A 57,671-nucleotide genomic window follows, 5' to 3' on the forward strand; every position below is an offset into this window, starting at 1 on the left:
CCTCTTCACCGGTCAGGGCAGTCAGCGGCTCGGCGCCGGACGGCAGTTGTACCGCAGCTACCCGGTCTACGCCGCCGCGTTCGACGACGCCTGCGGCTGGCTCGACCTGCAACTGGACGTGCCGCTGGCCGACGTGCTGTTCGCCGAGCCCGGCACCGCCGAGGCGGCCCTGCTCGACCAGACCGCCTACACCCAGTGCGCGCTGTTCGCGGTGGAGGTCGCCCAGTTCCGGCTGCTGGAGTCGTGGGGGGTCCGGCCCGACCTGCTCGCCGGGCACTCGATCGGTGAGCTGGCCGCCGCCCACGTCGCCGGGGTGCTCTCCCTGGAGGACGCCGCCCTGCTGGTCGCCGCCCGGGGCCGGCTCATGCAGCAACTCCCCGCCGAGGGCGCGATGATCTCGGTGCAGGCCACCGAGGAGCAGGTCCGTCCGCTGCTGGCCGGCCGGGAGGCGCAGGTGGGCCTCGCCGCGGTGAACGGCCCCACCTCGATGGTGGTCTCCGGCGACGAGGACGCCGTGCTGGAGGTGGTCGCCGCCCTCGCCGCCGCCGGGCACAAGACCAAGCGGCTGAAGGTCAGTCACGCCTTCCACTCGCCGCTGATGACGCCGATGCTCGCCGAGTTCGGCCGGTTGGCGCACGTGCTCACGTACCGCCCGCCGACCATCCCGGTCGTCTCCACGGTCACCGGCCGGCCGGTGCTCGCCGGTGAACTGTGCGACCCCGACTACTGGGTGCGGCACGTGCGCGACAGCGTCCGGTTCGCCGACGCGGTCCGGGCGATGGCCGACGAGGGGGTCACCACCTTCCTCGAACTCGGTCCGGCCGGGGTGCTCTCCGCGATGGGTCCGGCCTGCCTCGACGACGACGCCGATGCGGTCTTCGCCCCGCTGCTGCGCGCCGACCACGACGAGGAGACCGACGTCGTCGCCGCCGTCGCCCGCGCCCACGTGCGGGGGGTGCCGGTGGACTGGACGGGCTTCTTCGCCGCGCGCGGGGCCCGCCGGGTCGCGCTGCCCACGTACCCGTTCCAGCGTCGCCGGTTCTGGATGGAATCCGGCGGTGGCAGCGCCGACGCGACCGGCTTCGGTCAGCTCGCCGCCGGGCACCCGCTGGTCAGCGCGGTCGTCGGTCTGGCCGGCGGCGACGGGGTGGTGCTCACCGGGCGGGTGTCGCTGCGCAGCCACCCGTGGCTGGCCGACCACACCATCTCCGGGGTGGCCCTGCTGCCCGGCACCGCCTTCGTGGAGCTGGCGATCCGCGCCGGCGACCAGGTCGGCTGCCCCACCGTGGAGGAGCTGACCCTGGAGGCTCCGCTGGCGCTCGACGAGCACGGCGTCGCCCTCCAGGTCGTCGTCGGCGCCGCCGACCCGGCCGGCCGCTGCCCGGTGGCCGTCTACTCGCGGCCCGACGGGTCCGACCCGGACGACCAGCTCTGGACCCGGCACGTCAGCGGTTTCCTCGCCCCGCAGGCCGCCGACGCCGGGCAGCCGCTGACCGAGTGGCCGCCGCGCGACGCCCGCCCGGTCGACCTGACCGGCGGTTACGCCGAGCTGGCCGGCCAGGGCTACGGCTACGGCCCGGTCTTCCAGGGCCTCAAGGCCGTCTGGCGACGCGGCCCCGAGGTGTACGCCGAGGTCGCGCTCCCCGCCGACAGCCGGGCCGACGCGGCCCGGTTCGGTCTGCACCCGGCGGTGCTGGACGCCGCCCTGCACGCCATCGACGCCGCCCGTCGCGGCGAGCCCACCGACGACGAGGTACGCATCCCGTTCGCGTGGAGCGACGTCACCCTGCACGCCGCCGGCGCGGCCGAGGTGCGGGTCCGGATCGCCCCCGCGGCCGGGGACAGCGTGTCGGTGGTCCTCGCCGACCCGACCGGCGCACCGGTCGCCACGGTACGGTCGTTCGTCTCCCGGCCGGTCTCCACCGCCCAGCTCACCGCCGCCCGGGGCGGCTACCACGAGCGGCTGTTCCGCCTGGAGTGGACGAAGCTGGGTCACCGGCCCGCCCCGGCCGGCACCCCCCGCTGGGTGGTGCTCGGCGACGAGCGGATCGGCGCGGCCACCCGGCACGCCGACCCGGCCGCGCTGGGTGCCGCGATCGACGCCGGTGCCACCGCCCCCGAGTTCGCGTTCGTCGGCGTCGGCACCGGTGACGTCCGGGCCGCCACCGCCGGGGCGTTGACGCTGCTGCAGCAGTGGCTGGCCGACGCCCGGCTGGGCGGCACCCGGTTGGTCTTCGTCAGCCGGGTCGACGACCTCGCCACCGAGGCGGTCTGGGGTCTGCTGCGGGCCGCCCAGACGGAGAACCCGGACCGGTTCGTCACCGTTCGGCTCGCCGACGCCCCCACGTCACTGCTGGCCGCCGCCCTGGCCACCGGCGAACCGGAGCTGCGGCTGCGCGACGGGGAGATCAGTGTGCCCCGGCTGGCCCGGGTCGCCACCGCCCCGGCCGGCACCGACACCGACACCACCACCGGCAGCCGTTGGCCGACCGACGGCACGGTGCTGGTCACCGGTGGCACCGGTGGGCTCGGCGCGCACGTGGCCCGGCACCTGGCCGGCAACCACGGCGTACGCCATCTGCTGTTGACCAGTCGTCGTGGCCCGGCGGCGGCCGGTGTGGCGGAGCTGCGCGCGGAGCTGGAAGCGGCAGGCGCGAGCGTCGAGGTGGCCGCCTGTGACGCGGCCGACGCCGACGCCCTGGCCGCGCTGCTCGCCGCCGTCCCGGCCGACCGGCCGCTGCGGGCGGTGGTGCACGCCGCCGGCATCGTCGACGACGCGACGATCGGCTCGCTCACCCCGCAGCGCCTCGACGCGGTGCTCAAGGCCAAGCTGGACGGCGCGGTCAACCTCGACGCGTTGACCCGCGACGCCGACCTGACCGCGTTCGTGCTCTTCTCCTCCCTGGCGAGCCTGCTCGACTGCGCCGGGCAGGGCAACTACGCCGCCGCGAACGCCACCCTCAACGCGCTGGCCACCTCCCGCCGGGCCGAGGGCCGGCCCGTGGTCGCCCTCACCTGGGGGCTGTGGACCGGTGACAGCGGCATGGGCGGCCAGTTGGACGCCGCCGCGTTGCAGCGCATCGAACGTTCCGGCATGCCCGGCCTCAGCCCGGCCGAGAACCTGGCCCTGCTCGACGCCGCGCTCGGGGTCGACGAACCGGTCCTCGCCCCGATCCGGGTCGACCTGACCGCGCTGCGCAACCGGCCCGACGGGGTGCCGGCGCTGCTGCGCGGCCTGGTGCCGCTGCCGGCCCGCCGGTCCGCGCAGGCGGCCGGCGCGGCGGACGCCGCCCAGGGGCTGGCCCGGCAGTTCGCCGGCCTCACCCCCGCCGAACGGGACCGGGTCACCCTCGACCTGGTCCGCGCGCACGTCGCCGCCGTGCTCGGCCACGACGGCGCGGAGGCGATCGAGCCCCGCCGCGCCTTCAACGAGCTGGGCTTCGACTCGCTGGCCGCGGTGGAGCTGCGTAACCGGCTCAACGCCGCCACCGGGCTGCGACTGCCGGCGACCCTCGTCTTCGACTACCCGACCCCGGTGGCGCTCGCCGAGTTCGTGGTGTCCACCGTGCTCGGCACCGACGTGGACGTGGCGGTGCCCGAGCTGGCGTCGGCCTCGTTCACCCAGGAGCCGATCGCCATCGTGTCGATGAGCTGCCGCTTCCCCGGCGGGGTGGCTACCCCGGAGCAGCTGTGGGAGCTGCTGGAGGGCGGCGTCGACGCGGTCTCCCCGTTCCCCACCGACCGGGGCTGGGACCTGGTCGGCATGTACGACCCGGAGCCCGGCAAGCCCGGCAAGACGTACTCGATGGAGGGTGGTTTCCTCTACGACGCGGCCGACTTCGACGCGGACTTCTTCGGGATCAGCCCGCGTGAGGCGATCGCGATGGACCCGCAGCAGCGGTTGCTGCTGGAGACGTCGTGGGAGGTGCTGGAGCGGGCCGGCATCGACCCGACCTCGCTCAAGGGCAGCCCGACCGGTGTCTTCGCCGGCGTCATGTACCACGACTACGCGCTGCGCCTGCACCAGGTGCCCGACGAGCTGGCCGGCTACCTGGGCAACGGCAGCCTGGCCAGCATCGTCTCCGGCCGGGTCGCCTACACCCTCGGCCTGGAGGGGCCGGCCGTGTCGATCGACACCGCCTGTTCGTCGTCGCTGGTGGCGATCCACCTGGCCGTGCAGGCGCTGCGGGCCGGCGAGTGCTCGCTCGCGCTGGCCGGTGGCGTCACCGTGATGTCCACCCCCGATACGTTCATCGACTTCAGCCGTCAGCGTGGCCTGGCCAAGGACGGCCGGTCCAAGTCGTTCGCGGCCGGGGCCGACGGCACCGGCTGGGGTGAGGGCGCCGGCATGCTGCTGCTGGAACGCCTCTCCGACGCCCGCGCCAACGGCCACCAGGTGCTCGCGGTGATCCGGGGCTCGGCCACCAACCAGGACGGCGCGTCCAACGGGTTGACCGCCCCGAACGGCCCGTCGCAGCAGCGGGTGATCCGGCAGGCCCTGGCCTCCGCCGGTGGTATCCCGGCGACCGAGGTCGACGCGGTCGAGGCGCACGGCACCGGCACCGCCCTCGGTGACCCGATCGAGGCGCAGGCGCTGCTCGCCACGTACGGGCAGGGCCGGCCGGGTGAGCGTCCGCTCTGGCTCGGCTCGATCAAGTCGAACATCGGCCACACCCAGGGCGCGGCCGGCGTCGCCGGTGTGATCAAGATGGTGTTGGCGATGCGCAACGGGCTGCTGCCCCGCACCCTGCACGCCGACGAGCCGTCCCCGCAGATCGACTGGTCGGCCGGCGAGGTGCGGCTGCTCACCGAGGCGCAGCCGTGGCCGGCGCTGGACCGGCCGCGCCGGGCGGGCGTGTCGTCGTTCGGCATCAGCGGCACCAACGCCCACGTCATCGTCGAGGAGGCCCCGCCGGTCGAGCTGGAGGGCGAGATCGTCCCGCCGCCGGCCGTGCTGCCGTGGGTGCTCTCGGCCAAGACCGAGGAGGCGCTGCGCGCCCAGGCCGGCCAGCTCCGGGCGGCCGTCGCCGCCGCCACCACCGACCCGGGCGACCTCGCGTACGCCCTGGCGAAGGGGCGGGCGGCACTGGACCGGCGGGCCGTCGTCGTCGGTGACGTCACCGACTTCCTGACCGGCGCGGACGCCCTGGTCGCCGGGGCGGCGGTGCCGACCCTGTTGCAGGGCGGTTCCGGGGTGGTCTTCGTGTTCCCGGGGCAGGGTTCGCAGTGGGTGGGGATGGCGGTGGAGTTGTTGGATTCGTCTCCGGTGTTTGCGGAGCGGGTTGGTGAGTGTGGGGTGGCGTTGTCGGAGTTTGTGGGTTGGCGGTTGGTGGATGTGTTGCGGGGTGTGGAGGGTGCTCCGTCGTTGGATCGGGTTGATGTGGTGCAGCCGGTGTTGTGGGCGGTGATGGTGTCGTTGGCGGGGTTGTGGCGGTCGTTTGGGGTGGTGCCGGATGCGGTGATTGGGCATTCGCAGGGTGAGATTGCGGCGGCGGTGGTGTCGGGTGGTTTGTCGTTGCGGGATGGGGCGTTGGTGGTGGCGTTGCGGAGTTTGGCGATTGCGGAGGTGTTGGCGGGTCGGGGTGCGATGGCCTCCATTGGCCTGCCCGCCGAGCGGGTCCGCGAGCGCCTCGACGCGTACGACGGTCGGGTGTCGATCGCCACGGTCAACGGGGTGTCGTCGGTGGTGGTCTCGGGTGACCCGGACGCCGTCGACGACCTGGTCGCCACGCTCAGCGCCGAGGACGTGCGGGCCAAGCGGGTGAACGTGGACTACGCGTCGCACTCGGCGCAGGTGGAGCTGATCGAGCAGCGGCTGCGCGCCGACCTCGCCGAGGTGTCGCCCCGGTCGTCGACCGTGCCGTTCTACTCCACGGTGACCGCCGGGGTGCTCGACACCGCCGGGCTGGACGCCGGCTACTGGTACACCAACCTGCGGCAGACCGTCCGGTTCGAGGAGACCACCCGGGTGCTGCTGCGGGCGGGGATGCGGGTGTTCCTGGAGTGCAGTGCGCACCCGGTGCTGACCATGGGGGTGGAGGAGACCGCCGCCGACGCGGGTGTCGAGGTGGCCGCCGTCGGGTCGCTGCGCCGGGGTGAGGGTGGGCTGCGTCGTTGGCTCACCTCGCTCGGTGAGGCGTTCGTCCGTGGGGTGCCGGTGGACTGGTCGTCGGCGCTGCCGGCGCGTCCGCGCGTCGAGGTGCCGCTGCCGACGTACCCGTTCCAGCGCCGCCGCTACTGGATCGACGCGACCAGCGGGGCGGCCGACGTGGCGTCGGTCGGCCTCGGTGCGGCCGGGCACCCGCTGTGGGGGGCGTCGGTGTCGATGGCCGAGTCGGGTGAGGTGTTGTTCACCGGCCGGATCTCGCTGGACACCCACCCGTGGCTGGCCGACCACGCCGTCAACGGCACCGTCCTGCTGCCCGGGGCGGCCTTCGTCGAGCTGGTGCTGCACGCCGGTGACCACGTCGGCCTCGCCCACCTGGAGGAGCTGACCCTGCACGCCCCGCTGCTGCTCGCCGAGCGCGCGGCCGTGCAGGTGCAGCTGCTGATGACCGCCGCCGACGAGTCCACCCGGCGTACCGTCAGCGTGCACTCCCGGGCCGAGCACGCCGAGGTGGACCTGCCGTGGACCCGGCACGCCACCGGCGTGCTCGCCGACACCCCGGCCGCCGCCGACTTCGACCTGGTGGCGTGGCCGCCGTCGGGTGCGGTGCCGGTGCCGACGTCGGGGTTGTATGACGAGCTGGTGGTGCAGGGGTACGAGTATGGTCCGGTGTTCCAGGGGGTGCAGGCTGCCTGGCGGGTTGGTGAGGTGGTGTTTGCTGAGGTTGCGCTTCCGGAGGAGGCGCATGGTGAGGCGTCGCGGTTCGGGGTGCATCCGGCGTTGTTGGATGCGGCGTTGCAGGTGGTGGGGATCGGTGAGGCGGTGCCGGTGGGTCGTCCGCCGTATCTGCCGTTTGCCTGGACGGATGTGACGCTGCACGCGACGGGTGCCACCGCCCTGCGGGTGAAGGTCACCCCGACCGGCCCGGATGCGGTCACCCTGCACCTGGCCGACCCGACCGGTGCGCCGGTCGCCGAGATCGGTTCCCTGGTGTCCCGGCCGGTGCAGCTCACCACCGCCCCCACCGAGGGCAACCTCTACCGGATCGACTGGACCGCCGTGCCGGTGGCCGCGGCCCCGGCCCCTTCCTGGGCCCACCTGGAGGACCTCGCCGACGACGTACCGGAGCTGGTGCTCGCCCGACTCACCCACCAGGACGCCGCCCTCGACCCGGCCACCACGGCGGGGCCGGTAGGGGACGTCGAGGTGGCCGGGCGGGCTGCGGTCGGTGCGGCGCTCGCGCTGCTCCAGCGCTGGCTGGCCGACCCCCGGTTGGCCGAGTCCCGGCTGGTGGTGCTCACCGACGGTGCGGCCGACCAGGTCACCGACCTGGCCCACGCCCCGGTCTGGGGCCTGGTCCGCGCCGCGCAGGCGGAGAACCCCGGTCAGTTCGTGCTGGTGGATGCCGACCCGGAGACTCCGGTGGAGGAGATTCTGGCGGCGGTGGGGACTGGTGAGCCGGAGTTGTCGCTGCGCGACGGTCAGGTGCGGGTGCCGCGTCTGGCGCGCGCGAGCACCACGGCGCAGCCGTGGCGGGCCGACGGCACCGTGCTGGTGACCGGTGGCACCGGTGTGCTGGGCGCGCTGGTGGCCCGGCACCTGGTGGAGGTGCACGGGGTGCGGGACCTGGTGCTGACCTCGCGGCGTGGGTTGACCGCGCCGGGCGCGGTGGAGTTGCGGGACGAGTTGGTGGCGTTGGGTGCCTCCGTGGAGGTGGTGGCCGCCGACCTGGCCGACCGGGACGCCGTCGCCGCCCTGCTGGACGGCATCCCGGCGTTGACCGCCGTCGTGCACACCACCGGCGCGTTGGACGACGGCACCGTCGCGGCGTTCACCGACGCGCAGCTCGACACCGTGTGGCGGGCCAAGGCCACCCCGGCCTGGCACCTGCACGACCTCACCCGGGACCGCGAGCTGTCCGCGTTCGTGCTGTTCTCCTCGGCCGCCGGCGTGGTCGACGGCTCCGGGCAGGGCAACTATGCCGCCGCGAACGTCTTCGTCGACGCCCTGGCCGCGCACCGGCGGGCGCTCGGCCTGCCGGCGGTCTCCCTGGCCTGGGGTTTCTGGGAGGAACGCAGCGGGATGACCGCGCACCTCGGCGACGCCGACGTGGCCCGGATGGCCCGTTCCGGCGTGCTCGGGATCAGCACCGACCAGGGTCTCGCCCTGCTCGACGCGGCGGTCGCCACCGACGAGCCGCTGCTGGTGCCGATCCGGCTGGACACCGCCGCGCTGCGCGCCCAGGGCCAGCAGCTCCCGGCCCTGTTGCGGGGCCTGGTCCGGCTCCCGGCCCGCCGCGCCGCCGGCACCGGCCCGACGCCGGTCGGCGGTTCGGCACTGCACCGGCAACTGCTCGGCCTCGCCGACGCCGACCAGCGGCGGCTCCTGCTCGACCTGGTCCGGGGCAACGTGGCCGGGGTGCTCGGCCACGACAGCCCGGCCACCGTCGAGCCGTCCCGGGCGTTCCGGGAACTCGGCTTCGACTCGCTGGCCGCCGTGGAGCTGCGCAACAAGCTCAACACCGCCACCGGGCTGCGGCTGCCGGCGACCCTGGTCTTCGACTACCCCAACCCGACCGCGCTCGCCGACTACCTGCACACCAGGATCCTCGGCGCGGCCACCCCGCAGGCCCCGACCGTGGCCACCCCCGTCGCCGACGACGAACCCGTCGCCATCGTGGCGATGAGCTGCCGCTTCCCCGGCGGGGTCCGCACCCCCGAGGACCTGTGGCGACTGCTTGCCGACGGCACCGACGCGATCACCCCGTTCCCCACCGACCGGGGCTGGGACCTCGCCGGCATGTACGACCCGGAGCCCGGCCGGACCGGCAAGACGTACGCCATGGAGGGTGGTTTCCTCTACGACGCGGCCGACTTCGACCCCGACTTCTTCGGGATCAGCCCGCGTGAGGCGGTCGCGATGGACCCGCAGCAGCGGTTGCTGCTGGAAACCTCGTGGGAGGCGCTGGAGCGGGCCGGCATCGACCCGAACTCGCTGCGCGGCAGCCTCACCGGTGTCTTCGCCGGGGTCATGTACCACGACTACGCCAGCCGGCTGCCCGAGGTGCCCGAGGAACTCGCCGGTTACCTGGGCAACGGCAGCATGGCAAGCGTCGCGTCCGGCCGCATCGCCTACACCCTCGGCCTGGAGGGGCCGGCGGTCAGCGTCGACACCGCGTGCTCGTCGTCGCTGGTCGCGATCCACCTGGCCGTGCAGGCGCTGCGCTCCGGCGAGTGCACGCTCGCACTGGCCGGTGGCGTCACCGTCATGTCCACCCCGGACACGTTCATCGAGTTCAGCCTCCAGCGGGGCCTGGCCACCGACCACCGGTGCAAGTCCTTCGCAGCCGGCGCGGACGGCACGGCGATGTCCGAGGGTGTCGGCATGCTGCTGCTGGAGCGCCTCTCCGACGCCGAACGCAACGGTCACCACGTCCTCGCCGTGGTACGGGGTTCGGCGATCAACCAGGACGGCGCGTCCAACGGGTTGACCGCGCCGAACGGCCCCTCGCAGCAGCGGGTGATCCGGCAGGCCCTGGCGGCGGCCGGTGGCATCCCGGCGACCGAGGTGGACGCGGTCGAGGCGCACGGCACCGGCACCACCCTCGGTGACCCGATCGAGGCGCAGGCGCTGCTGGCCACCTACGGGCAGGAACGGCCCGGGGACCGGCCGCTCTGGCTCGGCTCGGTGAAGTCGAACATCGGTCACACCCAGGGCGCGGCCGGCGTCGCCGGTGTGATCAAGATGGTGCTGGCGATGCGCAACGGGGTGCTGCCCCGCACCCTGCACGTGGACGAGCCCACCCCGCAGGTGGACTGGTCGGCCGGGGCGGTCCGGCTGCTCACCGAGACGCAGCCGTGGCCGGCACTGGAGCGGCCCCGTCGGGCGGGCGTGTCGTCGTTCGGCATCAGCGGCACCAACGCCCACGTCATCCTCGAACAGGCGCCCCCGGCCGACGAGCCACCGGTCGACGCTCCCGAGCCGGAGCTGCTGCCCTGGGTGCTGTCGGCCCGCACCGACCAGGCCCTGCGGGAGCAGGCCGCCCGGGTGGCCGACGTCGCGGGCGACGAGTCCGGCAAGGCCGGTGACCTCGCGTACGCGCTGGCGACCGGGCGGGCGCTGCTCGACCGGCGCACGGTGATCGTCGGCGACCGGCGCGACTTCGTCGCCGGGGCGCGGGCGTTCGCCGGCAACGGCACCGCCCCCGGTGTGCTCCAGGGCGGCACGGTGTTCGTGTTCCCGGGGCAGGGTTCGCAGTGGGTGGGGATGGCGGTGGAGTTGTTGGATTCGTCTCCGGTGTTTGCGGAGCGGGTCAATGAGTGTGGGGTGGCGTTGTCGGAGTTTGTGGGTTGGCGGTTGGTGGATGTGTTGCGGGGTGTGGAGGGTGCTCCGTCGTTGGATCGGGTTGATGTGGTGCAGCCGGTGTTGTGGGCGGTGATGGTGTCGTTGGCGGGGTTGTGGCGGTCGTTTGGGGTGGTGCCGGATGCGGTGATTGGGCATTCGCAGGGTGAGATTGCGGCGGCGGTGGTGTCGGGTGGTTTGTCGTTGCGGGATGGGGCGTTGGTGGTGGCGTTGCGGAGTTTGGCGATTGCGGAGGTGTTGGCGGGTCGGGGTGCGATGGCCTCCATCGGCCTGCCCGAGCGGGCGGCGGCCGAACGGCTGACCGGCTATGCCGGCCGCATCTCGATCGCCACCGTCAACGGCACCTCCTCCGTCGTCGTCTCCGGTGACCCGGACGCCGTCGACGACCTGGTCGCCACGCTCAGCGCCGAGGACGTGCGGGCCAAGCGGGTGAACGTGGACTACGCGTCGCACTCGGCGCAGGTGGAGCTGATCGAGCAGCGGCTGCGCGCCGACCTCGCCGAGGTGTCGCCCCGGTCGTCGACCGTGCCGTTCTACTCCACGGTGACCGCCGGGGTGCTCGACACCGCCGGGCTGGACGCCGGCTACTGGTACACCAATCTGCGGCAGACCGTCCGGTTCGAGGAGACCACCCGGGTGCTGCTGCGGGCGGGGATGCGGGTGTTCCTGGAGTGCAGTGCGCACCCGGTGCTGACCATGGGGGTGGAGGAGACCGCCGCCGACGCGGGGGTCGAGGTGGCCGCCGTCGGGTCGCTGCGCCGGGGTGAGGGTGGGCTGCGTCGTTGGCTCACCTCGCTCGGTGAGGCGTTCGCCCGGGGCGTCACCGTCGACTGGTCGCCGGTGCTGCCGGCGCGTCCGCGTGGTGAGGTGCCGCTGCCGACGTACCCGTTCCAGCGCCGCCGCTACTGGCTCAACGCCACCGGAGGCCGCGCCGACCTCACCTCCGCCGGTCTCGGCTCCGCCGGGCACCCGCTGTGGGGGGCGTCGGTGTCGATGGCCGAGTCGGGTGAGGTGCTGTTCACCGGCCGGATCTCGCTGGACACCCACCCGTGGCTGGCCGACCACGCCGTCAACGGCACCGTCCTGCTGCCCGGCACCGGCTTCGTCGAACTCGTCCTGCACGCCGGGGACGACGTCGGCCTCGGCCACCTCGACGAGTTGACCCTGCACGCCCCGCTGATCCTGCCCGAGCAGGGTGCCGTACAGGTGCAGTTGCTGCTCGCCGCCGCCGACGACACCGGCCGCCGGACGGTCACCGTGCACTCCCGGCCGGAACACACCGGCAGCTGGGTCCGGCACGCCACCGGCGTGCTCTCCGCCGACGTCACCGACCCCGACTTCGACCTGCGGGTCTGGCCGCCGTCGGGTGCGGTGCCGGTGCCGACGGCGGGGTTGTATGACGAGCTGGTGGTGCAGGGGTACGAGTATGGTCCGGTGTTCCAGGGGGTGCAGGCTGCCTGGCGGGTTGGTGAGGTGGTGTTTGCTGAGGTTGCGCTTCCGGAGGAGGCGCATGGTGAGGCGTCGCGGTTCGGGGTGCATCCGGCGTTGTTGGATGCGGCGTTGCAGGTGGTGGGGATCGGTGAGGCGGTGCCGGTGGGTCGTCCGCCGTATCTGCCGTTCGCCTGGACGGATGTGACGCTGCACGCGACGGGCGCCACCGCCCTGCGGGTGAAGGTCACCGCCAGTGGGCCGGAGTCCGCCACCCTGCACCTGGCCGACCCGGACGGCGAACCGGTCGCCGTGGTCGGCGCGCTGGTGTCCCGCCCGGTCCAGCTCACCGCTGCCGCCCCGACCGACGGGGACCTCTACCACGTCGACTGGGTGAGCGTGCCCACCGGCACCGCGGCCGAGTCGTGGGGCTACCTGGAGGGGCTCGGCCTCGGCGTGCCCGACGTCGTGCTCGCCCCGCTGACCCCGCCCGCTGCCGACCTCGACCCGGCCACCGCCGCCCGGACGGCGGTGGGGGAGACCCTCACCCTGCTCCAGTCCTGGCTGGCCGACCCGACCCAGGCCGCCGCCCGGCTGGTCGTGATCACCGACGGTGCCGTCGACGGCGGCACCGACCTGGCCCACGCCCCGGTCTGGGGTCTGGTGCGGGCCGCGCAGGCGGAGAATCCGGGTCAGTTCGTGCTGGTGGATGCCGTTCCGGAGACTCCGGTGGAGGAGATTCTGGCGGCGGTGGGGACTGGTGAGCCGGAGTTGTCGCTGCGGGACGGTCAGGTGCGGGTGCCGCGTCTGGCGCGTGCGAGCACCACGGCGCAGCCGTGGCGGGCCGACGGCACCGTGCTGGTGACCGGTGGCACCGGTGTGCTGGGCGCGCTGGTGGCCCGGCACCTGGTGGAGGTGCACGGGGTGCGGGACCTGGTGCTGACCTCGCGGCGTGGGTTGACCGCGCCGGGCGCGGTGGAGCTGCGCGACGAGCTGACCGGCCTCGGGGCCACCGTCGAGGTGACGGCCGCCGACCTGGCCGACCGGGACGCCGTCGCCGCCCTGCTGGACGGCATCCCGGCGTTGACCGCCGTCGTGCACACCACCGGGGTTCTCGACGACGGCCTGCTCGCCGGGCTGACCCCGGCGCAGCTCGACACGGTGTGGCGGGCCAAGGCCGACCCGGCCTGGCACCTGCACGACCTGACCCGCGACCGTGACCTGTCGGCGTTCGTGCTGTTCTCCTCCGCCGCCGGGGTCCTCGACGGGGCGGGGCAGGCCAACTACGCCGCCGCGAACGTCTTCCTCGACGCCCTGGCCGCGCACCGGCGGGCCCTGGACCTGCCGGCCACGTCGCTGGCCTGGGGTTTCTGGGAGCAGCGCAGCGGGATGACCGCGCACCTCGGCGACGCCGACGTGGCCCGGATGGCCCGCTCCGGCGTGCTGCCGCTGGACTCCGACCGGGGGCTGGCGCTGCTGGACGCGGCGGTCGCCGCCGACCAGCCGCTGCTGGTGCCGGTCCGGCTGGACACCGCCGCGCTGCGCGCCCAGGGTCAGCAGCTCCCGGCCCTGTTCCGGGGCCTGGTCCGGCTCCCGGCCCGGCGGGCGGCGGGTGGTCCGGCGACCCCGGCCACCGGCTCCGGCCTGCACCGGCAGCTCGTCACCCTTGACGCGGACGACCAGCACCGGGTGCTGCTCGACCTGGTCCGGGCCAACGTCGCGGCCGTCCTCGGACACGACAGCGGCACCGCCGTCGAACCGGCGCGGGCGTTCAAGGAACTCGGCTTCGACTCGCTGGCCGCCGTGGAGCTGCGCAACCGGCTCAACACCGCCACCGGGCTGCGGCTGCCGGCGACCCTGGTCTTCGACTACCCCAACCCGACCGCGCTGGCCGGCTACTTGCACGGCACGATCCTCGGCGGGCCGGCGCAGGCGCAGCCGACCACGGTGGTCCGGCCGATGGTCGACGAACCCGTCGCCATCGTGGCGATGAGCTGCCGCTTCCCCGGCGGGGTCCGCACCCCCGAGGACCTGTGGCAGCTGCTGGTCGACGGCGCGGACGCTATCTCGCCGTTCCCCACCGACCGGGGCTGGGACCTCGACCACCTCTACGACCCGGAACCCGGCAAGCCCGGCCGGACGTCCTCGCTGGAGGGTGGTTTCCTCTACGACGCGGCCGACTTCGACCCCGACTTCTTCGGCATCGGCCCGCGTGAGGCGATCGCGATGGACCCGCAGCAGCGGTTGCTGCTGGAAACGTCGTGGGAGGTGCTGGAGCGGGCCGGGATCGATCCGACCTCGCTCAAGGGCAGCCCGACCGGGGTGTTCACCGGCGTGATGTACCACGACTACGGCAGCCGGCTGTCCGAGGTGCCCGAGGAGTTGGCGGGTTACCTGGGCAACGGCAGCATGGCAAGCGTCGCGTCCGGGCGGATCTCGTACACCCTGGGGTTGGAGGGGCCGGCGGTCAGCGTCGACACCGCGTGCTCGTCGTCGCTGGTGGCGATCCACCTGGCCGTGCAGGCGCTGCGTTCCGGGGAGTGCTCCCTGGCTCTGGCCGGCGGGGTCACGGTGATGTCCAAGCCGGACACCTTCCTGGACTTCAGCCTCCAGCGGGGGCTGGCCTCCGACGGCCGGTGCAAGTCCTTCTCCGCCGACGCCGACGGCACCGGCATGTCCGAGGGTGCGGGCATGCTGCTGCTGGAGCGGCTCTCCGACGCCGAACGGCACGGCCATCACGTCCTGGCGGTGGTGCGGGGTTCGGCGATCAACCAGGACGGCGCGTCCAACGGGCTGACCGCCCCCAACGGTCCCGCCCAGCAACGGGTGATCCGGCAGGCGCTGGCCGCCGCCGACGTCCGTCCCGACCAGGTCGACCTGGTCGAGGCGCACGGCACCGGCACCACCCTCGGTGACCCGATCGAGGCGCAGGCGGTCCTCGCCACCTACGGGCAGGACCGCCCGGACGACCGGCCGCTCTGGCTCGGCTCGATCAAGTCGAACATCGGCCACACCCAGGGCGCGGCCGGCGTCGCCGGTGTGATCAAGATGGTGCTGGCGATGCGCAACGGGCTGCTGCCCCGCACCCTGCACGCCGACCGGCCGTCACCGCAGGTGGACTGGTCGGCCGGGGCGGTGCGGCTGCTCACCGAGGCGCAGCAGTGGCCGGCCCTGGACCGGCCCCGCCGCGCCGGGGTGTCGTCGTTCGGCATCAGCGGCACCAACGCCCACGTCATCGTCGAGCAGGCGCCGGCGGTCGAGGCGGCGCCGGCCGACGGGGACGCCCCGGCCACCCCGCCGGTGCTGCCCTGGCTGCTCTCCGCCCGCTCGGCGGAGGCGCTGCACGCCCAGGCCGGGCTGGTCGCCGACACCGGGGCCACCCTGGACGTGGCGTACTCGCTGGCCACCACCCGGGCGGTGCTGGAGCGTCGGGCCGTGGTGGTCGCCCCCGTCGGGGACGACGCGGTCCGCGCCCTACGTGCCGCCGCCGAAGGCACCGACCCCGCCGAGTGGGTGCAGGGGACCCCGTCGGCCGGGAAGCTCGCCATGCTCTTCACCGGCCAGGGCGCGCAGCGCCTCGGCATGGGCCGTGAGCTGGCGGCGGCGTACCCGGCCTTCGCGGCGGCGTTCGCCGAGGTGTGCGCCCACCTGGACGCGCAGCTCGACCGGCCGCTGCGGGAGGTGCTCTACACCGAACCCGACGTCGCCGACGCCGCGCTGCTCGACCAGACCGTCTACAGCCAGAGCGCGCTGTTCGCCATCGAGGTGGCGCTCTACCGGCTGCTCGAATCCTGGGGCATCCGACCCGACCTGGTCGCCGGGCACTCCATCGGCGAGATCAGCGCCGCGCACGTCGCCGGGGTGCTGTCGCTGCCCGATGCGGCGGCCCTGGTCACCGCGCGTGGCCGGCTGATGCAGGCGATGCGGGAGGACGGCGCGATGGTCGCCGTCGAGGCGTCCGAGGAGGAGGTACGCCGGGAACTGGCCGGGCGGGAGACCGAAGTGGGCATCGCCGCGGTCAACGGGCCACGCGCGGTGGTGCTCTCCGGTGACCACGACGCCGTCGGTGCGCTTGCCGACGACTGGCGGGCCCGGGGACGCCGGATCAAGCGGCTGCGGGTCAGCCACGCGTTCCACTCCCCGCACATGGAGCCGATGCTGGCCGAGTTCCACCAGGTCGCCGCCGGGTTGACCTTCGCCCCGCCGAGGGTGCCGGTGGTGTCCAACCTGACCGGTCGGCTCGCCGACCCCGACGAGATCACCACCCCCGGCTACTGGGTGCGCCACGTCCGGGAGGCGGTCCGGTTCCACGACGGGATCGCCACCCTGGAAGCGGCCGGCGTCACCACGTTCCTGGAGGTCGGCCCGGACGCGGTGCTCACCGCGATGGGCCGGGACTGCGTCTCCGACACCGGCGGCCTCGCCCTGGTGCCGGTGCTGCGCGGCGGCCGGGACGAGGCGGCGAGCCTGCTGACCGCCGTCGCCACCCTGCACACCCGGGGTGTCCCGGTGGACTGGCGGGCCTGGTTCGCGCCCACCGGCGCCCGGGTCACCGACCTGCCGACCTACCCGTTCCAGCGGCGTCGGCTCTGGCTGGACGCCCCGGCGGGCGGCGGTGACGTGCCGGGTCTGGGTCAGCGCCCGGCCGCCCACCCGCTGCTCGGCGCGGTCGTCGGGTTGGCCGGGGCCGACGGCACCGTGCTGACCGGCCGGCTGTCGCTGCGGACCCACCCGTGGCTGGCCGAGCACGACCTCGCCGGCACGGTGCTGCTACCCGGGACGGCCTTCGTCGAGCTGGCCTTCCGCGCCGGTGACCAGGTCGGCTGCGCCCTGGTCGAGGAGTTGACGTTGGAGGCTCCGCTGGTCGTACCGCCCCGGGGCGGCGTCGACCTCCAGGTGGTGGTCGGGGCACCGGACGGGACGGGACGCTGCCCGGTCACCGTGCACTCCCGGCCGGAGGACGGTGTCGACGGTTGGACCCGGCACGCCACCGGCGTACTGGCCCCGGCGGCGTCCACCGCACCGGCCTGGTCGGCGGGCGACGCCTGGCCACCGGCCGGGTCCACCCCGGTCGACCTGACCGGCCGGTACGACCGGCTGGCCGACGCCGGCTACCACTACGGCCCGCTGTTCCAGGGGCTGCGGGCCGCCTGGCGACACGGCGACGAGGTGTACGCCGAGGTGGCGCTCCCCGCGGAGGCGGTCGCCCCGGCGGACCGGTTCGGCCTGCACCCGGCGCTGTTCGACGCGGTGCTGCACACCCTCGACCTGACCGGTGCCGACGAGGACGACGACCGGCTGCGGTTGCCGTTCGCCTGGCGGGGGGTGGCCCTGCACGCCACCGGCGCGACCGCGCTGCGGGTACGGCTGCGCCCGACCGGCCCGCAGGAGGTCTCCTTCGACCTGGCCGACACCTCCGGTGCGCCGGTCGCCTCGGTGGCCTCGCTGGCGGTCCGGCCGCTCGCCGCCGACCAGCTGGGTGGGGCCCGGGCGGCTCACCGCACGTCGCTCTTCCAGGTCACCTGGGCTGCGGTGCCGACCCCGGCCACCGGCGGCGGCACGACCGTGGTCCTCGGCGACGACGACCTCGGCCTCGGGGTGCCCCGGTACGCCGACGTCGGCACGCTCGCGGCGGAGGTCGCCCGCACCGGTGACGCCCCGGGCACCGTCGCGGTGGCCTGGCGTACCACGTCGGACTCGCCCTCGGCGGCGACCACCGCGGCGCTGGCCCTGGTGCAGGGGTGGCTCGCCGACGAGCGGTTCACCGACACCCGGCTGGCGCTGGTGACGACCCGGGCGGTCGCCACCACCGACGGCGAGGACGTGCCCCGGCCGGTGGACGCCACCGTCTGGGGCCTGGTCCGGGCCGCTCAGGAGGAGAACCCGGGCCGGCTGGTCCTGATCGACGTCGACGACCCGGACCCGACCGGGCTGCGGTCGGCGCTGGCCGTCGACGCCGAACCGCAACTGGCGGTCCGGCGGGGTGGGCTGCTCGCGCCCCGGCTCGCGGCGCTGCCGGTGCCGGACGGTGAGCTGCCGGCCGGCCCGGACCCGACGGGCACGGTGCTGGTCACCGGCGGCACCGGCGGGCTGGGCCGGTTGGTCGCCGAGCACCTGGTGACCCGGCACGGCGTACGGCGGCTGCTGCTGGCCAGTCGACGCGGCCCGGCGGCCCCGGGGGTGGACGACCTGGTCGCGCGCCTGACGGCGGCCGGCGCGGAGGTGACCGTGGCGTCCTGCGACCTGGCCGACCGGGCGGCGGTGGCGGCCCTGCTCGACGGGGTGCCCGCCGGGCATCCGCTGACCGGGGTGGTGCACGCCGCCGGGGTGCTCGACGACGGGTTGCTGCCCACGCTGACGCCCGACCGGGTGGCGGCGGTGCTGGGTGCCAAGGCAGAGTCCGCGCGTCACCTGCACGAACTCACCCTGCACCGGCCGTTGCACTGGTTCGTGCTGTTCTCCTCGGCGGCGGCCACCCTCGGCGGCGCCGGTCAGGCCAGCTACACCGCGGCGAACGCCTACCTGGACGCCCTGGCCCAGCACCGGCGGGCGCACGGCCTGGCCGGCACCGCCCTGGCCTGGGGCCTGTGGGCGGAGTCGGGCAGCGGGATGACCGGCCACCTCGGCGAGGCCGACCTGCGCCGGATGGCCCGTTCCGGGGTCGCCGCGCTGTCCACCGGGGACGCGTTGGCGTTGTTCGACGCGACCCTGCACCCGGTGCCGGCACTGGCCCTGCCGGTCCGGCTGGACCTGGCCGCGATCCGGTCCCGGGCCGACGGGGTGCCGCCGCTGCTGCGGGGCCTGGTCCGTACGCCGACCCGCCGGTCGGCCGCCGGCACGCCGGGCCCGGTGGCGGGGGAGCGGCCGCTGGCCGAACGGTTGGCCGGGTTGCCGTCGGACGAGGCCGACCGGGCCGTGACCGAGCTGGTCCGGGCCCGGACGGCCGAGGTGCTGGGCCACGACCGGCCACAGTCGCTGGACGTGGAGCGGGGCTTCCTGGAGCTCGGCTTCGACTCCCTGGCGGCGGTGGAGTTCCGCAACAGCCTCGGTGCGGCGACCGGGCTCCGACTCCCGGCGACGCTCATCTACGACCACCCCAGCCCGGCGGCGGTGGCCCGGTTCGTCCGGTCGGAGCTGGCCGGTGACGCGCCGGCCGCTCCGTCGCTGGAGGCCGAGCTGGCCCGGTGGGAGACGCTGCTGGACGGCACCGTGCCGGACGAGGCGGAGCGGGGCCGGATCACCGTCCGGCTCCAGGCGCTGATGTCCCGGTGGAACGCGGCGTACGGGGGTGCCGCGGTGGAGCCGGCCGCCCGGGACCTGGCGTCGGTCACCGCGGACGAGCTGTTCGACATCCTCGACGACGAATTGGAGGCGTCGGACTGACCATCCGTCCGGGGACCCGCGGTCCGTCGATGCCCACGGGCGGTCGGCGGACCTCGGGCTTCCTCCCGGCGGACGGGTGGGCTTTTGTCCACCTTCGGCGTGGGTCCATGACCGTATCGCGTCACCACCCGACCGCATAACGTAGTGGCCGGGTCTGGTGGACGTTCACGGTTCGCCGGTAGGTGCCACCAGGGGTGGACACGGGAGAGGCAGGGAGAGTGCGGGTGCGACTCGAACAGGGAATCGTCGCCAAGGTCACCCGGAACGGGCAGCTTGAGCTGACCGCCGAGCGGAGCGGACTGCGATACCGGTTCGGGGCGACCGCCGCCGCGATGTGGATCGCGTTGCAGCAGCAGGGCGGTTCGCTGGAACGGGCGGCCGCTGTCCTGGCCCGGCAGTGGTCGGCTGATCCGGCGGCCACCCGACGGGACTTCGACGTCTGGCTGGAGGACATGCTCCGCGCCGGTCTGGTACGGGTGGAGTGACCGGTGAGGAGGGTCTGTCCGCCGCGTCCGACGGCTGTGCCGGACCGACCCCTATCCGGCCCCCCTGCACGCGGGCGGCGTCCCGGTCGACGGTGCGTCGAACCCCTGTCCGGTGGGCCGGTGGGCGGGGGTCAGGCGTCGGCGGGCGGGTGGGTGGTGTCGGTGGAGTCGTTGACCGCGCCGACGATCACCCGCAGCGCCTCGGCCAGTTCCTTACCGGACGGGGCGGCCTCGGGGTCGAGCAACCGCTGCACCGTCAGTCCCGTCATCAACGCCAGCAGGAACGAGCCGACGGCCCTGCGGGTCTCCTCGGTGACGTGCTCACCGCCGTTGCGGATCACGAAGGTGGCCAGCGCCGGGCGGGCCCGGGTGTAGGTCTCGGCGAGTTGCTCCCGCAGCACTGGCAGGTGCTCGGCCAGCGCGAACGCCTCGATCCCGGCGACCCAGAGCGGCCGGTGGGTGCCGAACGACTCGACCAGGCCGGTCCACATCGACTCCAGCCGGTCCATCAGGTCGGGCTGGGTGCCGTCGCGCAGCACCCGGTCGATCTCGACGCCCCACTCCTCGAACGCCTGCACCAGGGCGGCGGTCAGCAGCGCCTCCTTGGAGCCGAAGTGGTACCCGATCGACGCCAGATTCGTGTCCGACGCGGCGACGATGTCGCGGGCGGTGGTGCGTGTGTAGCCGCGCTCGTAGAGGCAGACCCTGGCCCCTGCCAGCAGGCGTTCCCGATGACCCACGGCGTCACCCTACTCGGAACCACCCCCTAATTCATCCACCGGATGTATACGTGCGTATAAATTCGGTGGTAGCTTTCGGCCATGGCTACAGCGCAGGCAAAGGCCGGCCGCCGCGAGTGGATCGGTCTCGCGGTACTCGTCATGGTGACACTGATCATCAGCATGGACATGACCGTGCTGTCGTACGCTCTGCCGTTCATCACGGCGGACCTTGAGCCGACCAGCAGTCAGCTCCTCTGGATCACGGACGTCTACGCCTTCGTGCTGGCCGGCCTGCTGATTCCGATGGGGACCCTGGGGGACCGGATCGGGCGCCGCCGGTTGCTGATGATCGGTGCGGCGGTGTTCGGTGTGGCATCCGTGGCCACGGCCCTCTCCAACAGTCCCGGCATGCTGATCGGGACCCGGGCGGTGATGGGTGCCGCCGGCGCGACGCTCATGCCGTCGACCATGTCGTTGATCCGCAACATGTTCCACGACGAGAACGAACGCCGGGCCGCGATCGGGCTCTGGGCGGCCGGCTTCTCCGCCGGTGGCGTCATCGGCCTGGTGGCCGGCGGCGCGCTGCTCCAGTACTTCTCCTGGGGCACCGTCTTCGAGATCAACGTGCCGATCATGCTGCTGCTGCTGATCCTGGCCCCGTTGCTGCTGCCCGAGTTCCGCAACGCCGCAGCCGGCCGGCTCGACCTGATCAGTACGGTGCTGGCCTTCGTCGCCGTGCTGCCGATGATCTGGGGCATCAAGCAGTTCGCCGAGGACGGCGTGGACTGGCCGCCGGTGGCCGGTGTGGTCGGCGGGCTGGTCTTCCTGGCGGTGTTCGTGCTGCGTCAGCGGCGACTCGCCGACCCGGTGATCGACGTACGGCTGTTCCGTGCTCCCGCGTTCAGCGCGGCGGTGGTGATGAACGTGCTCGCCAACTTCGCGCTGGTCGGGTTCATGTTCTTCATCAGCCAGTACCTCCAGCTGGTGCTCGGGCTACGCCCGTTCAGCGCCGGGCTGTGGTCGCTGCCCGCAGCGGGTGCGGCGGGTGTCGGCGCGGCGGTGCTGGCTCCGATGCTGGCGCAGCGCTTCCGGCGGGCCTACGTCGCCGCCGGTGGCCTGCTGGTGGGTGCCGCCGGTTGTCTGGTGCTCGCCCAGGTCGGCGACGAGTCGGGGCTGGCCCTGGTGGTGGTCGGCCAGGCGTTGATGACCGGCGGCATCGCGATGGTGCTGACGCTCAGCGCCGAGCTGATCGTGTCCACCGCGCCGCCCGAGCGGGCCGGTGCCGCCGCCGGGCTCTCCGAGACCGGCAGCCAGTTCGGTGCGGCGCTCGGTGTCGCGATCCTCGGCAGCATCGGCACGTTCGTCTACCGGCGGCAGCTGTCCGGCGACGCGCCCGACGGCGTGCCGGCGGACTCCTGGGCGACCGCCCGGGAGACCCTGGGCGGCGCGGTGCAGGAGAGCCGGACGCTCTCCGCCACCGCAGCGGACACGCTGGTCACGCTGGCCCGGGCCGCCTTCGCCACCGAGCTGCGGGCCGCCGCGCTCGCCTCGGCCGGCATCCTGGTGGTGACGGCGGTGCTGGCCGCGGTGCTGCTGCGCAACGTGGGGGCCTCGGTGCCCGGCCAGGGCCCGGCGGACGGTCCGGCCGACCCCACCGCCGATGCCCCCGGTGCCCCGACGGGTCACGTCGACCCGGAGCGGACGGTCGACCCCCCGTCGTCCGACGCGGGTGCCGAGGACGCCGACCGTGGCGACACCGACCCGGGGCCGGCGGTCCGGATCGGACCCGGGTCCACCGGGCAACCCGTCCGGCCGGCGCACCCGGTGGCCTGACCACGTTCGACCACCCGGAGGTGGCGTTCCCGCTCGTCGGGAGCGCCACCTCCGGGCATTCGGCCTCCTGGCCCCCACCCGTCCCGGCGGGCTAGGGGGCCACCGCTGTGCTTAGGGGTTGTCCCGGCGTTTCGGGCGTTCCTACGCTCGCTTCGACAGCGGGCACCGGCGTCGCAGGGAGGGCGTCAGCACCACGCGTGACGGCGGATCCGGGCACCGGCCGAGACGGCGGTCCGGCCCGGCCGGCCGGGTGCGCCCGTTGGAGACGTCCCACTGCGGGGCGCACCCGCAGTGTCGACCCGTAGAGGACCAGTGATGACGGCAACGCTCGAGAACGACCTCTGGGTGCGGCGGTTCCATCCGGCGCCGTCCAGCGCGATCCGGTTGGTGGCGATGCCGCACGCCGGGGGCTCGGCCAGCTACCTGTTTCCGGTGTCCCGGGCCCTCTCGCCCGCAGTGGACGTGCTGGCGATCCAGTACCCGGGTCGACAGGACCGCCGGCACGAGCCGGTCCTGGACTCCATCGCCGACCTGGCCGACGGGGTGTTCGAGGCGCTCACCCCGTGGCTGGACCGCCCGGTGGCGCTCTTCGGCCACAGCATGGGTGCGGTGCTCGGCTACGAGGTCGGGTTGCGCCTGCAACGGCACACGGGTCGGCCGCCGGTGCGGCTGTTCGCCTCGGGCCGCCGGGCCCCGTCCCGGGTCCGGGACGAGCGGTACGTGCACACCCGCGACGACGCCGGGGTGCTGCGGGAGCTGGCCCGGCTCAGCGGCTCGGACCCACGGGTGCTGGGCGATCCCGAGCTGCTGCCGATGATCCTGCCCGCCGTGCGGGGGGACTACAAGGCGGTGGAGACCTACCGGGCCGACCCGGATCAGCTGCTGGACGCCCCGATCACCGTGCTGACCGGTGACGCGGACCCGATGACCACCCTGGACGAGGCGCGGGACTGGGCCCGGCACACCACCGGCGAGTGCGACGTGCGGGTGTATCCGGGTGGGCACTTCTATCTCAACGACCACGCAGCCGACGTGATCCGGCTGATCGGTGCCGAGCTGGCGCAGGCGCAGCAGGGCGGACCGACCGGCTGACCCGACCGGGACCCGGTCACGTCCGACCGCGCCGGCGCGGTGGTGACGTCCGACCAGGACACTGGACCTGCGGGGGTGGTGACGTCCGACCGGGGCACCGTGCCGGCGGGGTGGTCACGGGCACCGGTACGACGACGGGCGGGTCACCGGCGCACCGGTGACCCGCCCGTCGTACCCGTCATTCGGCGATCTTGGTCCGCATGGTCCACTGGAAGACCACCACCCGCGAGGCGTCGTCATTGAGGCCGTCGTGGTCGCCCGAGCGTTCGAAGTGTTCGTAGCCGCCCAGATAGGGCACCTTGATCCGGCCGGTGCCGACCGGTGCGCTGTGGGCGCGATCGGTGGCCGGCAGGCCGACCGGTCCGCCCTCGAGCACGACGTCGAAGTGGTCACCGCCGCGAACGTCGCTGAACCGCCGCGCGCTGCTCACCCGGGTGAGATCGTCCACGCTTTCCTCCTCGGCTGGGGGCAGGGGCGCGGCGGACACCGTGTTCCGCGTCACTGCCCTCGGATGTCTCCAGCGTGGCGGCACCACTGGCCCGCGCATACCCGGAAGCGACCCCTAACCCGCCGGCCGACGCCCAGATTTCGGCGGCCGGCCAACCTGCGGTTACTTTGCGGCCCGGTGGGTCGCATTTGTGATAGCCCCGGCGATGTCGCAAGGGCGACAGCATTGACCAGAGCTTATGAATTGCATCCGTAATAGTGTCGTCTTCTCGCTGAAACTCAATTTTTGCTCAAGAGTAGATTGCCCGATTCGCTGCTTCTCGTCCGGTCGGTGGTGGTGTGCCGACGTGGGCGGGATCGGTGCGGGCCGGGAGAGTTGGCCCGAAAAATTCCGGTACGAACCCTCTGCCGGAGTCATTTCGCAGGTCAACGCGCTGTCCGACGGGCCGAATCTGCGGCTATCCGTGCAGGTCGGAGGGGGCGGGACGGTTGTTCGATCATGTAATTGCTACCGAGTGGTAATTTTTCGGCCGAGGCCAACAATCCGACATAACGCCATGGCCGTGCGTAATATCGATGACGAAGTATCACCACCCCACTACCGTCTTGTACGGGTGTCTATGTATGCTGTGCTCGCCGTCGGGACGCGGTGAAAGTCATCAATCAATTGGCAGTCATCATTGTATGACCTGGTTTGCCGGCTGACGTGGTCAGTGGCCGGGTGGGTCCCGGCGGCCCGCGTGGCATCGAGCCGAAGGGTCTCGCCGGGGGGCCCGTCCGTAGTCGGCGGCACCCTCGTTCGATGCGTCATCGCTGACCTGGGGGGAGACGGGTGGAATTTGTGGAGAGAAGCCGCGAGCTTGACATCTTGCGGGACCTTTACTCCGGAAGCGTCACGGGCAGGGGGCGGGTCGCGCTGATCAGCGGCCCCGGTGCCACGGGCAAGACCGAGTTGTTGCGGGCCTTCGCCGACCACGTCGGCGCAGCGGGCGGGCTGGTGCTGCGGGCCGCCTGCTCCCGGGCGGAACGCCTGCTGCCCGCCGCCGTGATGGGGCAACTGTTCCACAGCGTGCCGCTGCCGGACGAGGTGATGCGGCGCATCGGCGCGTTCGTCGACATCGAGGGCGTCACGACCGGAGGGGACGCCGAGATCAGGGCCGTGCACGCGATGTGTGTCGAGCTGATCGACATCGCCCGCGCCCGCCCCCTCGTCCTGCTCGTCGACGACGTCGAGTTCGCCGACGAGACGACCCTGCACACCCTGCTCTACCTGCAACGGCGCCTCACCGCCGCGCAGATCCTGGTGGTGCTCACCGAGTCGCCGCAGCCGCAGCCGTTCCACCCGGAGTTCCGGGCCGAGATCAGCCGGCAGGCGAGCTTCTGCAACATCCAGCTGTCGCCGTTGTCCGAGGCGGGCGTCGCCGAGCTGCTGCGCGGTTGGGTCGACGACGAGACGGCGGCGGCGCTCGCCCCGGCGTACCACGGGGTCAGCGGCGGCAATCCGCTGCTGCTGCACGCGCTCGGCCAGGACCGGCGGGTCGCCGGCTCGACGGAGGTCGCCGAGGTGGTCGTCGGCGACCAGTTCCGCCAGGCGGTCCTGGCCTGCCTGCGACGCTGGGACCCGACGATCCTGGAGACGGCCCACGGGCTCGCCCTGCTCGGTGACCTCGCCACCCCGGCGCTGCTGGCCCGGCTGCTGGACACCAAGCCGGCCCGGGTCCAGTGGGTACTCAACGCGCTGACGATGTCCGGCCTGCTGCACGCCGGGCGGTTCCGGCACCCGGCGGCACGGGCGGCGGTCCTGCACGACCTGACCCCGGAGGCGCTGGCCGAGATGCACGCCCGGGCGGCGGAACTGCTGCACGCCGAAGGTGCCCCGGCCCCGGCGATCGGTGGGCACCTGCTCGCCGCGGGCGGCCTGGCCGAGCCGTGGGCGATCACGGTGCTCCAGGACTCGGCGACCCACGCGCTGGCCGAGGACCGGGTCGACGACGCGGTGGAGTCACTGAAGCTGGCCCACGACATGTGCGACGACGTCCCCCGCCGGGCGGCGCTCACCGCGACGTTGGCCGCCTGCCAGTGGCGGATCAACCCGGCGGCGGTGAGCCAGCACCTCCAGTCCCAGCGTGACGCCCTGCGGGCCGGGCACCTCTCCGAGCGCCACGCCGCCGCGCTGCTGCGCTACCAGCTCTGGCACGGTCACCGGGCGGACGCCCAGGAGACCCTGCGGCACCTGCGGGACACCCGCCAGCAGCTCGACGCCACCACCGCCGCCGAGCTGGAGGGGTGCGCCGAGTGGCTGCGGCTGCACTTCCCGGTGGCGTTCGCCGAGCTCGACGCCGACGCCGGCCCGGCGGTCACGCCGGCCGGGACCCCGGCCCGTTCCGACGGCTCACTCGGGTCGGCCACCCCCTCCCTGACCGCCGTGCTCACCGACGGGGTGACCGACGAGGTGATCGCCCGCGCCGAACAGGTGCTCGGCAGCCATCTGCTCGTCGACGTCGGGCTGGAGTCGGCGCTGTGCGCGTTGCAGACGTTGGTCTACGCCGACCGGATGGACCGTGCCGTGCACTGGTGCGACGTGCTGGGCGCCGAGGCGGGCGCCCGGGGGCCACCACCTGGCATGCCATCCTGTCCGACGTCCGGTCGCACATCGCGCTGCGCCAGGGTGACCTGCCGCTCAGCGAGCGGTTCGCCCGCGAGGCGCTGGATGCGATGTCGCCGCACAACTGGGGGGTGGCGATCGGCTCGCCGTTGTCCAACATGCTGCTCGCCATGATCGGCATGGACAAGCTCGACGAGGCCGAGGCGCAGCTCAAACACGTCATCCCGGACGCCATGCGGGACACCTGGTTCTGGCCGTTGTATCTGCGGGCCCGTGGCCACCTGCACCTGGCCGGGGGGCGGGTGCACGCGGCGTTGGCCGACTTCGAGACCTGCGGGCAGTTGGCCACCCAGTGGGGGATGGACCTGCCGGCCCTGCTGCCCTGGCGGGGCGACCTGGCCCAGGTCTACCTGCGTTCGGGCCGGCCCGAACGGGCCCGCGCCATGGTGACCGAGCAACTGTCCCGGCCCGGTGCCGAGAACGCCCGGACCAGGGGGGTCTCCCTGCGGCTGCTCGGTTCCGCGCTCGACGTCAAGCAACGGGTCAACACCCTGCGCCAGGCGGCCAACCTGCTCCAGGAATCCGGCGACCGCTACCAGCTCTTCCTCGCCCTGGCCGCGCTGAGCAGCGCCCACTACGGGCGGGGCGAGTTCAACACCTCACGGGTGGTGGCCCGCAGCGCGTTGCAGCTCGCCAAGGACATCCAGGCGCAGGCGCTGTGCCGGCGGCTGCTGCCCGGCGGCGACGCGGCCGGCGGCGACGACCCGGACGCCCCCCCGGAGCACGAGGAGATGTCCCGGCTCAGCGACGCCGAGCAGCGGGTCGCCACCCTGGCCGCGCTCGGCCACACCAACCGGGAGATCGGCAAGAAGCTCTACATCACGGTGAGCACGGTCGAACAGCACCTCACCCGGGTCTACCGGAAGCTGAACGTCCGGCGTCGCACCGAGCTGTCACTGGGACTGCCGATGGACGCGGCCGGGGCCGGGCTGCTGGCCGTCGGATCTGGCGGCAGCGAGCGGTCCTGGCCGCAGTGGGAGTCGGCGGTCCAGGCGAGCTGAGCCGCCGCAGGTGCCGATTCCGGGGTGGGCCTAGGCCCACCCCTTCGGGTCATTAGCTCCATTGAGCCGTATCGGCCCGATCCATACCGTGAACATGTACCCACCGCCGTTCGGCGACGTTCTTTTGCGGGGAGCATGAGGTGGACAGAAACAAGGACCGGCGCACGCCGACCAGCGGTGCCGATGCGGTGCGGCTGGACGATGTACGCAAGACGTACGGCCGCGGTGAGAACCGGGTCGACGCGCTGCGGGGCGTGACGATGAGCTTCCCCCGGGGCAGCTTCACCGCCGTGATGGGGCCCTCGGGCTCCGGCAAGAGCACGTTCCTGCACTGCGCGGCGGGGCTCGACGTGCCCTCGTCCGGCTCGGTGGTGCTGGACGGCAAGGAACTCAGTGGCATGAACGAGAACCAGCTGACCCGGCTGCGCCGGGAGCGGGTCGGCTTCATCTTCCAGGCGTTCAACCTGATGCCGGCGTTGAACGTGGAGCAGAACGTGGGCCTGCCGTTCCGGCTGGCCGGCCGCCGGCCCGACCGCCACTCCGTGGTGGAGGTGCTGGGTCGGGTGGGGCTGGCCGAGCGGCGCAAGCACCTGCCGAGCGAGCTGTCCGGCGGTCAGCAGCAGCGGGTCGCGATCGCGCGGGCGCTGATCATGCGACCGGCCGTGATCTTCGCCGACGAGCCGACCGGCGCGCTGGACACCCAGACCACCATCGAGGTGCTGCAACTGCTCCGTGAGACGGTGTCCAGCGGGGGACAGACCATCATCATGGTGACCCACGACCCGGTCGCCGCAGCCGCTGCGCACCGGGTGCTGTTCCTCGCCGACGGCCAGTTCATCGGGGAGCTGGAGGCGCCGACCGCCGACGTGGTGGCCGAGCGGATGACCCACCTGACCGCGTGGCAGCAGAACCGGGCGGCGCAGTCCACCGGCAGGGGTGGCTTCTGATGACGTACCTCGCGTGGCGCACCCTGCGCTACCGCAAGCTCGCGTTCATCGCGACGTTCATCGCGGTCTTCTTCGGTGTGGCGCTGATCGTCGCCTGCGGTGGTCTGATGGAGACCGGCATCCGGATGGCGGTCCCGCCGCAGCGGCTGGCGGCGGCCGACGTGGTGGTCAGCGGCAAGCAGACCTACGGCGTGCCCAAGAAGGACCCGCAGGACACCAAGAACATCAAGTCGGTGCCGCTGGCCGAGCGGTACTGGATCGATCCGGGCCTGGTCAGCAAGATCCAGGGGGTGCCCGGGGTCGAGCGGGCGGTGGCCGAGTCGTCCTTCGCCGCCACCGTCGTGCGCAACGGCGCACCCGTGATCGTCGGCACCCAGTCGCTGGGGCACGGGTGGGAGTCGGCGCAGCTCGGGCCGTACCGGCTCGACGGGCAGCCCCCCGCGCAGGCCGGGCAGGTCGTGTTGGACCGGGCGGTGGCCAAGCTCGCCCGGGTCAAGGTCGGTGACCGGGTCGACGTCGTGGTCGGTGGGGTGACCTCCGCCTTCCAGGTCAGCGGCATCGCCACCCCACCGGGTGAGGTGAGCCAGTCGGCGTTGTTCTTCTCCGGCGACGACGAGCGGCGGCTCAACCCGCACACCGGCACCTCCGACGCGATCGGGGTGCTGGCCAAGCCCGGCACCGACGTGGAGGCGCTGCGCGAGCGGATCGAGCGGACCCTCGCCGACCGTAAGCTCGTCGTGCTCACCGGCGACGACCGGGGCGCGGCCGAGTTCCCCGAGGCGGTGGGCGGCCAGGCGCAGCTCATCCCGCTCTCCGGTGTCTTCGCCGGCATGACGGTCTTCGTGGCGATCTTCGTGGTCGCCAGCACCCTGGGCCTGTCGGTGCAGCAGCGGCAGAAGGAGATCGCGCTGCTGCGCTCGATCGGTGCGACGCCCCGGCAGATCCGGACGATGGTGCGCCGTGAGGCGCTGGTGGTGGCCGTCGGCGCGGCGATTCTCGGCTGCGCCCCCGGGGTGTTCCTCGGGCCGCTGCTCTATCACATCGTCTCCGACGCGGGGGTCATCTCGCCGGTGGTCGAGTTCCACCAGGGCTTCGTCCCCTACCTGGCGGCCCCCGCCATCGGGATCTTCGCCGCGATGGTGGCCGCCTACGTGGCCGGGCGACGCCCCTCCAAGATCCGGCCCACCGCCGGTATCGCCGAGGCCGCCGTCCAGCGCAAGTGGGTGAGCTGGCCCCGGGTGGTGTTCTCCATCCTGTTCTTCGCCGCCGGGTTCGCGCTGATCCTGGTGACGGCGATCGTCATGCAGGGCGCGGTGGCCTCCGCGACCGCCGGGCCGGCGGTGATGTGCTGGGCGATCTCGATCGCGTTGATCAGTCCGGGGCTGACCCGGCTGTTCGCCGCCGTGCTCAGCGTGCCGGTGCGGGCGTTCTTCGGGCTGGCCGGCTACCTCGGCACGGTCAACGTCCGGACCCGCGCCGTCCGGGTGGCCTCCGCGGTCACCCCGATCATGCTGGCGGTGGCGCTGGCGGTGGCCAACTTCTACCTCCAGACCACCCAGAACGAGGCCGCCGAGCGGTACTACTCCGACAACCTGCGGGCCGACCTGGTGCTCAGCTCCACCACCGGCGGTTTCCCCGCCGAGACGGTGGAGGCGCTGCGGTCCGCGCCGGGCGTCGAGGACGCTTCCGCGTACGTGACCAGCGCCGGGTGGATCAACAAGCCGTACGACGGGTCGCATGTGGAGTCGCCCTGGCCGTTGCAGGGGGTGAGCGGGGCCAGCGCCGCCAGCATCACCGGTGTGCGCACGAGCGCCGGCAACCTGGGTGACCTCAGGGGTGACACCGTCGCGCTGCCCGAGGTCGCCGGCAAGAACGTCGGCGTCGGCGTCGGCGACCAGATCACCCTGCGACTCGGTGACCGGTCGGCAGTCGACCTGCGGGTGGTGGCGCTCTACCCGGCCAAGAAGGGGTTCGAGACGATCCTGCTCCCGGCCGACCTGCTCGCCGCGCACAGCACCACCGGGCTGTCCCGGCAGATCCTGGTCACCGCCGAGCCCGGCACCAGCCGGGACGCGCTGACGGCCAGCCTGCGGGAGAAGGTCGCCGGTCACCCGGGCACCATGATCGAGGGCCGCGATGCGATCACCACGTTCGCCGAGCGCACCAAGACCCAGGCGTGGGTCAACTACCTGCTCGTGGCGCTGGTCGCCGGCTACACCATGATCTCGGTGGCGAACACCCTGATCGTGGCGACCGCCGGCCGACGCCGGGAGCTGGGCATGCAACGGCTCATCGGCGCCACCCGCAAGCAGGCACTCCAGATGCTCAGCGTGGAGGCGGGCATGGTCGCCGTCATCGGTGTGGTGCTCGGCACCATCGCCTCCGTCGCCACACTGCTGCCGTTCAGCATCGTGGTGCTCGGGCGACCGGTGCCCTCCGGGCCGATCTGGATCTACCTGGCCGTGGTGGCGGGTGCGGCGGTGCTGGCCTTCGCCGCCACCGTGCTGCCCGGTCGTCGGGTGATGCTCACCCGACCGGCGGAAGCAGCGGTCGCCGTCGAGTAGGAACGCGCCCCACAGCGCCGTTGGTGCCCCCGGTCGGGTGACCGGGGGCACCACCGTGTGTCCGGGTCCCCGGGGCGACCTACCGCTGGGACGATCGGCCGGTGGCGGTCCGGGACAGACGCGGCCGGCTGTCCGAAACGGACGGCCGGTGACGGCTCGGAACGGGCGGCCGGTGACGGCCCGGAACGGACGGCGCGGCGTCAGGAGACGTCGGCGCGGGTGCCGTTGAGGTACGCCAGCACGGCCAACACCCGACGGTTGCTGTCGTCGGCCGGGGTCAGGTCGAGTTTGGTGAAGATGCTGGTGGTGTACTTGGCGACCGCGCCCTGGCTGACGATGAGGCGCTGCGCGATGGCCGTATTTGAACATCCTTCGGCCATCAGCTTCAACACCTCCCGCTCGCGGGGGGTGAGGGTCGACAGCGGCTCCCGGCGGGACCGGCCGGCCAGCAACTGCGAGATGACCTGCGGGTCCATCGCGGTGCCCCCGTCGGCGACCCGGCGGATGGCGTCCACGAACTGGTCGCTGTTGAGCACCCGGTCCTTGAGCAGGTAGCCGATGCCGCCGCTGGCGTCGGCGAGCAGCTCCTTGGCGTACAGCTGCTCGACGTGCTGGGAGAGCACCAGGATGGGCAGGCCGGGGCAGCGTCGCCGGGCCTCCAGAGCAGCCTGGAGGCCCTCGTCGGTGAACGTGGGCGGCAGTCGCACGTCGACCACCGCGACCTCCGGGCGGAGGGTCACCAGGGCGTCGAGCAGTGCCGGTCCGTTGTCGACGGCCGCGACGATCTCGAAGTCGTACGATTCGAGGAGCTGGACCATTCCCTGTCTCAGAAGGAAGAGGTCCTCGGCGAGTACAACGCGCACGGCAGCTCCAGGATCGCGACGGTCGGCCCACCTTCGGGACTGCTGAGGACGAGCGTCCCGTCGAACGTAGCACAGCGCCGTTCGATGCCCCGGAGTCCGGTGCCGAGCGAGGCGTCGGCCCCGCCCTGACCGTTGTCGATCACCACGGCCCGCAGCGCGCCGTCCTCGTGGCGCAGGTCGATGCTGGCCCGGTCGGCGTTGGCGTGCTTGACGATGTTGGTCAGCAACTCGGACAGGGCGAAGTAGACGGCGGACTCCGCCGGGGCGGCCAACCGGCCGGGCACGTCGGCGGTGACGTCGACGTCGATCGGGCTCTCCAGCGCGATGGCCCGGATGGCGTCCTCCAATCCCCGCTCGGCGAGCACCGGGGGGTGGATGCCCCGGATCAGGCAACGCAGCTCCTCCAGCGCGGAGGCGGTGGCGTTGCGCGCGTCGACCAGCAGGGTCTCCGCGACGTCCGGATTGGTCCGCAGCTGCCGGGTGGCCGCGCCGAGTTTCATGCCGATCGCGACCAGCCGTGCCTGTGCCCCGTCGTGCAGGTCCCGTTCGATCCGGCGCAGCTCGGTGGCCTGGATGTTGATCACATCCGAGCGGGTCTCGGAGAGGTGCCGCATCCGGGAGGCGATCTCCGCCCGTTCGCTCGGGCCGAGCAGCGTACGGGCGAAGTAGGCGTGCCCGGCCACCACACCCGGGGAGGCGGCCACCCAGATCGCGAACACCACGAGGCTGACCAGCGCCCCGAGCACCGCGTGCGGCCAGGTGTCCATCGGGGTGAAGCCGTACCAGAAGTCCACCCCGGACTCGCGCATCAGCATCCAGAACCCGGCGGAGAGCACCAACCCCTCCACCGAGTAGACCAGCAGGGTCACCGGCAGCAGGCCGAGCACGAAGCCGACGAACACGTTGAGCAGGAGGAACAGCAGGTCACGCCAGGTCGCCGGGTCGGTGAGGATGGACCGGCAGCGCTGCACCCAGCCGACCACGCCCCGCTCGGTGGGCGGCGCGGGGAGGTAGGGCGTGGGGATCGGCACCCCGGCCCGGCCGGCGAGATCCCGGCACAGCCCGGTGACCCGGCGGACCAGCGGGGTGACCAGGGGCAGCAGCAGCACTCCGACGCCGAGCGAGATGAACGCCGTGGCGAGCACGGTGGCGACGAGCAGGGCCAGGCTGAGCGCGGCGCTGGCGACGAGCAGCACACCGCGCCCGGTGGCGTACAGCGCCCGCGACAGGGCCCGCCCGGTGAGTCCCGTGGTGGTGGCGACGTCCATGTCCTGCGGCTCCCCGGTCACGGCAGATCGATGGTGGTGCCCGCACTCAGTGGTGTGTCGTGGACGACCAGTTGGCGCAGCTCGGTGCCGACCGGCGTGTCGTAGACCAGTGATCCGCTGACCGTCGCGCCGGGCTTGATGTTCTTCGTCAACCGCTGCGTGTCCGGATAGTAGAGCAGCGACCGGGTGTCCGGTGTGTAACCACGCCCGTCGACGTCGACCAGCCGTTGGCTGAGCGGCCAGACAATGGTGCCCTTGGACCCCTTGTTGACCACGTCGACGTCGACCATGCAGAACACGCCGTCCGCCTTCTGGGTCAGCGGCCAGAACCCGATCTCCCGCGACCCGCAGTGCACCCCCCGTACGGTGAATTCCAACGACCCGTCCTGACCGCTCGCGGTGGCGGGGGTGGGGCTCGGGGTGGGCGACGGGCTCGGGGTGGGGCTCGGCGTGACGCTGACCGGCGCGGACGGGTCCGGCCCGGCGGCCGGTGCGCCCCGCTGGTCGGCCTGGCGCAGCGCGACCACGCCCAGCACGACGGCGGCCACCACCGCCACCACCCCGGTCAACACCGCCGGCCAGGACGGCGGCGACCGGTGCGGCGGCGGCGGAGCGACCAGGGTGGCCGGCTGACCGACGACCGGATACCACCGGGTGCCGTCGAGCTGCTCGGTGGTCGCGGCGACCGGCTCCACCGCCGACCGGATGCTCGCCGTGTCGGCGCTGCCGACCAGGATCAGCATCGCCTCCCGGGCGGTGGGCCGCTGTCGGGGGTCGGTATGCAGCGCCCGGGCGACCACCGCGGCCAGGCCGGCGGGCAGTCCACTCAGGTCGGGCCCGCCGGCCTGGTGGACCCGGGGGTCGACCGGCAGCCGACCGGTGGCGGCCCAACCGACGAGGATGCCCCAGGCGTAGACGTCGGCGGGCTGGGCCGGGGGGAAGCCGGCGAGCCGTTCCGGGGCCAACCAGCCCGGGGTGCCGTACGAGGGACCGGTGGTCGGGTCGAGGACCTCGATCAGGCTCGCCAACCCGAAGTCGATGACCTTCGGCCCGAACGGGGACAGCAGCACGTTGCGGGGGGTCAGGTCACCGTGGGCCAGCCCGGCGGCGTGGATCGCGGTGAGCCCGGCGGCCACGCCGACGGCCAGCGCCTCGGCCTGGGGCCCGGAGAGCGAGCCGTGCCGGGTCACGTGCTCGTGCAGGGACGACCCGGTCACGTACTCCGTGACGAGGTAGGGGACCGGCCCCTGCGGGTCGGCGTCGAGCACCCGGGCGGTGCAGAAGTCGGCCACCCGGCCGGCGGCGGCGACCTCCCGGGTGAACCGTCGCCGGAACTCCGGCCGGGACCGCAGTTCGTCGTGGACGACCTTGACCGCCACCCGGCTCCCGCCCGGCGCCTCGGCCAGGAAGACCACCCCCATGCCGCCGGACCCGAGCAGGCGGCGTAGCCGGTAGGGTCCGACATGGTCCGGATCACCCGGCCGAAGCGGCGACCCCGGCTCGGCCACTGCGCCGCTGGTCAGCTCGCCCATGTAGACAAGTGTCCCATGGCGGGTCGAGGCCCGCGCCCCCTCAGCCGTCCCCGCTGGACGCCCCGCGGGGACGCCGTGCGGGCCTGCGCTGGGGACGCCTGGTAGGGGATCGCTAAGGGTTGGCAGGGTCGGGGGCGGACCCTAGCGTGTGGTCGCACGCGCTCGCCGGCGCTTGATGCGGTCGGCGACCCCGCCGGCTGACGACGGGGTCGCCGATCCCGGTGGTAGGGGCTGCCGCCGATGCGGCACCGACAACCGATGGTCGCGCCGGCGTCGCCGGGGACCACCGCGCCGGCCACCGCGCCGTCGTCGTGGTGCGCGCCGCCCGGACTAGAGAGGGACGTGAGCACCCATGACCCCGACGACACGGTACGACGATGTGCAGCCGCCGGGCGGCGGGACCCCCGGCCCCAAGCAGATCCGTCAGTTGGACCGGGTGGTGATCCGGTTTGCGGGTGACTCGGGTGATGGGATGCAGTTGACGGGGGACAGGTTCACCTCGGAGACGGCGCAGTTGGGGAATGATATTTCGACGTTGCCGAATTTCCCGGCGGAGATTCGGGCGCCGGCGGGGACGTTGCCGGGGGTGTCGAGTTTCCAGGTGCATTTCGCTGACTATGACATCCTGACGCCGGGTGACGCGCCGAACGTTCTCGTCGCGATGAATCCGGCGGCGTTGAAGGCGAATCTGGGTGATCTTCGTCGGGGTGCGGACATCATCGTGAACACCGACGAGTTCACCCGCCGGAACCTGGTCAAGGTCGGTTACGCGGTCAGCCCCCTCGACGATGACACCCTGGACGGGTTCGTGGTGCATCCGGTGGCGTTGACGTCGATGACCGTCGGGGCGTTGGCGGAGTTGTCGGTGTCGAAGAAAGACGCCGAGCGGGCGAAGAACATGTTCGCGTTGGGGTTGTTGTCGTGGATGTACTCCCGCCCGTACGACTCGACGCTACGGTTCCTGGAACGGAAGTTCGCCAAGCGTCCGGATCTCGTCGCGGCGAACATCGCCGCGTTCCGGGCGGGCTGGAACTACGGCGAGACCACCGACAGTTTCTCGGTGCGGTACGAGGTGAAACCCGCGAAGATGCTGCCGGGCACCTACCGCAACATCACCGGCAACGCCGCCCTGTCCCTCGGTCTGGTCGCGGCCGGGGTCCGGTCCGGTCTGCCGGTGTTCCTCGGCGCGTACCCGATCACCCCGGCGTCGGACATCCTGCACGAGTTGTCGAAACACAAGAAACTCGGTGTGGTCACCATGCAGGCCGAAGACGAGATCGCCGCGGTCGGCGCCGCCCTCGGCGCCTCCTACGGCGGCGCGTTGGGAGTGACCACGACCAGCGGCCCCGGTGTCGCCCTGAAATCCGAGACGATCTCCCTGGCCGTCGCCCTGGAACTACCCCTGGTCATCGTCGACGTCCAACGCGCCGGCCCCTCCACCGGGCTACCCACGAAAACCGAACAGGCCGACCTGAACATGGCCCTACACGGCCGCCACGGTGAAGCCCCCGTCGCGGTGATCGCCGCGAAGTCACCCTCGGACTGCTTCCACGCCGCCCTCGAAGCCGCCCGCATCGCGGTCACCTACCGCACCCCGGTGATCCTGCTGTCGGACAACTACGTCGCCAACGGCTCCGAACCCTGGCTCCTACCCGACGTGCAGGACCTACCCGACCTACGCGTCGACTTCGCGGCCGCACCCAACCACGACGACGGCGTCACGTTCCTGCCCTACCTACGCGACCCCGACACCCTCGCCCGCCCCTGGGCGATCCCCGGCACCCCCGGCCTCGAACACCGCATCGGTGGACTGGAGAAAGCCGACAAGACCGGCGACATCTCCTACGACCCCGCCAACCACGACTACATGGTCCGCACCCGCGCCGCCCGCATCCAGGCCATCCCCGTGCCCGACCTCGACGTCGACGACCCCGACGGCACCGCCCGAACCCTCGTGCTCGGCTGGGGCTCCACCTACGGACCCATCGGCGCCGCCTGCCGCACCCTGCGCCACCACGGCCAACCCATCGCCCAAGCCCACCTGCGCCACCTCAACCCCCTACCGGCCAACCTCGGCGACGTCCTGGCCACCTACGACCGCGTCGTCATCCCCGAGATGAACCTCGGCCAACTCGCCCAGATCATCCGCGCCCGATACCTGATCGACGCGATCGCCTACAACCAGGTCCGCGGCCTACCCTTCACCGCCGCCGAACTGGAGACGATGCTGGAAGAGGTCTGCAAAAATGCCTGAACCCGTCGCCGTGAAACTCACCACCAAAGACTTCAAATCCGACCAGGAAGTCCGCTGGTGCCCCGGCTGCGGCGACTACGCCATCCTCGCCGCCATCCAACAATTCATGCCCGAACTCAACATCCCCCGCGAAAACACCGTCTTCATCTCCGGCATCGGCTGCTCATCCCGCTTCCCCTACTACATGAACACCTACGGGATGCACTCCATCCACGGCCGCGCCCCCGCCATCGCCACCGGACTGTCCGTCACCCGCCCCGACCTGAACGTCTGGGTCGTCACCGGCGACGGCGACGCCCTCTCCATCGGCGGCAACCACCTCATCCACGCCCTACGCCGCAACGTCAACATCACCATCCTGCTATTCAACAACCGCATCTACGGCCTCACCAAAGGCCAATACTCCCCCACCAGCGAAACCGGCAAAATCACCAAATCCACCCCCGCCGGATCCGCCGACGCCCCCTTCAACCCCCTCTCCCTCGCCCTCGGAGCCGAAGCCACCTTCGTCGCCCGCACCATCGACTCCGACCGCAAACACCTCCAAACCGTCCTCCGCGCCGCCGCCCAACACCACGGCGCCGCCTTCGTCGAGATCTACCAAAACTGCAACATCTTCAACGACGGCGCCTTCGACCAACTCAAACAACCCGACACCCGCGACGACCACCTCATCCCCCTCGAACACGGCCAACCCATCACCTTCGGCCGCAACAACCAACACTGCGTCGTCCACCCACCCCACGGATTCGGCCTCGAAATCCGCGACACCGCCACCACCCCACCCGAAAACATCGTCATCCACGACACCACCATCACCGACCCCGCCTACGCCTTCGCCCTCACCCGCCTCCCCGAACACAACCACCGCAACACCCCCATCGGCGTCCTCCGCCAAATCAACCGCCCCTCCTACGACACCCTCGTCCAACACCAAATCACCACCGCCAAAAACACCACCACCGACACCCCCGAACAACAACTCACCAACCTCCTCCACACCGGCGACACCTGGACGATCCCGGCGGCATAGCTGCGCGACCACGGGCCGGAACCTCACCGGCCGCCACCCGCCGAGGCCGACCCGACGCCGTACCGCACCGAGCCGGCAGCGGCGTCGAGCCGCGCACCCGCAGCACTGGATGAACGAGGGGACCACACCGATGAACGCCGGCATCTACGCCGTCAGTGACCTGCACGTGGCGTACCCGGAGAACCGGAAGATCGTGGAGAGCCTCTGGCCCCGCGCGGCCGGCGACTGGCTGATCGTCGCCGGTGACGTCGCCGAACTCTTCGCCGACGTCACCTGGGCGCTGACGCTGCTCAGCGAACGGTTCGGCAAGGTCATCTGGGCCCCCGGAAACCACGAGCTGTGGACCCACTCCCAGGACCCCGTCCGGCTGCGCGGGGAGGAGCGCTACCAGGCCATCGTGCGGCACTGCCGGAGCCTGGGCGTGAGCACCCCGGAGGACGAGTACCCGATGTGGACCGGAGCCGACGGCCCGCTGCTGGTGGCACCGCTGTTCGTCGGTTACGACTACTCGTTCCGCGAACCGGGCGTCACCAGTAAGGAACAGGCGCTGGCCCGCGCCCACGCCGCCGGGGTGGTCTGCGCCGACGAGGTGTTCCTGCACCCCGATCCGCACCCGAGCCGGGACGCCTGGTGCCGGGCCCGGGTGGCGCTGACCGAGACCCGGCTCGCCGGCTGCGACCCGACCGTACCGAAGGTCCTGGTCAACCACTACCCGCTGGTCCGGATGCCCACCGACATCCTGCGCTACCCCGAGTTCGCCCAGTGGTGCGGCACCGAACTCACCGCCGACTGGCACCGCCGGTTCCACGCCCGGACGGTGATCTACGGACACCTGCACATCCCTCGGGTGACCTGGCACGACGGGGTGCGGTTCGAGGAGGTCTCCGTCGGCTACCCCCGGGAGTGGCGCCCCCGCCCCCGCCCCGACTCGTGGCTGCGGCGGGTGCTGCCGGCACCCATCCAGGTCTGACGCCTCAGCCGTCCAGCAGGCGCTTCTTCTGCACCTTGCCCAGCGCGTTGCGGGGCAGGGCGTCGACCAGCCGGACCTCCCGGGGCCGCTTGTGCACCGACAGTTGCCGGGCGACGAAGTCCACCAGCTCCGGCCCGGTCACCCCGTCGCCGACCACGTACGCGGTGACCTGCTGCCCCAGATCCGGGTGCGGCAGGCCCACCACCGCAGCCTCGCGTACCCCCGGGTGGGCCAGCAGCGCCTCCTCCACCTCACCCGCCCCGATCCGGTACCCGCCGCTCTTGATCAGGTCGGTGCTCGCCCGCCCGACGATGCGGTGCCAGCCGTCGGGGCCGACGGTGGCGACGTCACCGGTGCGGAACCAGCCGTCGGCGGTACGGCTCGCCGCGTCGGCGTCCGGCCGGTTCAGGTAGCCGTCGAACAGGGTCGGGCCGGCGACCAGCAGCTCACCCATCGCCGTACCGTCGCTCGGCAGGTCGTGGCCCTGCTCGTCGACGATCCGGGTGCGTACCCCGGGCAGCGGCACCCCGACCGCACCCGGCCGGCGCGGCCCGTCGGCCCGGGCGCTCACCGTGATCAGGGTCTCCGTCATGCCGTACCGCTCGACGACCCGGTGCCCGGTCAACCCGGCGAGGCCGTCGAAGACCGCCGTGGGTAGCGCCGCGCTGCCCGACACCAGCAGCCGCGCGCGGCGCAACGCCCGCGCGGCGGCCGGTGCCGCGGCGATCCGCCCCCAGATCGTCGGTACGCCGAAACACAGCGTCCCACCGGCCGCCGCGTACCGCTCGGGGCGTGGCCGGCCGACGTGGTGCAACCGGCCGCCGATCCGCAACGGCCCGAGCACCCCGAGTACCAGCCCGTGCACGTGGAACAGCGGCAGCCCGTGCACCAGCAGGTCGTCCGGCGTCCACGCCCAGGCGTCGGCCAGCCCGTCCAGGCAGGTGGCGATGGCGGCCCGGGAGAGCAGCGCGCCCTTCGGCGCACCGGTCGTCCCGCTGGTGTAGAGGATCAGGGCGGTCCGCTCCGGGGCGGGCTCCGGATGCGTACCCGCCGACTCCCGGCGCAGGTCGACCGGGACGACCGGCAACCCGGCACCGGCCCCCGGGGAACCGTCGACCGCCGCGCCCACCGGCGCGAGCAGGGCCTGGGCCGCCGAATCGCGCAGGATGTGCTCCCGCTCCCGGGGTCCCGCGTCCGGCGGCACGGGCACCACCGCCGCACCGGCCCGCAGCGCGCCCACCACCCCCACCACGGTCTCCATCGTCGGGGTGGCCTCGACCGCCACCCGGTCCAGGCCGCGCAGGTCGTCGGCGACCGCGGTGGCCAGCCCCTGCAACCGGGACCGGGACAGCACCCGGTCATCCACCCGCACCAGGTCCGGGCGGTCGTCCATCGACGATGACATCGCGGCCAGCAGCGACACGGTCCCGCCCTCTCCGGCAGTTCGGCAGGGCGCGGTGCGGCCCCGTGCCGCCGACGCTAGTGCGGCGGCCGGCCCGTCACCACCCCCGACCGCCGGGGTGTCGGCGCGTCGACCCCGCCGCCGGGCACCACCGGCGGCCGGCACGGTTCAGGGGTCGGTTAAGGGTGCCGGTGCGCCAGCCGCGCCACCTACGGTCGATCCAGACGGATCCGTCGCCGGTCGACGGGGAAGGCGGCACCGACGTCATGACTTCCGAGCACCCACCAGCCGCGCCGTACCTCATGGTCACCGACGCGTCCGACGCCATCGCGTTCTACGCCCACGTCTTCGGCGCGGTCCCGCACCCACGGGAGTGCCTCGCCGACGGGCGGGTGCTCACCGCCGACCTCGTCGTGGCCGGTCACCGGTTCACCGTCAGCGAGTGGGCCGACCTGCCCGCGACGACCCCCCGGCTGCCGGTGCTGACCGTGGAGTCCACCGACCCCGATGCCGTGCTGCGCCGCGCCGTCGCGGTCGGCGCGCAGGTCAGTGCCGCCAACGGCACCCCCCGTGAGGTGCTGCTACGCGACCCGGACGGCCGCAGTTGGGCCATCACCCGGCCCGAACGCCCCGCCTGAGCCGCCCCCGCGCCCACACGGGCCCGCCGAGGCGGTTTGTCGGGGTCCGTCAGCGGTATCCGGGTCGGGTGTACGCCCAGCGCGGAGGAGGCACCGGTGAACGTCGACGACCTGCTGACCGAGACCTACGACCAACTGCCCGACCTGGTGGACGCCGCCGTGGACGGGCTCGGCCCCGACGAGCTGCGCCGGGCTCCCCGCCCCGGGGCCAACCCGGTCGGCTGGCTGGTCTGGCACCTCACCCGGATCCAGGACCAGCAGATCGCCGAGCTGCTGGGCGTCGACCAACTCTGGGTCGCCGGTGACCGGGCGGCCCGGTTCGGACTTCCCGCCGACCCCGCCGACATCGGCTACGGCCACACCGCGGAGCAGGTCGCGGCGGTCCGACCGGAAAGCGCCCAGGTGCTCGTCGACTACCACCGGGCGGTGGCGGAGCGGACCCGCACGTTCCTGGCCGGCCTGCGCCCGACGGACCTGGACCGGGTGGTCGACGAGAGCTGGGACCCGCCGGTGACCCTCGGGGTCCGGCTGGTCAGCATCGTCGCCGACGCTCTCCAGCACGTCGGCCAGGCCGCCTACCTGCGGGGTCTGCTCCGCCCCTGAGCCGGTCCCACCCGCTCCTGGTGCGCCGACCTCACCCGGTGGGGGCGCATCTGGGTGCCGTGTGGCCGTCGGACAACTCCCTGATCCGGGCCGGCCCGCGCCGTTACCACCACGACGAGGAGGCCCCACGGGGCCGTCGCCCCCGGCTACGCTGACCGCCCGACCGGTGGCGGTGGTGTCGGTTCCGCCGGGGCGTCCCGGTCGGGTGTCGGGGTGTCCGGGTCGGGTGCCGGGGCGTCCGGGTCGGGTGTCAGGGCGTCCCGGTCGGGTGTCGAGGTCGCGCCCCACCGGGCCAGGGCCCGGTCGACGCCGACGAAGAGCAGGCCGAGCAGCCAGAAGGCGACGGCGAAGAAGACCGCGCTGACCGTGACACCGGCGTAGCCGAGTTGTCCGGCGTCGACGAACGGGTACGGGTAGCGGTGCACGATCAGCCCGCGTACCAGGGCGAAACCCAGGTACGCCAGCGGGAAGGTCAGCCACCAGGCGGCGTACCGCAGGCGCAGCCGGCCACGCTCGTCGAACAGCGTCCAGTCGGCGAGGGCGAGCAACGGCACGACGGTGTGCAGGAACTGGTTGCCCACCGCCTCGGCGGGTCCCCGGTCCGGCTGGGCCATCGCGAACGGGCTGGCCGGGTTGGCCAGCACCAGGTGGTAGACCACGCCGGTGATGGTGATGTAGAGGGTCACCGCGCCCTTGAGCGCGGAGGGCGGTTCGGGTCGGGACTGCCCGGCCCGCCAGGCGGCGTACCCGGCGAAGAGCCCGACCGCCAGGTTGCTCTGGATGGTGAAGTACGGCAGCAGACCGGTGACGGTGGCGGGGCCGAGGGCGGTGAGCACGATCCCGGCGAGCACACTGATCACGATCGCCAGCCGGAAGGCCACCGCCAGGCGTCGACGCCGCAGATTCATCGGCGCAAGCTACCAGCCGGTGGCACCGCTGGCGGCCGTGCCCCGTCCCTGGTCGCCAGCGGTGCCACCGGGCCGTCTGCCCGGTCGTCCCAGTCCTGCCCGGTTGTCCGGCCGGCTGCCAGGTTGCCCGATTGGTCCGTCCGGCTGCCAGGTTGCGAGGTCGTCCCGGCCGGTTGCCCGGTTGTCGCGTTCGGCTGCCGGTTGTCCGCTGGCTGGCTGGTCGTCCCGCCGACCGCGCGGCTGACTACTCGCTTTGTCCGCCTCATTGGCGGGTCGTCCCCGCCAACCAGGCGGTTGACTACCCGCTCTGCTGGTCGGACGGGTCTGCGGAGGTGGGGCCGCCGGGCGGTGCCGACCGCGACATGCCGGCCCGGTAAGCGGACATCGCCGCCGGCTCCCCGCGCAGCTCAGCCGGGTTCGCAGCGGCGCGGATCGCGATCAGCAGCGCCACGAGCGGCGCGGGGCCCGGCACCGGCCCATCGCCCGGCCCGCTGAGCAGCCGCTCAGCGGTTTCCTGATCGAGGCGGTGTCCGGTCATCTCGTGTCGCTCAGCGCCACCCCGGTGCGGGGCGTCACATCGGGCGGGGCGCAGGTGGCCCCCGTCACACGGCACCGGACGGCGACGACGGGCCCGCCGCGCCAGGCTCAGCCCATCGTCTTGGCGCCGTCGATCGACTCCCGGATGATGTCGGCGTGCCCGGCGTGCTGGGCGGTCTCCCCGATCACGTGCAGCAGGGTGCGCCGCACCGACCAGGCGGCACCCGGCTCGAACCAGGGCGCCACCGGCAGTGGATGGCTCGCGTCCAGGTCGAGGGTGGTGATCAGCTCGTCGGTGCGGGCCGCCGTCTCGGCGTACCGGGCGAGCAGATCGACCAGGGTGTCGTCGTCGGTCATCTGGAACATGCCGACCCAGTCGACCGGCTCGCTCTCCATCGCCTCGGCCCCGCCGACCATGAACCGTGCCCACCGGTCCTCCACCATGGTCACGTGCTTGATCAGGCCGCCCAGGCACAACTCGCTGGCGGTGCTGCGGGTCGCCGCCTGCGCGTCGGTCAGCCCGCGCACGGTGTGCCGCAGGAAGCCGCGGTGCATGCCGACAGCCTGCAACAGGTCGGCCCGTTCACCGGTGAGCACCCGCTCCGAAGTGGTCATCCCCGTCACCCTCCGTGGTCGATGTCGTCGAGGTGACCCTAGGGCCACCCTCCGACAACTTTCCGGCCCGCCATCCCGCGGCGTCACCACCACCGGGCGGTCGACGGGCGGCCACGCGGCGGAACCCAGCGGTTGCCGATCCGGTCGGCGGGCGGTCCACTGGACCACATGGGAACGATCAGGGTGGGCACCTCGTCCTGGGCGGATCAGACGCTGCTGCGCTCCGGCTGGTATCCCCGGGCGGCGCGTACCCCGGCACAGCGGCTGGGCTGGTACGCCGGGCAGTTCGGACTGGTCGAGGTGGACACCTCGTACTACGCCGTCCCGGTGCCGGAGACCACCAGCGGCTGGGCGGCGGCCACACCACCCGGTTTCACCTTCGACGTCAAGGCGTTCAGCCTCTTCACCGGACACCCGACCCCGGTGCAGGTGCTACCGAGGGACCTGCGACCGGCCACCGGGCCGTCCCGGGTCCGCCGCCGGGACCTGCCCGAGGCGACGTACGACGCGTTGTGGGACCGGTTCCGGGCGGCGCTGGAGCCGCTCGCGGCGGCCGACCGGCTCGGCGCGGTGCTGTTGCAGTTCCCGCCGTGGCTGCTGCGGGGGGAGGGTGCCCGGCGGCGGATCGTCGAGCTGGCCGACCGGTGCCGGCCGTGGCGGGTCGCGGTGGAGCTGCGTCACGGGTCCTGGTTCGACGGCCTCGCGGCGGCCGAGACGGTGACCTTCCTGCGTGACCACGACCTCAGCCTGGTCTGCGTCGACATGCCGCAGGGGCACCCCTCCTCGGTGCCGCCGATCATGGTGGGTACGGCCGAGCCGGTGCTGGTCCGGATGCACGGCCACAGCGCGCACTGGGCGCACGGCAGCAAGGAGGACCGGTTCCGGTACGCCTACGCCGACGACGAACTACGTCGCTGGGCCGACCTGCTCACCGACCTGGCCGCCCGGTCCGGGGAGCTGCACGTGCTGTTCAACAACTGCTGCGCGGGGCAGGCCCAGCGGGACGCCGCCCGGCTGGCGGAGCTGCTCGGGGTGACCCCCACGACGGCCGTCGCCGGCCACTGACCCCGGTCACCGACCCTCGGGTGTGTCCCGGGCCGTCCACCACGCGACGTGCCGTCAGGCCGGGCGACCGGGCCGGCACGTTCGGCGACCGGGCCGGCACGTTCGGCGGGCGGGTCGGGTCGCCGACCCGCCGGTGCGGGGCCCGCCGTCGACAGCACGACGGCGGGCCCCGCACCGGCCGGTCCCGGCCCGACGCTCAGCTGGCCATCGCCATCCGGCGGCGGGCCCCCGTCGCGGCCAACCGGCCCATCGTCATCGGGGCGCCCATCAGCCCACCGGCGCGACCGAGCACCCCCCGGAACACCTGGCCGGGCTTCTGCTGCTCACCCATGTACGCGGTGACCACCACCAGTGCCCCGGTCAACGCCGGAATGGTCCACTGGAGGACCTTCATCTGCCGCTGCCGGTGCGCCACCTCGGCGGGTGTCTGGTAGTTGGGCTCGGTGGTCCCCGAGACCGGCGGATTGCCGGCGTTCTGCAACTTCATCCCGATCAACCGGCTGTAGCCGGTCACCGCGAGCGCGCTGACGGTCAGCGCCGTCTTCACCGCGCTCATCCGTCCCACCCCGGACTGGGCCATCATCCGGGGGCTCTCGGTGGCCAGTTCGCCCACCGCGCCGGCCAGGTGCGCGCCGATCGCCGCCGCGTTGACCGGGGTCCACCGCGACCAACCGGCCGAGGCCACCGGGAGCCGTTGGGTCGAATCGCTGATCCGTGCCGCCGCTCCGTTGACGCCCAGCGCTCCCATCAGGGAGCCACCGAACCAGGCCGCCAGGCCCAGGTCGTGCATCGAGCGTAGTGCGGTGTGTCGTTCAGACATCTGATCCCCCTCCACCGTGTGCGGGCGCAGCGGCATACCCGCCCCGGCGGCGGCTACGCGCCCGGCTCGCGGCCCGGCGGGGGATCAGCGGCGCGGCAGCCCGGCGGCGAAGTCGGCGACCCGCCGGGTCAGCGGCAACCCGGCCCGCACCCAGCGGAAGTGGTCCAGCGCAGCCCCCGCCTCGGCCACCGTGTACCGGTGCCGGGTGACCGGTGCGGCGGTGAGCTTGGCGCAGAGGTGGTCGACGACCGGGTGTGGGGTGTACTGGTCGTCGTCCACGCTGACCGCCAGCACCGGCAGGGACAACCGGCCCACGGCCGCCTCGCCGTCCACCCCGTCGAGGGTGGGGAAGCGGCCGGTCCGGGCGGTGCGTGCCCAGTCCCGGATCACCCCCCGCGCCTGCCGGCCGCCGAACCCCCAGCCCGGCCAGACCCCGAGGGCCCCGGCCACCGCCGAGATCCCCTGGGAGTACGGCAGCACGCCGTAGCGCCGCAGACCCGGATAGCTGCGCCAGTACGGGACACCGACGGCGAGCAGGGCGAGCCCGTCGACCCGGGCCGTGCCGTGCAGTGCCAGGTGCAGCAGGGCGGCCTGCCCGCCGAGGGAGTACCCGAGCAGCAGCGTGGGACGGCCGTCCAGCCGGGGCTTCAGCGCGTCGAGGACCGCGCCGACGTCGGTGGCCAGCTCGCGGTAGCCGTACCGGCAGGTCCGGGACGGCGGGGGCGTGCTGACGCCGGTGCCGCGCAGGTCGGCGACGGTCACGGCCAGGCCGGCGTCGTGCAGCGCGGTGGCGAACGGGCGGTAGTACCGGGCCCGGACCCCCATCGCCGGCCAGATCACCACCGCCGGGCCGCCGGGCGTCCCCACGGGCTCCGGGTAGACCTGGATGCCGATCCGGGCCCCGTCGACGTCGACGAACTCCTGCGTGTATGCCACGTCCCCGCTCACCGACTCATCCTACCCGCCGGTAATAACGGGTCGGTGCTCCGCCCCGACCGCTCCCGGCGCCCCGGGGGTGGTCGGGGCGGAGGCGGTCAGGCGGCTGCCGTGGCGACCTGACCGACCCCGCTGACCGAGGCGTAGACGGCGGTGAGCTGCTCCGCCCAGTGCCGGAAGGAGTAGCGGACGCGGATCCGGTCCAGGGCCGCCGTGGCGTACGCGAAGCGGCGTACCCGGTCGGCGAGCAGCCGGCGGATCGTGCCGCCCAGCGCCCGGGGGTCGCGCGGCGGCACCAGGTCCCCGGTCAACCCGTCGACGACGCTCTCCGCGATCCCACCGACCTCCGTGCCGACCACGGGCACGCCGCACGCCATCGCCTCCAACGGGGTACGACCGAACGGCTCGTACCAGGGGGCGGCGACCAGCAGGTCGGCGGAGCGGTACCAGGCGGCCAACTCGGCGCGGGGCACCGACCCGACCAGTCGGACCCGGTCGGCGACCCCGCAGGACTCGGCGAGCGCGGTCAACCGGCGGGCGACCGGGTCGGCCGACAGCAGGTCGGCGGGGGGCCCACCGACCACCACGCACTCGGCCCCCGGCACCGCGGGCAACGCCCGGATGACGTCCTGGAAGCCGCTGCGTTCGCGCAGCGACCCGACGGTGAGCAGCCGGGGCCGGGCCGGGTCGCGGGGAACGACCGACCCCGCCGGCCCGAACACCGTCTCGTCCACCCCGGCCGGCACCAGGGTCAGCTTCGACCGGGGCACCCCGAGGCGGACCAGTTCCCCCAACTCGTCGTGCGACTGGACGACGACCCGGTCGGCGGCCCGCCCGAGGGCGCGTTCGTAGCCGATCCGACCCCGGGGTCCGGGGTCCCGGCCGGCCGAGCGGCGTCGGTGCGCGCTGCCCAGGTCGTGGTAGGTCAGCACCACCGGGGTGTTGGTACGGCGTCCGGCGTGCAGGGTGGCCAGGCCGCTCAGCCAGAAGTGGGCGTGCGCCACGTCCGGCCGCCAGCCGCCGTGCTGCCAGTGCTCGGCCAACCAGCGGCCGAACTCGCCCAGGTGCGGCAGGAGTTCGTCGGTCGGCACCTCCCGGGCGGGGCCGGCCGGCACGTGCCACACCTGGTACCCGGTGTCGGTCGACACGGTGTCGGGTGGGGTGGGGGAGTCCCGCCGGGTGTAGACCCGCACCTCGTGGCCCTCGGCGGCCAGCGCCGCCGCCTGCTCGGCGACGTGCAGGTGCTGCGCACCGGTGTGCTGTCCGGTGGCGGCGAGCGGGCTGGCGTGCCCCGAGACCATCGCGATGCGCATGCTTCCTCCTCCGTGGGCCGGTCGCCGGCGAGGCGGCCCCGGTCACGCCGGGCCCCGGTCGTCGTCACCGGGTCCCGCGCACCGGGCGATCGGCGGGCACCCGGCCGCCGGTCAGGAGCCGATGCCCGGACGTCGCGCACCGCCCTGCATGCCCGAACCAGTTGCCCAGCGCGGAGGCGATAAACATCAACTTTCCGTACCGGCCCGACCGCCCTGCGTGTGTCGGTGGTCGGGCGGGGCCCGGTCCACCGGACGGCCGTGGTGGGGAGGACCGTTCACCTCGGCTCGGGCAGCATCCCCGGGCCGAACACCTCGTAGCCGATCCGCTCCGCCGGTACGCCCCGGCGCAGCAGGTCGCCCCGGACCTGGTTCATGAACGGCAGCGGTCCGCAGAGGTGCACGTGCGCGTCCGGGGAGAGGGGGATCAGTTCCGGCTCGATCCGGCCCCGGGACACCTCGGCGACCAGCGGCGGGGTGTCGTCCCCGGCGGTGCCCTGCTCGTACCAGAGCCGCAGGCGCAGCCGGGGCAGCCGGGCGTGCAGCGCGAGCAGGTCGGCCCGGTGGGCGTGGGCGGCGGCGTCCCGGTCGGCGTGGGCCAGCACCACCGGCCGGTCCGGTGCGGTGGCCGCCAGGTGCTCCAGGGCCGACATCGCCGGGGTGAGGCCGATCCCGGCGCTGACCAGCAGCAGCGGCCCGTCCCCGGCGACCGCGCTGACCTCACCGAAGGGTGGGCTCAGTCGCAGGATGTCGCCGGGGGCGACGCGTTCGTGCAGGAAGCTGGAGACCAGACCGTCCGGGGCGTCCCCGGTGCCCCGGACCCGTTTCACGGTGATCCGCCAGTGGTCGTCGGCGGGGCGGCCGGAGAGGCTGTACTGACGGATCTGCTGGCCGAGCCCGCCGCCGAGGTCCACCGCGACCGAGACGTACTGCCCGGGGACGAAGCCCGGCACCGGGCCGCCGTCGGCCGGGACGAGGGCGATCGAGACGACGTCGGTGGCTTCCGGGGTCACCCCGCCGACCCGCCAGTCGCGCCACACCGCGCCGTCCCCGGCCAACCCGGAGACCGTGTAGAGGCGGGCCTCCCGGGCGACGAGTTCGCAGGCCATCAGCCAGTACACCTCGTCCCAGGCGGCGGCGACCTGCGGGGTGACCGCCGCGCCGAGCACCTCGCCGACGGCGGCCAGCAGGTGCCGACCCACCAGCGGGTACTGGTCGGGGGTGATGCCGAGCGAGGCGTGTTTGTGCGCGATCCGGTCCAGGATCGCCGTCCACCCCGTCGTGTCGGCACCGGTGAGGTGCCCGGCGTACGCGACGACGGAGGCGGCCAGGGCCGCCTGCTGACGTCCGGTCGCCTGGTTTCCCCGGTTGAACAGGTTCAGCAGTTCCGGGTGGGCGGTGAACATCCGGGCGTAGAAGCGGCCGGTGATCTGGTCGGCATGGGCCCGGACCACGGGCAGGGTGGCGGTGACGACGGCGGCTGACGACTCCGAGAGCACGGCTCCTCCTTGCTGTTCGGCTACAGAGGACACCTAAACAGGAATCTCAGAGTCTTCTTAAGGGCCGAAGGTCCCGGGTCCGTGGACGCGGCGGTTCCGGCCGTCCGCCCCTGTCCGCCGCCGACGGCCCTGGTTAGGGTCGGGCGGTGAAGCTCAACCGGTCGACCGACATGGCCCTGCGGATCGCCATGCTCACCGCCCCCGCGTCGACCCGGACCACCGTCGACGAGCTGGCCGACCGGCTGGACCTGCCCCGCAGCCACGTGGCCAAGGTGGTGCAACGGTTGCAGCGCGCGGGCGTGCTGGTCACCGTGCGGGGCCGCTCCGGTGGGGTGGCCTTCGCCGAGGGGGCCGAGCGGATCACCGTCGGCCGGGTCGTACGCGCCTTCGAGGGGGAGGGTGAGGTGGTCTCCTGCGAGGAGTCCGGCTGCGCCCTGCGCGCCGGCTGCCGCCTGCGGGTCCAGCTCCGCCGCGCCCAGGCGGCCTTCCTCGCCGTCCTCGACGAGGTGCCGCTGGGCGACCTGGTCGACGCCTCGCCGACCGCCCTGCTGCTCAGCCTCGCCCCGCCCGCTCCGACGGCGACCTGAACCCGCGTCGCGCTCCCCGTGCCCCCGCACCCGGCCGGCGCGAGGCGAGCTGAGCGGCCCGGTCGGTGGGGCGAGCCGAGCGGTGCGGGCGGTGTGGCCGGTGGGAGCGGCTCGACCGCCCGCTCCCACCGGCCGCCGGTTCAGCTGACCTGGACCGTGCCGTCCGTCGACCGGACGCAGGCGACCGTACGGGCCGCCGTCGCCGCCGCGCCGGTCAGGCACCGACCCAGCACCTGGTGCCCGGCCGCGCTCGGGTGCCAGGACTCCTGGCAGGTCTGGAAGTACGTCCCGCAGGTGTTCGCGATCCGCTGGATGTCCAGCTTGTCGTAGCCGGACAGGCTGGTCACGAAGACTCCCGAGGTGCCGTCCTGGAGCCGGATCGGGGTGGCCAGCGCGTTGCCGGGGCTGCCCGCCGACTCGCACAGCCGAGCCCCGTCAAAGGCCCGCTGTACGTTGAGGTAGACCAGGTCGGCGGAGGGGAACTCGGCGGACAGCGTGCTGCGCACCGAGCTGACCAGGGTGCCCAGGCCCTGCGAGAAACGCTGGCCGGGGGCGAGGCTGGCCCGGTGGATCGGGCAACCGGCGGCGTACCGCTCGGCACCCAGGTCGCGGAACTTGTCCCGGGTGTCGTCCCGGCTGTCCTCCTCCCAGTAGGTCGAGGCCAGCTCCGGCGGCAGCGGGTTGGTGTAGTCCTGGAAGACGATCCGGTGCTGGCCGTCGGCGTCGATCTGGTCCAGCGTGGTGAGGATCTGCCGGACCGCCGCCGTCGTCTCCGCCGTCGCGGCGGCGACCTGGGCGGAGGTGGCCAGGTCGGCGTCCGAGCACGGCTCCTGCTCCACCGGTCCGCCCAGGTACGCCCAGAACTCCCACCACCCGGTCCAGGCGTCGGCGATGAACCGGTTCGCGCACTTCTCGGCGACGCTGCCGAACGTGAACGAGCTGTTGTTGGAGCCGAGGCCGACCAGCACCAGGTCGATGTCGTGGGTCTGCCCGACCGCGCGCAACTGGTCGAGCTGGGCGGCGACCTGCCGGCCCTTGGTCCGGCTGGCCGAGGCGTTGGCGATGTCGTACGGCTGGCCGCCGGAGCAGGCCAGGTTGAACCGGTCGGTGATCCCCGGCAGGTCCGCCTTGAACAGTGAGGCGTTGGGTGATCGGTGGCAGAAGTAGGCGTTGTTGTTCGGTGCCGACCAGCCCGGGAAGGGCTGGGCCACCCCGTTGAGGTCGGTCACCGGCGCGTACGCCCCGGCACCCTCGCCACTGATGAAGCTGTCGCCGAGGGCGACGGCGGCGGTGGGCAGGGCGGCGGCGGCCGGTGCGGCGGAGCCGACGGCGACCGGCAGGGCGGCCGTGGCGACGGTGAGGAGCGCCGCGAGGGCGCTCCGACGGAACCTGGACATGACGTCCCCCATCTGTCCATGCAAATGTGAAAGATCCTGCTGGGCCGGATCAGATCACTTGGCGAGATGGGCGTCAATGCCTCTTAACATGATCGTCGAATCACGGAAATGGTCGTTTCCGGGTCCCGCCCACCCGGCCGGGGAAGGCCCCGACGGTCGGCGGCGTTGTGCCCGGCAGACGCGCGACGCCGTCCGACGTGGGGCTGCACGCCGCTGTCGGGGCGTACGGCTACGCTCGCTGCGGCACGCCGCGCGTGGAGAGATCGAGACGGTGAGCGGCACCACACCGCCGAGACCGGGGAGTACGACCAGTTGACCGCACAGCCTGAGACCCTCTACGGGGCAGACGACCTCACCCACCTGGAGGGCCTGGACGCCGTCCGCAAGCGTCCCGGCATGTACATCGGCTCCACCGACAGTCGTGGCGTGGGTCACCTCGTCAACGAGATCCTCGACAACTCCACCGACGAGGGTGTCGCCGGTCATGCCCGTACCGTCGAGGTGATCCTGCACGCCGACGGCTCGGTGCAGGTCGACGACGACGGCCGGGGCATCCCCACCGACGTGCACGCCAAGTCCGGCATCTCCGGGGTCGAGCTGGTGCTCACCCGGCTGCACGCCGGTGGCAAGTTCGGCGGCTCCGGTTACAAGACCTCAGGTGGCCTGCACGGCGTGGGTGCCTCCGCGGTCAACGCGCTGTCCCGCCGGTTCGACGTGACCGTCCGACGCGGCGGCAAGGTGCACGCGATGTCGTTCCGGCACGGCGTGCCCGGGGTCTTCGCCGGTGACGGCCCGGACGCCCCGTTCACCGCCGGGCCCGGCCTCCAGGTCGTCGGGTCGATGAAGCGCGGCCAGCGCACCGGCACCTCGATCCGCTACTGGCACGACGCCCGCTACTTCGAGACCGGCGCCCGCCTCGACGTCGAGGCCGTCCGGATGAAGCTGCGCAACACCGCCTTCCTGGTCCCCGGGGTCGACTACCGGCTGCGCGACGAGACCGCCGAGGAGCCGGTCGAGGAGCGCTTCCACTTCCCCAACGGGCTCACCGACATGGTGGAGTTCCTGGCCCCGGCCGGCGACCGCCCGGTCTCCGGCACCCTGCTGGTCACCGGCGAGGGGAGCTACCGGGAGAACGCCGCCGACGCCAACGGCGTGATGCAGTCCAACGTGCAGCGCCGGGCCGAGGTGGAGATCGCCTTCCGGTGGGGCACCGGCTACGAGCGCACCGTCGAGTGCTTCACCAACACCATCCGCAACGCCCACGGCGGCACCCACCGCAAGGGGTTCGAGCGGGCGCTGACCCGGGCCCTGGCCGATGCCGTCCGCAACACCCGGGGGCTGCTCAAGCCCAAGGAGGACCCGCCCACCCTGGACGACGTCCTGGAGGGGATGACGGCGGTGCTGCACGTCCGCATCCCCGAGCCGCAGTTCACCTCGCAGACCAAGGACGAGCTCTCCACCGCCGGCATCACCAAGGTCCTCCAGACCCTGGTCGAGCAGCACGTCAAGGCGTGGCTGGAGGACAAGCGCAGCAAGGCCGAGGCGCGCACGGTGCTCCAGAAGATCGTCGACGCGGCCCGGGTGCGGCTGACCCAGAAGCAGCAGAAGGACGCCGCCCGGCGCAAGACCGCCCTGGAGGGCGCGTCGATGCCCGCCAAACTGGTCGACTGCCGCGCGACCGGGGTGGACCGCAGCGAGCTGTTCATCGTGGAGGGGGACAGCGCCCTGGGGTGTTTTACCGGCGACACCATGGTCGCGCTCGCCTCCGGCGAGGCTCGGTCCTTTGCCGATCTGGCGGCGGACTGGCAGCGGGGAGTGACCCATTTCGGCTACACCACCAACAAGGCGGGGCGCGTGGTGGTTGCTCCGCTGGTGGAGCCACGTCTCACCAAGAGAGCTGCCCGGCTGGTCCAGGTGCAGCTCGACAACGGCGCGTCGGTGCGTTGCACTCCGGATCACCTTTTCCGGCTGCGCGACGGTTCCTACCGACGGGCCGATGCCCTGACCCCCGGTGACTCACTGATGCCTCTGTACCGGAGCATTTCCAGTAAGGCCGAGGGGCACAAGCTGAACGGGTACGAGCGGATCTGGATGAACGACCGGGAGGAGTGGGTCTACACCCACTACCTCGCGGACGCCTGGAATCTTCGTCACGGTCGCGACAGCGCCACCAGCGGCAACGTCCGTCACCACATCGACATCAACAAGCGCAACAACGATCCGCGAAACATCCGACGGATGACCTGGGCCGACCACTCGGCACTGCACGCCGCGATGATGGGCGAACACGTCCACGCGGGCTGGCGGGAGTGGTTTGCCAACGGCGGCCGGGAGTTCAAGTCGGCCATGCTCAGCGCGCAGTGGCGCGATCCCGCATTCCGTGAGGCGTGCCTCGCCCGGCTGTTCGCGCTCAACGAGTCACCCGAATTCCGAGCCAAGCTGAACAAGGGCTTTCAGGACTGGTACGACGCGCTCAGTGACGAGGAAAAGGCCGCCTACGCCGACCGGATGCGGGACCGGCAGGCCCAGTACTGGTCACAGCCCGAGCACCGTGAGGCCGCTGCGGAGCGCGTCCGGAACTATTTCGCGGACCCTGCTCGTCGTTCCGCCTGGCGGGAGCGTTCGGTACGGCAGTGGGACAACTCCGAACTGCGTGCCTGGCGGTCGCGAAAGACCGTCGAACAGTTCAGTGATCCTGCCGAGCGGGAGCGCCAGCGCAACGCGGTGCGGGCGTGGCACGAGGAGAACCCCGAATTCGGGGCCCGTCACTCACGCTTGATGAAGCAGCGGTTGGCAGACCCGGACACCGGTCACCTTGCCCAGGCGCAGGCCGGTCGGGCTGCCTACGTGGCCAACGTGCCGAAGAGCGAGCGGGTCGGTCGCCAACAGGAGGGCAGGCGGCGGGCCGCGCTCAAGCGGCTCGCTCCGCTGCTGGTGCTACCGGATACGGAGCTTGCTGCGGCGTACGAAGCCGACCGTCTGACGTCCGCACGCACGGGACTCCGGTTCGATCGACTCCTGGCGTTCTACGACGGCGACTACGCCCGCCTCCGGGAGGCGGTCAATCTGGTGAACCACCGTGTCGTGTCGGTCGAGCCGCTTGACGAGACAGCGGACGTCTACGACCTGACCGTCGACGGTTACCACAATTTCGCCCTCGAAGCTGGGATCTTCGTCCACAACAGCGCACGGGTCGCTCGTACCTCGGAATACCAGGCGCTGCTGCCGATTCGCGGCAAGATCCTCAACGTGCAGAAGGCCAACCTCCAGCAGGTGCTCGACAACGCCGAGTGCGCGGCGATCGTGCAGGTGCTCGGGGCCGGCTCGGGGCGTACCTTCGACCTGTCCTCGTTGCGCTACGGCCGAGTGCTGATCATGGCGGACGCCGACGTGGACGGCGCGCACATCCGGACCCTGCTGATCACCCTCTTCGCCCGCTACATGCGACCGCTGATCGAGGCCGGCCGGCTCTACGCCGCGATGCCACCGCTACACAAGATCACCACCAAGGGGCGCACCCCGCAGACCACCTACACCTACACCCAGGCCGAGATGGAGGCGACGGTCCGCAAGCTGGAGAAGGCCGGCAAGCAGATCGTCACCCCGATCCCGCGCTTCAAGGGCCTCGGTGAGATGGACGCCGACGAGTTGTGGGACACCACGATGAATCCGGCCACCCGGGCGGTCCGCCGGATCACCCTCGACGACGTCGACGCCGCCGAGCGCATCCTCGAACTGCTGATGGGCGAGAAGGTCGAGCCGCGCCGCAACTGGCTCATCGACTCCTCCGACCGGGTCGACCGGGACGCGATCGACGCATGACCAGCACCGTGGCCGCCGTACCCCCGGAAGAGAGCTGAACGATGGCACGCCGTAAGGACGACCGCGCCAAGGTGGACCTGTCCGCCTTCGACCAGGCCGGCGCGCGGGTCTTCGACAACCCGCTGGTCACCGAGGTCTCCGACTCCTACCTGGAGTACGCCTTCTCGGTCATCCACTCCCGCGCCCTGCCCGACGCCCGCGACGGCCTCAAGCCGGTGCACCGCCGCATCCTGTGGTCGATGCACGAGCAGGGCCACCGCCCCGACCGGGGGCACGTGAAGTCCGCCCGGATTGTCGGGGATGTGATGGGCAAGTACCATCCGCACGGCGACACGGCGATCTACGATGCCATGGTCCGGCTCGCCCAGGACTTCTCCCTGAACACCCCGCTGATCGACGGGCACGGCAACTTCGGTTCCCCGGACGACGGTCCGGCCGCCGCGCGCTACACCGAGGCCCGCCTCTCCCGGGAGGCGATGCTGCTCGTCGGTGAGCTGGGCGAGGACACCGTCGACGTCGAACCCAACTATGACGGCTCGCTGACCCAGCCGACCGTGCTGCCCGCCGCCTTCCCCAATCTGCTGGTCAACGGCGCGTCCGGGATCGCGGTCGGGATGGCGACCAACATGATCCCGCACCACCTGGGCGAGGTGGTCTCCGCCGCCCGCTGGCTGATCAACCACCCGGACGCCGACCTCGACCGGTTGATGGAGTTCGTCCCCGGCCCCGACCTGCCCACCGGTGGCCTGCTGCTCGGCCTGGACGAGGTGCGCCGGGCGTACGAGACCGGGCGCGGCGTGGTGCGGATGCGCGGCCGGGTCGAGATCGGCCCGCTGGAGGGCAGCCGGGGGCGGCAGGCGATCACCGTGGTCGAGTTGCCCTACGGCGTCGGCGCGGAGAAGGTCATCGCGGCGATCACCAACGAGGTGAACAAGACCAAGCGGCTCACCGGCATCGCCGACGTCAAGGACCTCACCGACCGGGAGAGCGGCACCCGGCTGGTCGTCGAGTGCAAGGTCGGGGTCAACCCGCAGGCGTTGCTGGCCGACCTCTACCGGCTCACCCCGCTGGAGCAGTCCTTCGGCATCAACAACCTGGTGCTGGTCGACGGCCAGCCGCGCACCCTGGGGTTGAAGGCGCTGCTGGAGGTGTTCCTGGCCCACCGCTACGAGGTGGTGACCCGGCGCAGCGCATACCGGCGGCGTAAGCGCCAGGAGCGGCTGCACCTGGTCGACGGACTGCTGGTCGCACTGCTCGACATCGACCGGGTGGTCAAGCTGATCCGGGCCAGCGAGGACGCCCAGGCCGCCAAGGACGGCCTGATGCAGAAGTTCAAGCTCTCCGAGATCCAGGCGACCTACATCCTCGACACCCCGCTGCGCCGGTTGACCAAGTACGACCGGATCGAGCTGGAGGCCGAACAGGACAAGCTGCGCGGGGAGATCGCCGAGCTGTCCAAGATCCTCGACGACCCGAAGGTGCTGCGCAAGGTCGTCTCCGACGAGTTGGCCGCCGTGGTGAAGCAGTTCTCCGGGTCGCGGCGGACCACCCTGGTCGACGGGGACCTCAAGGAGGTGCTCGCCGCGTCGGTGCCTGCCGGGCCGCTGGAGGTGGCCGACGACCCGTGTCAGGTGATCCTCTCGGCGACCGGGCTGGTCGCCCGCACGGCCGCCGAGTCGGAGGAGGCGTCCGAGGGGCGTCGCCGCAACGGCCGGGTCAAACACGACACCGTACGCGCCGTCGTGCACACCACGGCCCGGGGGCGGGTGCTCCTGGTCACCAGCGCCGGCCGGGCCTTCAAGGTCGACGTGTTGCCGCTGCCGGTGCTGCCCGAGCAGGCCGGCACGGTGTCGCTGCGCGGTGGCATGGCCGCCGCCGAGATCGTCCCGCTGGCGGCAGGGGAGACGGTGATCGGTCTGGCCCCGCTCGGCCCCACCGCGCAGGGCTCCCCGGGGCTGGCGCTGGGCACCCGGCAGGGCGTGGTCAAGGTCTGCGCCCCGGAGTGGCCGGTCCGCTCGGACGAGTTCGAGGTGATCTCGTTGCGCACGGGCGACGAGGTGGTGGGGGCGACCTGGCTGGCCGACGACACCGAGACCTTGGCCTTCGTCACCAGCGAGGCGGCCCTGCTGCGGTTCGCCGCCACGCTGATCCGCCCGCAGGGGCCCAAGGGCGGCGGGATGGCGGGGATCAACCTGCCGGCGGGTGCCCGGGTGGTGTTCTTCGGCGCGATCCGCACCGACGACGCCGCGCACGGGGAGCCGATGGTGGTCACCTCCACCGGGGCCACGGTCAAGGTGACGCCGTTCGCGTCGTACCCGGCGAAGGGCAGGGCGACCGCCGGGGTGCGGGCGCAGCGCTTCCTCAAGGGGGAGACGGACCTGGTGGTGGCCTGGATCGGGGCGCGGCCGGTGGGCGCGACGGCGACCGGTGACCCGGTGGAGCTGCCGCCGGCCGATCCGCGCCGCGACGGGTCCGGCTTCGCCGTCATGCTCGGCCCGACCGTCGTCGGTCACCTCATCGAACGCGACTGACGGTCGTCCCGGCGGCTGGCGGCCGGCCGCCCGGTCGGCGTCAGGC

General features: G+C 72.9%; 29 protein-coding genes and 4 pseudogenes (2 of these 33 cut by a window edge). 18 read left to right on the top strand and 15 right to left on the bottom strand.

The features are described 5' to 3' along the window. A protein-coding gene (locus tag J7462_RS29650; RefSeq protein WP_374197595.1) for an SDR family NAD(P)-dependent oxidoreductase crosses the window boundary here: on the top strand, positions 1-19,279 show its 3' portion. The gene continues 1,979 nt to the left of window position 1, outside the view; the window shows 19,279 of its 21,258 coding nt (coding positions 1,980-21,258); the start codon falls outside the window, past its left edge; the stop codon is at positions 19,277-19,279. 224 nt (positions 19,280-19,503) lie between these two features. Beyond that, positions 19,504-19,764 (top strand): PqqD family peptide modification chaperone, encoded by a 261-nt coding sequence (locus tag J7462_RS29655; protein ID WP_307799579.1) that lies wholly within the window; start codon positions 19,504-19,506, stop codon positions 19,762-19,764. 131 nt (positions 19,765-19,895) lie between these two features. Here the strand turns inward: J7462_RS29655 and J7462_RS29660 are convergent, their stop codons facing one another. Continuing rightward, positions 19,896-20,504, bottom strand: coding sequence for a TetR/AcrR family transcriptional regulator (locus tag J7462_RS29660; protein WP_208569140.1), 609 nt, complete (start codon positions 20,502-20,504; stop codon positions 19,896-19,898). Between the two features lie 81 nt (positions 20,505-20,585). Between J7462_RS29660 and J7462_RS29665 the strand changes: the two genes are divergently transcribed. Together J7462_RS29665 and J7462_RS29670 are read left to right on the top strand one after the other, a co-directional pair. Further along, positions 20,586-22,319, top strand: a complete 1,734-nt coding sequence (locus J7462_RS29665) for an MFS transporter (RefSeq protein WP_219469148.1) — start codon at positions 20,586-20,588, stop codon at positions 22,317-22,319. Positions 22,320-22,634: 315 nt separating this feature from the next. Beyond that, complete coding sequence (locus J7462_RS29670) at positions 22,635-23,411, top strand: thioesterase II family protein (protein WP_208569142.1); 777 nt, start codon at positions 22,635-22,637, stop codon at positions 23,409-23,411. A gap of 178 nt (positions 23,412-23,589) precedes the next feature. On the opposite strand, the gene J7462_RS29675 is transcribed toward J7462_RS29670, so the two are convergent. Further along, positions 23,590-23,859, bottom strand: a complete 270-nt coding sequence (locus J7462_RS29675) for a DUF5988 family protein (RefSeq protein WP_208569143.1) — start codon at positions 23,857-23,859, stop codon at positions 23,590-23,592. Between the two features lie 831 nt (positions 23,860-24,690). Here J7462_RS29675 and J7462_RS29680 point away from each other — a divergent pair. The 3 genes and pseudogenes from J7462_RS29680 to J7462_RS29690 all read left to right on the top strand — a co-directional run bounded on the left by J7462_RS29680 (position 24,691) and on the right by J7462_RS29690 (position 31,035). Next, positions 24,691-27,524 (top strand): annotated as a pseudogene (locus J7462_RS29680) (AAA family ATPase). Between the two features lie 140 nt (positions 27,525-27,664). Beyond that, on the top strand, positions 27,665-28,471 hold the full coding sequence (locus J7462_RS29685) for an ABC transporter ATP-binding protein (protein ID WP_208569145.1): 807 nt from the start codon (positions 27,665-27,667) through the stop codon (positions 28,469-28,471). Continuing rightward, a complete protein-coding gene (locus tag J7462_RS29690; protein ID WP_208569146.1) occupies positions 28,471-31,035 on the top strand; it encodes an FtsX-like permease family protein in 2,565 nt (854 codons plus the stop codon). Before J7462_RS29685 ends, J7462_RS29690 begins: the two co-directional genes overlap by 1 nt. A 200-nt stretch (positions 31,036-31,235) precedes the next feature. Here J7462_RS29690 and J7462_RS29695 read toward each other — a convergent pair whose 3' ends face one another. From J7462_RS29695 to J7462_RS29705, 3 genes are read right to left on the bottom strand one after another with little or no spacing between them, the layout of a single operon-like run. After that, a complete protein-coding gene (locus J7462_RS29695) occupies positions 31,236-31,898 on the bottom strand; it encodes a response regulator transcription factor (protein WP_208569147.1) in 663 nt (220 codons plus the stop codon). After that, the gene (locus tag J7462_RS29700; protein ID WP_219470834.1) at positions 31,862-33,166 is read right to left on the bottom strand and encodes a sensor histidine kinase; all 1,305 of its coding nucleotides are present in this window, start codon (positions 33,164-33,166) and stop codon (positions 31,862-31,864) included. Before J7462_RS29700 ends, J7462_RS29695 begins: the two co-directional genes overlap by 37 nt. 17 nt (positions 33,167-33,183) lie before the next feature. Beyond that, on the bottom strand, positions 33,184-34,698 hold the full coding sequence (locus J7462_RS29705; RefSeq protein WP_219469153.1) for a serine/threonine-protein kinase: 1,515 nt from the start codon (positions 34,696-34,698) through the stop codon (positions 33,184-33,186). Positions 34,699-35,050: 352 nt separating this feature from the next. Between J7462_RS29705 and J7462_RS29710 the strand changes: the two genes are divergently transcribed. From J7462_RS29710 to J7462_RS29720, 3 genes are all read left to right on the top strand, one after another. Continuing rightward, on the top strand, positions 35,051-36,952 hold the full coding sequence (locus J7462_RS29710) for a 2-oxoacid:acceptor oxidoreductase subunit alpha (RefSeq protein ID WP_219469156.1): 1,902 nt from the start codon (positions 35,051-35,053) through the stop codon (positions 36,950-36,952). Next, entirely contained in the window at positions 36,945-37,985 is a 1,041-nt protein-coding gene (locus J7462_RS29715) for a 2-oxoacid:ferredoxin oxidoreductase subunit beta (protein WP_219469157.1), read from the top strand. The genes J7462_RS29710 and J7462_RS29715 overlap by 8 nt, the downstream gene beginning before the upstream one ends. Before the next feature lie 130 nt (positions 37,986-38,115). Then, on the top strand, positions 38,116-38,955 hold the full coding sequence (locus J7462_RS29720) for a metallophosphoesterase (protein WP_219469160.1): 840 nt from the start codon (positions 38,116-38,118) through the stop codon (positions 38,953-38,955). Between the two features lie 4 nt (positions 38,956-38,959). Here the strand turns inward: J7462_RS29720 and J7462_RS29725 are convergent, their stop codons facing one another. After that, positions 38,960-40,360, bottom strand: a complete 1,401-nt coding sequence (locus tag J7462_RS29725; RefSeq protein ID WP_255599196.1) for an acyl-CoA synthetase — start codon at positions 40,358-40,360, stop codon at positions 38,960-38,962. A 263-nt stretch (positions 40,361-40,623) separates the two neighbouring features. Here J7462_RS29725 and J7462_RS29730 point away from each other — a divergent pair, with 263 nt between their 5' ends. Both J7462_RS29730 and J7462_RS29735 read left to right on the top strand, forming a co-directional pair. Continuing rightward, complete coding sequence (locus J7462_RS29730) at positions 40,624-40,995, top strand: glyoxalase/bleomycin resistance/extradiol dioxygenase family protein (RefSeq protein ID WP_219469166.1); 372 nt, start codon at positions 40,624-40,626, stop codon at positions 40,993-40,995. Between the two features lie 96 nt (positions 40,996-41,091). Beyond that, positions 41,092-41,598, top strand: coding sequence for a DinB family protein (locus J7462_RS29735; protein ID WP_219469169.1), 507 nt, complete (start codon positions 41,092-41,094; stop codon positions 41,596-41,598). A 146-nt stretch (positions 41,599-41,744) separates the two neighbouring features. On the opposite strand, the gene J7462_RS29740 is transcribed toward J7462_RS29735, so the two are convergent. The 3 genes from J7462_RS29740 to J7462_RS29750 all read right to left on the bottom strand — a co-directional run bounded on the left by J7462_RS29740 (position 41,745) and on the right by J7462_RS29750 (position 43,658). After that, on the bottom strand, positions 41,745-42,506 hold the full coding sequence (locus J7462_RS29740; RefSeq protein ID WP_219469172.1) for a Pr6Pr family membrane protein: 762 nt from the start codon (positions 42,504-42,506) through the stop codon (positions 41,745-41,747). Positions 42,507-42,804: 298 nt separating this feature from the next. Then, entirely contained in the window at positions 42,805-43,044 is a 240-nt protein-coding gene (locus J7462_RS29745; protein WP_219469173.1) for a hypothetical protein, read from the bottom strand. A gap of 107 nt (positions 43,045-43,151) precedes the next feature. Further along, positions 43,152-43,658, bottom strand: coding sequence for a DinB family protein (locus J7462_RS29750; protein ID WP_219469176.1), 507 nt, complete (start codon positions 43,656-43,658; stop codon positions 43,152-43,154). Positions 43,659-43,826: 168 nt separating this feature from the next. Between J7462_RS29750 and J7462_RS29755 the strand changes: the two genes are divergently transcribed. After that, the gene (locus J7462_RS29755; RefSeq protein ID WP_219469180.1) at positions 43,827-44,723 is read left to right on the top strand and encodes a DUF72 domain-containing protein; all 897 of its coding nucleotides are present in this window, start codon (positions 43,827-43,829) and stop codon (positions 44,721-44,723) included. A gap of 196 nt (positions 44,724-44,919) precedes the next feature. On the opposite strand, the gene J7462_RS29760 is transcribed toward J7462_RS29755, so the two are convergent. The 4 genes from J7462_RS29760 to J7462_RS29775 form a co-directional block, all read right to left on the bottom strand. Continuing rightward, positions 44,920-45,543 carry a hypothetical protein gene (locus tag J7462_RS29760; protein WP_219469184.1) on the bottom strand — a complete coding sequence of 208 codons (624 nt, stop codon included), beginning with the start codon at positions 45,541-45,543 and terminating at the stop codon, positions 44,920-44,922. An 84-nt stretch (positions 45,544-45,627) separates the two neighbouring features. After that, positions 45,628-46,491 carry an alpha/beta fold hydrolase gene (locus tag J7462_RS29765; RefSeq protein ID WP_219469187.1) on the bottom strand — a complete coding sequence of 288 codons (864 nt, stop codon included), beginning with the start codon at positions 46,489-46,491 and terminating at the stop codon, positions 45,628-45,630. 86 nt (positions 46,492-46,577) lie between these two features. Further along, positions 46,578-47,792 carry a glycosyltransferase gene (locus tag J7462_RS29770; RefSeq protein ID WP_219469189.1) on the bottom strand — a complete coding sequence of 405 codons (1,215 nt, stop codon included), beginning with the start codon at positions 47,790-47,792 and terminating at the stop codon, positions 46,578-46,580. Between the two features lie 275 nt (positions 47,793-48,067). Continuing rightward, positions 48,068-49,288, bottom strand: coding sequence for a globin domain-containing protein (locus J7462_RS29775; protein ID WP_219469194.1), 1,221 nt, complete (start codon positions 49,286-49,288; stop codon positions 48,068-48,070). A 146-nt stretch (positions 49,289-49,434) separates the two neighbouring features. Here J7462_RS29775 and J7462_RS29780 point away from each other — a divergent pair, with 146 nt between their 5' ends. Further along, complete coding sequence (locus tag J7462_RS29780) at positions 49,435-49,875, top strand: Rrf2 family transcriptional regulator (RefSeq protein WP_219469197.1); 441 nt, start codon at positions 49,435-49,437, stop codon at positions 49,873-49,875. 140 nt (positions 49,876-50,015) lie between these two features. On the opposite strand, the gene J7462_RS29785 is transcribed toward J7462_RS29780, so the two are convergent. Then, on the bottom strand, positions 50,016-51,272 hold the full coding sequence (locus tag J7462_RS29785) for a hypothetical protein (RefSeq protein ID WP_219469200.1): 1,257 nt from the start codon (positions 51,270-51,272) through the stop codon (positions 50,016-50,018). 108 nt (positions 51,273-51,380) lie between these two features. On the opposite strand from J7462_RS29785, the pseudogene J7462_RS33480 reads away from it, so the two are divergent. From J7462_RS33480 to J7462_RS29795, 4 genes and pseudogenes are all read left to right on the top strand, one after another. Further along, positions 51,381-53,003, top strand: a pseudogene (locus J7462_RS33480) (ATP-binding protein); the annotation flags it as partial. Further along, positions 52,980-54,449, top strand: a pseudogene (locus J7462_RS33485) (DNA topoisomerase); the annotation flags it as partial. The pseudogenes J7462_RS33480 and J7462_RS33485, both read left to right, overlap by 24 nt. A gap of 6 nt (positions 54,450-54,455) precedes the next feature. Continuing rightward, positions 54,456-55,094 (top strand): annotated as a pseudogene (locus tag J7462_RS33490) (toprim domain-containing protein); the annotation flags it as partial. Positions 55,095-55,135: 41 nt separating this feature from the next. Next, on the top strand, positions 55,136-57,625 hold the full coding sequence (locus J7462_RS29795; protein WP_219469206.1) for a DNA topoisomerase (ATP-hydrolyzing) subunit A: 2,490 nt from the start codon (positions 55,136-55,138) through the stop codon (positions 57,623-57,625). A 40-nt stretch (positions 57,626-57,665) separates the two neighbouring features. On the opposite strand, the gene J7462_RS29800 is transcribed toward J7462_RS29795, so the two are convergent. Further along, positions 57,666-57,671 carry the 3' portion of an alpha-ketoglutarate-dependent dioxygenase AlkB gene (locus tag J7462_RS29800; RefSeq protein ID WP_219469209.1) on the bottom strand. The gene runs 627 nt beyond the window's last position, so the window shows 6 of its 633 coding nt (coding positions 628-633); the start codon falls outside the window, past its right edge; it ends in the stop codon at positions 57,666-57,668.

This window comes from Micromonospora sp. RL09-050-HVF-A, from assembly GCF_019374995.1.
Lineage (GTDB): Bacteria > Actinomycetota > Actinomycetes > Mycobacteriales > Micromonosporaceae > Micromonospora > Micromonospora antibiotica.

Coding starts and splice junctions, on each gene's coding strand:
- J7462_RS29665 (WP_219469148.1), top strand. CDS start 20,586: ATGGCTACAGCGCAGGCAAAGGCCGGCCGCCGCGAGTGGATCGGTCTC.
- J7462_RS29670 (WP_208569142.1), top strand. CDS start 22,635: ATGACGGCAACGCTCGAGAACGACCTCTGGGTGCGGCGGTTCCATCCG.
- J7462_RS29690 (WP_208569146.1), top strand. CDS start 28,471: ATGACGTACCTCGCGTGGCGCACCCTGCGCTACCGCAAGCTCGCGTTC.
- J7462_RS29700 (WP_219470834.1), bottom strand. CDS start 33,166: ATGGACGTCGCCACCACCACGGGACTCACCGGGCGGGCCCTGTCGCGG.
- J7462_RS29705 (WP_219469153.1), bottom strand. CDS start 34,698: ATGGGCGAGCTGACCAGCGGCGCAGTGGCCGAGCCGGGGTCGCCGCTT.
- J7462_RS29710 (WP_219469156.1), top strand. CDS start 35,051: ATGACCCCGACGACACGGTACGACGATGTGCAGCCGCCGGGCGGCGGG.
- J7462_RS29715 (WP_219469157.1), top strand. CDS start 36,945: ATGCCTGAACCCGTCGCCGTGAAACTCACCACCAAAGACTTCAAATCC.
- J7462_RS29720 (WP_219469160.1), top strand. CDS start 38,116: ATGAACGCCGGCATCTACGCCGTCAGTGACCTGCACGTGGCGTACCCG.
- J7462_RS29725 (WP_255599196.1), bottom strand. CDS start 40,360: ATGTCATCGTCGATGGACGACCGCCCGGACCTGGTGCGGGTGGATGAC.
- J7462_RS29730 (WP_219469166.1), top strand. CDS start 40,624: ATGACTTCCGAGCACCCACCAGCCGCGCCGTACCTCATGGTCACCGAC.
- J7462_RS29740 (WP_219469172.1), bottom strand. CDS start 42,506: ATGAATCTGCGGCGTCGACGCCTGGCGGTGGCCTTCCGGCTGGCGATC.
- J7462_RS29745 (WP_219469173.1), bottom strand. CDS start 43,044: ATGACCGGACACCGCCTCGATCAGGAAACCGCTGAGCGGCTGCTCAGC.
- J7462_RS29750 (WP_219469176.1), bottom strand. CDS start 43,658: ATGACCACTTCGGAGCGGGTGCTCACCGGTGAACGGGCCGACCTGTTG.
- J7462_RS29755 (WP_219469180.1), top strand. CDS start 43,827: ATGGGAACGATCAGGGTGGGCACCTCGTCCTGGGCGGATCAGACGCTG.
- J7462_RS29760 (WP_219469184.1), bottom strand. CDS start 45,543: ATGTCTGAACGACACACCGCACTACGCTCGATGCACGACCTGGGCCTG.
- J7462_RS29770 (WP_219469189.1), bottom strand. CDS start 47,792: ATGCGCATCGCGATGGTCTCGGGGCACGCCAGCCCGCTCGCCGCCACC.
- J7462_RS29785 (WP_219469200.1), bottom strand. CDS start 51,272: ATGTCCAGGTTCCGTCGGAGCGCCCTCGCGGCGCTCCTCACCGTCGCC.
- J7462_RS29795 (WP_219469206.1), top strand. CDS start 55,136: ATGGCACGCCGTAAGGACGACCGCGCCAAGGTGGACCTGTCCGCCTTC.